This window comes from Zoogloea sp. JDB1 (genome assembly GCF_056724025.1).
Map to the genome: position 1 here is coordinate 3,174,060 of NZ_CM161496.1, position 57,671 is coordinate 3,231,730.

At 64.6% G+C, this 57,671-nt stretch carries 45 protein-coding genes (2 of these 45 cut by a window edge); 28 read left to right on the plus strand and 17 right to left on the minus strand.

Annotation, left to right across the window (positions count from 1 at the left end; genetic code table 11):
* The 10 genes from sdhA to yoaA all read left to right on the plus strand — a co-directional run.
* Positions 1-601 carry the 3' portion of a succinate dehydrogenase flavoprotein subunit gene (gene sdhA / locus AC1PPK_RS14345; protein WP_481113724.1) on the plus strand. 1,193 nt of this gene lie to the left of the window's left edge, so 601 of the gene's 1,794 nt are visible here — the last part of the coding sequence; its start codon lies beyond the left edge, outside the window; its stop codon occupies positions 599-601.
* 19 nt (positions 602-620) lie between these two features.
* Positions 621-1,334: a succinate dehydrogenase iron-sulfur subunit gene (locus tag AC1PPK_RS14350; protein ID WP_079436769.1), complete on the plus strand. Its 714-nt coding sequence runs from the start codon at positions 621-623 to the stop codon at positions 1,332-1,334.
* Positions 1,331-1,567, plus strand: coding sequence for a succinate dehydrogenase assembly factor 2 (locus AC1PPK_RS14355; RefSeq protein ID WP_079436768.1), 237 nt, complete (start codon positions 1,331-1,333; stop codon positions 1,565-1,567). Before AC1PPK_RS14350 ends, AC1PPK_RS14355 begins: the two co-directional genes overlap by 4 nt.
* Positions 1,568-1,624: 57 nt before the next feature.
* Positions 1,625-2,920, plus strand: coding sequence for a citrate synthase (gene gltA, locus AC1PPK_RS14360; RefSeq protein WP_481113725.1), 1,296 nt, complete (start codon positions 1,625-1,627; stop codon positions 2,918-2,920).
* A gap of 162 nt (positions 2,921-3,082) precedes the next feature.
* On the plus strand, positions 3,083-5,908 hold the full coding sequence (locus tag AC1PPK_RS14365) for a 2-oxoglutarate dehydrogenase E1 component (RefSeq protein WP_481113726.1): 2,826 nt from the start codon (positions 3,083-3,085) through the stop codon (positions 5,906-5,908).
* A gap of 39 nt (positions 5,909-5,947) precedes the next feature.
* The gene (odhB, locus tag AC1PPK_RS14370; protein ID WP_481113727.1) at positions 5,948-7,138 is read left to right on the plus strand and encodes a 2-oxoglutarate dehydrogenase complex dihydrolipoyllysine-residue succinyltransferase; all 1,191 of its coding nucleotides are present in this window, start codon (positions 5,948-5,950) and stop codon (positions 7,136-7,138) included.
* An 80-nt stretch (positions 7,139-7,218) separates the two neighbouring features.
* Positions 7,219-8,640 (plus strand): dihydrolipoyl dehydrogenase, encoded by a 1,422-nt coding sequence (gene lpdA, locus AC1PPK_RS14375; RefSeq protein ID WP_481113728.1) that lies wholly within the window; start codon positions 7,219-7,221, stop codon positions 8,638-8,640.
* A 140-nt stretch (positions 8,641-8,780) separates the two neighbouring features.
* A complete protein-coding gene (gene zapE, locus AC1PPK_RS14380) occupies positions 8,781-9,899 on the plus strand; it encodes a cell division protein ZapE (protein WP_481113729.1) in 1,119 nt (372 codons plus the stop codon).
* Between the two features lie 7 nt (positions 9,900-9,906).
* A complete protein-coding gene (locus AC1PPK_RS14385) occupies positions 9,907-10,695 on the plus strand; it encodes a hypothetical protein (protein WP_481113730.1) in 789 nt (262 codons plus the stop codon).
* Between the two features lie 26 nt (positions 10,696-10,721).
* Positions 10,722-12,677 (plus strand): DNA repair helicase YoaA, encoded by a 1,956-nt coding sequence (gene yoaA, locus AC1PPK_RS14390; protein WP_481113731.1) that lies wholly within the window; start codon positions 10,722-10,724, stop codon positions 12,675-12,677.
* 4 nt (positions 12,678-12,681) lie between these two features.
* Here the strand turns inward: yoaA and AC1PPK_RS14395 are convergent, their stop codons facing one another.
* Positions 12,682-13,221: a hypothetical protein gene (locus AC1PPK_RS14395; RefSeq protein WP_481113732.1), complete on the minus strand. Its 540-nt coding sequence runs from the start codon at positions 13,219-13,221 to the stop codon at positions 12,682-12,684.
* Between the two features lie 163 nt (positions 13,222-13,384).
* On the opposite strand from AC1PPK_RS14395, the gene AC1PPK_RS14400 reads away from it, so the two are divergent.
* The 8 genes from AC1PPK_RS14400 to AC1PPK_RS14435 all read left to right on the plus strand — a co-directional run bounded on the left by AC1PPK_RS14400 (position 13,385) and on the right by AC1PPK_RS14435 (position 22,086).
* Complete coding sequence (locus AC1PPK_RS14400; RefSeq protein ID WP_481113733.1) at positions 13,385-13,801, plus strand: hypothetical protein; 417 nt, start codon at positions 13,385-13,387, stop codon at positions 13,799-13,801.
* A 47-nt stretch (positions 13,802-13,848) separates the two neighbouring features.
* Complete coding sequence (locus AC1PPK_RS14405) at positions 13,849-14,664, plus strand: hypothetical protein (protein WP_481113734.1); 816 nt, start codon at positions 13,849-13,851, stop codon at positions 14,662-14,664.
* Positions 14,665-14,928: 264 nt separating this feature from the next.
* Positions 14,929-15,423 carry a molybdopterin-guanine dinucleotide biosynthesis protein B gene (gene mobB / locus AC1PPK_RS14410; RefSeq protein ID WP_481113735.1) on the plus strand — a complete coding sequence of 165 codons (495 nt, stop codon included), beginning with the start codon at positions 14,929-14,931 and terminating at the stop codon, positions 15,421-15,423.
* Positions 15,420-16,643 carry a molybdopterin molybdotransferase MoeA gene (locus AC1PPK_RS14415; protein ID WP_481113736.1) on the plus strand — a complete coding sequence of 408 codons (1,224 nt, stop codon included), beginning with the start codon at positions 15,420-15,422 and terminating at the stop codon, positions 16,641-16,643. Before mobB ends, AC1PPK_RS14415 begins: the two co-directional genes overlap by 4 nt.
* Positions 16,640-16,894: a molybdopterin converting factor subunit 1 gene (gene moaD / locus AC1PPK_RS14420; RefSeq protein ID WP_481113737.1), complete on the plus strand. Its 255-nt coding sequence runs from the start codon at positions 16,640-16,642 to the stop codon at positions 16,892-16,894. The genes AC1PPK_RS14415 and moaD overlap by 4 nt, the downstream gene beginning before the upstream one ends.
* A 1-nt stretch (position 16,895) precedes the next feature.
* A complete protein-coding gene (gene moaE / locus AC1PPK_RS14425) occupies positions 16,896-17,387 on the plus strand; it encodes a molybdopterin synthase catalytic subunit MoaE (RefSeq protein ID WP_481113738.1) in 492 nt (163 codons plus the stop codon).
* Between the two features lie 273 nt (positions 17,388-17,660).
* Positions 17,661-20,846 carry an efflux RND transporter permease subunit gene (locus AC1PPK_RS14430; protein ID WP_481113739.1) on the plus strand — a complete coding sequence of 1,062 codons (3,186 nt, stop codon included), beginning with the start codon at positions 17,661-17,663 and terminating at the stop codon, positions 20,844-20,846.
* Between the two features lies 1 nt (position 20,847).
* Complete coding sequence (locus AC1PPK_RS14435; RefSeq protein WP_481113740.1) at positions 20,848-22,086, plus strand: efflux RND transporter periplasmic adaptor subunit; 1,239 nt, start codon at positions 20,848-20,850, stop codon at positions 22,084-22,086.
* Between the two features lie 57 nt (positions 22,087-22,143).
* Here the strand turns inward: AC1PPK_RS14435 and AC1PPK_RS14440 are convergent, their stop codons facing one another.
* The 8 genes from AC1PPK_RS14440 to AC1PPK_RS14475 form a co-directional block, all read right to left on the minus strand.
* On the minus strand, positions 22,144-23,961 hold the full coding sequence (locus tag AC1PPK_RS14440) for a TRAP transporter large permease subunit (RefSeq protein WP_481113741.1): 1,818 nt from the start codon (positions 23,959-23,961) through the stop codon (positions 22,144-22,146).
* 16 nt (positions 23,962-23,977) lie between these two features.
* A complete protein-coding gene (locus AC1PPK_RS14445; RefSeq protein ID WP_481113742.1) occupies positions 23,978-24,982 on the minus strand; it encodes a TRAP transporter substrate-binding protein in 1,005 nt (334 codons plus the stop codon).
* 75 nt (positions 24,983-25,057) lie between these two features.
* Positions 25,058-25,966 carry a TRAP transporter TatT component family protein gene (locus AC1PPK_RS14450; protein ID WP_481113743.1) on the minus strand — a complete coding sequence of 303 codons (909 nt, stop codon included), beginning with the start codon at positions 25,964-25,966 and terminating at the stop codon, positions 25,058-25,060.
* Positions 25,967-26,086: 120 nt separating this feature from the next.
* Positions 26,087-26,758, minus strand: a complete 672-nt coding sequence (locus tag AC1PPK_RS14455) for a hypothetical protein (protein ID WP_481113744.1) — start codon at positions 26,756-26,758, stop codon at positions 26,087-26,089.
* Between the two features lie 131 nt (positions 26,759-26,889).
* Positions 26,890-27,555 (minus strand): hypothetical protein, encoded by a 666-nt coding sequence (locus AC1PPK_RS14460; protein ID WP_481113745.1) that lies wholly within the window; start codon positions 27,553-27,555, stop codon positions 26,890-26,892.
* A 100-nt stretch (positions 27,556-27,655) separates the two neighbouring features.
* Positions 27,656-29,068: an alkaline phosphatase gene (locus AC1PPK_RS14465; RefSeq protein ID WP_481113746.1), complete on the minus strand. Its 1,413-nt coding sequence runs from the start codon at positions 29,066-29,068 to the stop codon at positions 27,656-27,658.
* Positions 29,069-29,084: 16 nt separating this feature from the next.
* Positions 29,085-30,500, minus strand: a complete 1,416-nt coding sequence (locus tag AC1PPK_RS14470) for an alkaline phosphatase (protein ID WP_481113747.1) — start codon at positions 30,498-30,500, stop codon at positions 29,085-29,087.
* Between the two features lie 213 nt (positions 30,501-30,713).
* Entirely contained in the window at positions 30,714-31,934 is a 1,221-nt protein-coding gene (locus tag AC1PPK_RS14475) for a glycerophosphodiester phosphodiesterase (RefSeq protein ID WP_481113748.1), read from the minus strand.
* 162 nt (positions 31,935-32,096) lie between these two features.
* On the opposite strand from AC1PPK_RS14475, the gene AC1PPK_RS14480 reads away from it, so the two are divergent.
* The gene (locus AC1PPK_RS14480) at positions 32,097-34,592 is read left to right on the plus strand and encodes an alkaline phosphatase D family protein (RefSeq protein WP_481113749.1); all 2,496 of its coding nucleotides are present in this window, start codon (positions 32,097-32,099) and stop codon (positions 34,590-34,592) included.
* 1 nt (position 34,593) lies between these two features.
* On the opposite strand, the gene AC1PPK_RS14485 is transcribed toward AC1PPK_RS14480, so the two are convergent.
* The 5 genes from AC1PPK_RS14485 to AC1PPK_RS14505 form a co-directional block, all read right to left on the minus strand.
* On the minus strand, positions 34,594-36,207 hold the full coding sequence (locus tag AC1PPK_RS14485) for a PEP/pyruvate-binding domain-containing protein (protein WP_481113750.1): 1,614 nt from the start codon (positions 36,205-36,207) through the stop codon (positions 34,594-34,596).
* A 3-nt stretch (positions 36,208-36,210) separates the two neighbouring features.
* Positions 36,211-38,157 (minus strand): phosphate transport regulator, encoded by a 1,947-nt coding sequence (locus AC1PPK_RS14490; protein WP_481113751.1) that lies wholly within the window; start codon positions 38,155-38,157, stop codon positions 36,211-36,213.
* 127 nt (positions 38,158-38,284) lie between these two features.
* Complete coding sequence (locus tag AC1PPK_RS14495; protein ID WP_481113752.1) at positions 38,285-38,788, minus strand: phasin family protein; 504 nt, start codon at positions 38,786-38,788, stop codon at positions 38,285-38,287.
* A 173-nt stretch (positions 38,789-38,961) separates the two neighbouring features.
* Positions 38,962-40,965: an acyl CoA:acetate/3-ketoacid CoA transferase gene (locus AC1PPK_RS14500; protein ID WP_481113753.1), complete on the minus strand. Its 2,004-nt coding sequence runs from the start codon at positions 40,963-40,965 to the stop codon at positions 38,962-38,964.
* A gap of 30 nt (positions 40,966-40,995) precedes the next feature.
* Positions 40,996-42,387 (minus strand): GntP family permease, encoded by a 1,392-nt coding sequence (locus AC1PPK_RS14505; protein WP_481113754.1) that lies wholly within the window; start codon positions 42,385-42,387, stop codon positions 40,996-40,998.
* 1,111 nt (positions 42,388-43,498) lie between these two features.
* Between AC1PPK_RS14505 and AC1PPK_RS14510 the strand changes: the two genes are divergently transcribed.
* On the plus strand, positions 43,499-45,907 hold the full coding sequence (locus AC1PPK_RS14510; protein ID WP_481113755.1) for a putative bifunctional diguanylate cyclase/phosphodiesterase: 2,409 nt from the start codon (positions 43,499-43,501) through the stop codon (positions 45,905-45,907).
* Positions 45,908-45,953: 46 nt separating this feature from the next.
* Here the strand turns inward: AC1PPK_RS14510 and AC1PPK_RS14515 are convergent, their stop codons facing one another.
* On the minus strand, positions 45,954-47,633 hold the full coding sequence (locus tag AC1PPK_RS14515) for a sigma 54-interacting transcriptional regulator (protein WP_481113756.1): 1,680 nt from the start codon (positions 47,631-47,633) through the stop codon (positions 45,954-45,956).
* A 192-nt stretch (positions 47,634-47,825) separates the two neighbouring features.
* Between AC1PPK_RS14515 and AC1PPK_RS14520 the strand changes: the two genes are divergently transcribed.
* Positions 47,826-48,266, plus strand: coding sequence for a 2Fe-2S iron-sulfur cluster-binding protein (locus AC1PPK_RS14520; RefSeq protein WP_481113757.1), 441 nt, complete (start codon positions 47,826-47,828; stop codon positions 48,264-48,266).
* Between the two features lie 10 nt (positions 48,267-48,276).
* Here the strand turns inward: AC1PPK_RS14520 and AC1PPK_RS14525 are convergent, their stop codons facing one another.
* Positions 48,277-49,272, minus strand: a complete 996-nt coding sequence (locus AC1PPK_RS14525) for a cytochrome-c peroxidase (protein ID WP_481113758.1) — start codon at positions 49,270-49,272, stop codon at positions 48,277-48,279.
* A 367-nt stretch (positions 49,273-49,639) separates the two neighbouring features.
* Between AC1PPK_RS14525 and AC1PPK_RS14530 the strand changes: the two genes are divergently transcribed.
* The 7 genes from AC1PPK_RS14530 (at position 49,640) to AC1PPK_RS14560 (ending at position 55,391) form a co-directional block, all read left to right on the plus strand.
* The gene (locus tag AC1PPK_RS14530; RefSeq protein WP_481113759.1) at positions 49,640-49,906 is read left to right on the plus strand and encodes a phenol hydroxylase subunit; all 267 of its coding nucleotides are present in this window, start codon (positions 49,640-49,642) and stop codon (positions 49,904-49,906) included.
* Positions 49,907-49,958: 52 nt separating this feature from the next.
* Complete coding sequence (locus AC1PPK_RS14535) at positions 49,959-50,957, plus strand: aromatic/alkene monooxygenase hydroxylase subunit beta (RefSeq protein WP_481113760.1); 999 nt, start codon at positions 49,959-49,961, stop codon at positions 50,955-50,957.
* 11 nt (positions 50,958-50,968) lie between these two features.
* Positions 50,969-51,238, plus strand: coding sequence for an MmoB/DmpM family protein (locus AC1PPK_RS14540; protein ID WP_481113761.1), 270 nt, complete (start codon positions 50,969-50,971; stop codon positions 51,236-51,238).
* A gap of 22 nt (positions 51,239-51,260) precedes the next feature.
* Positions 51,261-52,814 carry an aromatic/alkene/methane monooxygenase hydroxylase/oxygenase subunit alpha gene (locus AC1PPK_RS14545; RefSeq protein ID WP_481113762.1) on the plus strand — a complete coding sequence of 518 codons (1,554 nt, stop codon included), beginning with the start codon at positions 51,261-51,263 and terminating at the stop codon, positions 52,812-52,814.
* A 74-nt stretch (positions 52,815-52,888) separates the two neighbouring features.
* Positions 52,889-53,248 (plus strand): phenol hydroxylase subunit P4, encoded by a 360-nt coding sequence (locus AC1PPK_RS14550; RefSeq protein WP_481113763.1) that lies wholly within the window; start codon positions 52,889-52,891, stop codon positions 53,246-53,248.
* A gap of 3 nt (positions 53,249-53,251) precedes the next feature.
* On the plus strand, positions 53,252-54,307 hold the full coding sequence (locus tag AC1PPK_RS14555) for a 2Fe-2S iron-sulfur cluster-binding protein (RefSeq protein ID WP_481113764.1): 1,056 nt from the start codon (positions 53,252-53,254) through the stop codon (positions 54,305-54,307).
* A gap of 154 nt (positions 54,308-54,461) precedes the next feature.
* Positions 54,462-55,391: a catechol 2,3-dioxygenase gene (locus AC1PPK_RS14560; RefSeq protein ID WP_481113765.1), complete on the plus strand. Its 930-nt coding sequence runs from the start codon at positions 54,462-54,464 to the stop codon at positions 55,389-55,391.
* Between the two features lie 75 nt (positions 55,392-55,466).
* On the opposite strand, the gene AC1PPK_RS14565 is transcribed toward AC1PPK_RS14560, so the two are convergent.
* Positions 55,467-57,671, minus strand: the 3' portion of a protein-coding gene (locus tag AC1PPK_RS14565; protein WP_481113766.1) for an EAL domain-containing protein. Its footprint extends 798 nt past the window's final position; the window shows 2,205 of its 3,003 coding nt (coding positions 799-3,003); the start codon falls outside the window, past its right edge; it ends in the stop codon at positions 55,467-55,469.

The window sequence follows — 57,671 nt, forward strand, 5'->3', positions numbered from 1 at the left end:
CCTGGGCACCAACTCGCTGCTCGACCTGCTGGTCTTCGGCAAGGCGGCCGGTGAAACCGTAGTGTCCGACTTCCAGTCCGGTCAGCTGACCCTCAAGCCGCTGCCCGAGAATGCAGCTGACGTGTCGCTGGCGCGTATCGCCCGTCTTGAGTCCCAGACCAATGGCGAAGAGGTCCACGAAGTTCGCCTCGCCATGCAGCGCACCATGCAGAAGCACGCCGGCGTGTTCCGTTTCGCCGACATGCTGAAGGAAGGCGTCACCAAGATTCTCGAGGTCGCCGAGCGTGCCAAGCACACCCAGATCAAGGACAAATCCAAGGTCTGGAACACCGCCCGTACCGAAGCCCTGGAACTCGACAACCTCATCGAAGTCGCCAAGGCCACGATGGTTTCCGCCGAAGCCCGCAAGGAATCCCGCGGTGCCCACGTGCGTGATGACGCGATCGATTGCGCCGAAACCCCGAATGGCCGCGACGACAAGAACTGGCTCAAGCACACGCTGTGGTACAGCGAAGGCAACCGTCTTGATTACAAGCCGGTCACCCTTCAGCCGATGTCGGCCGACGTCGAGCCGATCGCCCTTGCCAAGCGTACCTACTGAGCGTTCCGGAGAATAGAACATGAGCAGCAAGCGAACCGTACAGTTCAAGATTTACCGCTACGATCCGGACAAGGACGCCGCGCCGTACATGCAGGACATTTCCGTCGAGCTTGAAGAGTCCGACAAGAAGCTGCTGGACGCTCTGGTCCGCCTGAAGGCCAAGGACGACTCCCTGTCCTTCCGTCGTTCCTGCCGCGAAGGTGTGTGTGGCTCCGACGCCATGAACATCAATGGCAAGAACGGCCTGGCCTGCCTGACCAGCATGGACGACATCGCCCAGCCGATCACGCTGCGCCCGCTGCCCGGCCTGCCGGTCATTCGCGACGTGATCGTCGACATGACCCAGTTCTTCAAGCAATACCACTCGATCAAGCCGTACCTGATCAACAACGAGCCCGCTCCCGAGCGCGAGCGCCTGCAGTCGCCGGAAGACCGCGATGAACTCAACGGTCTGTACGAGTGCATCCTTTGCGCCTGCTGCTCCACGAGCTGCCCGTCGTTCTGGTGGAATCCGGACAAGTTCGTCGGTCCCGCCGGTCTGCTCGCGGCCTACCGCTTCCTGGCGGATACCCGTGACCAGGCAACCAGCGAGCGTCTGGACAACCTGGAAGACCCGTACCGTCTGTTCCGTTGCCATTCCATCATGAACTGCGTCGATGTCTGCCCGAAGCATCTGAACCCGACGAAGGCGATCGGGAAGATCAAAGACATGATGGTGCGTCGCGCGGTATGACGCTCAACCGGGGGCGTGTGCGCTGGCAGTGCCGTCGGGCTCTCCTTGAGCTCGATCTGGTGTTCACGCGCTTCCTTGAAAGGCACTTCGATCGTCTTACCGACGATCAGCTGGCCGATCTGGATGACCTCTTGCTCGTCGAAGACCATGACCTGTGGGCCATGGTCAACGGCAGCAAGCCGGTCACCAAGGAGCGCTGGCAGGAAATGGTGGACCTGCTCCGGGCCCGGTAGCCCGGTGGGTCTAGTCAATAGGGAGCTGGAGTTTCAACAGGGAAAAGGGATCAAAATATGACCACGCAACGTACTGCTACTCTGACCGTAGGTGAAAAGGCCGTAGATTTTCCGATCATGTCGGGAACCCATGGCAATGATGTGATCGACATTCGTACCCTGGGTGGTAAGACTGGGTATTTCACGTATGACTCCGGCTTCCTGTCCACGGCCAGCTGCCAGTCCAAGGTCACCTATATCGACGGTGACAAGGGCGAGCTGCTGTATCGCGGCTACCCGATCGAGCAACTGGCCGAGAACTGCAACTTCCTGGAAGTCACCTACCTGCTGAAGAACGGCGAGCTGCCGAACGCTACGCAAAAGGATGATTTCGAAAAGACCATCAAGGGCCACACGATGGTCCATGAGCAGCTGACCAAGTTCTATTCCGGCTTCCGCCGTGATGCTCACCCGATGGCCGTCATGACCGGTGTGGTCGGTGCCCTGTCCGCGTTCTACCACGACGCAATGGACTTTTCCGATTCCGAGCATCGCAACATCAGCTTCAACCGCCTGGTTGCCAAGATGCCGACCATCGTCGCGATGGCCTACAAGTACAGCACCGGCATGCCGTTCATGTATCCGGACAATGAGCTGGACTACACCGCCAACTTCATGCGCATGATGTTCGGCAACCCGTGCGAGAAGTACCAGCCGAACCCGGTTCTGGTCCGCGCGCTGGACATCATCTTCACGCTGCACGCCGACCACGAGCAGAACGCGTCCACCTCCACCGTCCGCCTGGCCGGCTCCTCCGGTGCCAACCCGTTCGCCTGTATCGCCGCCGGTATCGCCTGCCTGTGGGGCCCGGCGCACGGTGGCGCGAACGAAGCCTGCCTGCAGATGCTGGAAGAGATCGGCGACGTGTCCCGCGTTGGCGAGTACATCAAGCGCGCCAAGGACAAGAACGACTCCTTCAAGCTGATGGGCTTCGGTCACCGCGTCTACAAGAACTTCGACCCGCGCGCCAAGCTGATGGGCAAGGTCTGCGCCGACGTGCTCGGCGAACTGGGCCTCGAAAACGATCGCCTGTTCAAGCTGGCCAAGGAACTCGAAAAGATCGCCCTCGAAGACGAGTACTTCGTCGAGAAGAAGCTTTACCCGAACGTGGACTTCTACTCCGGCATCGTCCAGAAGGCGCTCGGCATTCCCACTGAAATGTTCACCTGCATCTTCGCGCTGGCCCGTACGGTCGGCTGGATGACCCAGTGGGAAGAAATGATTACCGATCCCGAGTACAAGATCGGTCGCCCGCGTCAGCTGTACATCGGCGCCGCTCGCCGCGACGTCGTCCCGCTGGCCCAGCGCGGCTAAGTTTGCCCGGAAGGGGAGGGGGAAACAGGGGAGCGAATGCGGGATGGTCGAAGCATCAGGCCATCCCGCTTCGTTTTTCTGAAGAAGTTAATCAAACAGGGATTTCTCCCCACCGAAAGCAAGTACCTTCAAAAAGACAAGATATAAGCCAGGTGGTCGCCCATGATGAAACAGCTTTTTGAGAGCTCCCAACTGTTCGGCAGCAATGCGCCGTTCGTTGAAGAGCTTTACGAGAACTATCTCGACAATCCGGATTCCGTCTCCGAGGAATGGCGGACGTATTTCGACTCGCTGCAGAATGTGCCCGGCAAGGGCCGCGACGTCGCCCACTACCCGATCATCAACGCCTTCGCTGACATGGCGAAGCGCGGTCCGGTCCGCACCGTCGTCGCGTCCGGCGTCGATCAGAAGCAGGTCAGTGTCCTGCAACTCATCAACGCCCATCGCTTCCTCGGCACCCGCTGGGCCCAGCTCGATCCGCTTAAGCGCACCGAGCGTCCCGAGATCCATGAACTCGAGCTGTCCCACTACGGCTTCACCGAGGCGGATCTCAACCAGACCTTCAACACTGGCTCCTTCCACGGCCTGCCTGGCGACCACGCCACCCTGCGCGAGATTCTCGACGCGGTGCGCCAGACCTACTGCGGAGCCATCGGCGCCGAGTACATGTACATCACCGACATCGGTGAGAAGCGCTGGATCCAGGCGCGCCTTGAGCCCACCAAGGGCCGTCCCGGTTACCAGGCCGAGCAGCAGCGCCGTATCCTTGAGCGCCTGACCGCCGCCGAGACCCTCGAACGCTACCTGCATACCAAGTACGTTGGTCAGAAGCGCTTCTCCCTCGAAGGCGGTGAGAGCACCATCGTCGCGATGGATGAGCTGATCCGCGTCGCCGGCGGCAAGGGCGTGCAGGAAATCGTCATTGGCATGGCCCACCGCGGCCGTCTGAACGTGCTGGTGAACACCCTCGGCAAGTCTCCGAGCATGCTGTTCTCCGAATTCGAAGGCAAGGCTGCGTCCGACCTGTCGGCCGGCGACGTGAAGTACCACATGGGCTTCTCCAGCGACGTCATGACCGCCGGCGGTCCGGTGCACCTGACCCTGGCCTTCAACCCGTCCCATCTGGAAATCGTCAATCCGGTGGTCGAGGGCTCCGTGTATGCCCGTCAGACCCGTCGTGGCGCCAAGGGCAAGGCCGAGGTCATCCCTGTCCTGATCCACGGTGACGCGGCCGTTGCCGGCCAGGGCGTCAACCAGGAAATGCTGAACTTCGCGCAGACCCGCGGCTACGGCACGGGCGGCACGATCCACATCGTGGTGAACAACCAGATCGGCTTCACCACCTCCGATCCGCGCGACTACCGTTCTTCGCTGTACTGCACCGACATCTTCAAGATGGGCGAGGCGCCGATCTTCCACGTCAATGGCGACGATCCGGAAGCCGTGGCCTTCGTGATGGGCCTGGCCGTCGAATACCGCCAGGAGTTCAAGAAGGACGTCGTCGTCGACATCGTGTGCTACCGGAAGCTGGGCCACAACGAGGCCGACGAGCCGATGGTTACCCAGCCGCTGATGTACAAGAAGATCGCCAAGCACCCCGGCACCCGCAAGCTCTACGCGGACAAGCTGGCCCAGCTGGGTATCGTCAAGGCCGACGAGCCGGAACAGTTCATCAAGGACTACCGCGCCGCCCTCGACAAGGGCGAGCTGCTGTCCAACCCCGTGCTGTCCGACTTCAAGCGTCAGTTCGCGCAGGACTGGGCGCCGTACGCCGGCAAGGCCTACACCGACCAGTGCGACACCACCGTGCCGACCGCCGAGCTCGAGCGTCTGGCTACCGCACTGACCACCACGCCGGAAGGCTTCGTGCTGCACCCTCGCGTGCAGAAGATCATCGACGACCGCAAGGCGATGGGCGCCGGCAAGCTGCCCTTCGACTGGGGCATGGCCGAGAACCTGGCCTACGCCAGCCTGGTAGTACAGGGCTTCGGCATCCGCCTGTCCGGTGAAGACGTCGGCCGCGGCACCTTCTTCCACCGCCACGCCGCGCTGCACGACCAGAATCGCGACCAGTGGCACGACGGCACCTTCTACCCGCTGCAGAACATCCGTGAAGGCCAGGGCCCGTTCTACTGCTACGACTCCGTGCTGTCCGAAGAAGCCGTGCTGGCCTTCGAATACGGTTACGCCTCGGCCGAGCCGAACCAGCTCGTGATCTGGGAAGCCCAGTTCGGCGACTTCGCCAACGGCGCCCAGGTGGTGATGGACCAGTTCATCAGCTCCGGCGAAGCCAAGTGGGGCCGTCAGTGCGGCCTCGTCATGATGCTGCCGCACGGCTATGAAGGCCAGGGCCCCGAGCACTCTTCCGCCCGTATCGAGCGCTACATGCAGCTGTGCGCCGAGATGAACATGGAAGTGTGCATCCCGTCCGGCCCGTCGCAGATCTTCCACCTGCTGCGCCGCCAGGCCCTGCGCAAGCTGCGCAAGCCGCTGGTGATCATCACGCCGAAGTCCCTGCTGCGCCACAAGGATGCGATCTCCTCCCTGGACGATCTGTCCAAGGGCACCTTCCAGACCGTCATCGGTGAAGTGGACGAGCTCGACGTCAATAAGGTCAAGCGTGTGGTGATCTGCTCCGGCAAGATCTACTACGAACTGCTGGCCCACCGTCGTGCCAACAACATCGACGACATCGCCCTGGTTCGCCTGGAACAGTTGTACCCGTTCCCGCGCGAAGCCTTCGCGGCCGAAGTGAACAAGTACCCCAACGCCAAGGAAGTCGTGTGGTGCCAGGAAGAGCCGCGCAACCAGGGCGTGTGGTACTGGCTGGCGTCCCGTCACCATCTGGACAGCGCCCTCGGCGACGAGCGCAAGTTCCTGCTGGTGGCCCGTCCGGCTGCCGCCTCGCCGGCCGTCGGTTATTACGCCAAGCACAACGCGCAACAAAAGGCAGTCATCGAAAATGCGTTTGGCGAAATCAACGCCTGATGCAAACGTCCACGCCGAACTGAAAACAAGGGAGAAGATATGCTGATCGAAGTCAAAGTGCCCCAACTGTCCGAGTCCGTTTCCGAAGCCACGCTGGTCAGCTGGCACAAGAAGGAAGGCGACGCCGTTTCCCGTGACGAGAACCTGATCGACATCGAGACCGACAAGGTCGTGCTCGAAACCCCGGCTCCGGCCGACGGCGTGCTGGTCAAGATCGTCAAGAACGGTGGCGACTCGGTGACTTCCGGCGAAGTGATCGCCACCATCGACACCGAAGCCAAGGCTGCCGCTGGTGCTCCGGCCGCTGCTGCCGCTCCGGCTGCCGCTGCCCCCGCCGCCGCTCCGGCTGGCGCCGCTGGTGCTGCGAGCCCGTCCGCCCGCAAGATCCTCGATGAGAAGGGCATCGCTGCCGCTGACGTCGCTGGCTCCGGCCGTGGTGGCCGCGTGATCAAGGAAGACGCCGTCGCTGCCCAGCCGAAGGCTGCCGCTCCGGCTGCTGCGGCTCCGGCCGTGGCCGTTCCGACCGGTGACCGTATCGAACAGCGCGTTCCGATGACCCGTCTGCGTGCCCGCATCGCCGAGCGCCTGATCCAGTCCAAGAACGAAAACGCCATCCTGACCACGTTCAACGAAGTGAACATGGCTCCGATCATGGCGCTGCGCAAGCAGTACGGCGACAAGTTCGAGAAGGCTCACGGCGTGCGTCTGGGCTTCATGGGCTTCTTCGTGAAGGCTGCCGTTGCCGCCCTCAAGAAGTTCCCGATCCTGAACGCCTCCGTCGATGGCAACGACATCGTCTACCACGGCTACATCGACATCGGTATCGCTGTCGGTTCGCCCCGTGGCCTGGTGGTGCCCATCCTGCGTGATGTGGACAACATGTCCATCGCCGACATCGAGAAGAAGATCGCCGAATTCGGCCAGAAGGCCAAGGACGGCAAGATCTCCCTCGAAGAGCTCACCGGCGGCACGTTCTCCATCTCCAACGGTGGCGTGTTCGGTTCCATGATGTCCACCCCGATCATCAACCCGCCCCAGTCCGCGATCCTCGGCATCCACGCCACCAAGGACCGCGCCGTGGTGGAAAATGGTCAGGTCGTCGTGCGTCCGATCAACTACCTCGCCATGTCCTACGACCACCGCATCATCGACGGCCGCGAAGCCGTCCTGGGCCTGGTCACCATGAAGGAAGCCCTGGAAGATCCGGCCCGTCTGATCCTGGACGTCTGATCCATCCAACCGTCGGCACGGTCGCGGCCCGCAAGGGCTGCAGCCGTGCCGCGTTTTTGTCTGCACAAGGAAGAGACTAAATGGCGAAGCAATTTGACGTGCTGGTCATCGGCGGTGGTCCCGGTGGCTACGTGGCAGCGATCCGCGCCGCACAACTCGGTTTCAACACGGCCTGCGCCGAATCCAATCCCTACGCCGACCCGAAGGGCGAGCCCCGCCTCGGCGGCACCTGCCTGAACGTCGGCTGCATCCCGTCCAAGGCGCTGCTGCACACTTCCCACCTGTTCGAGGAAGCCGGCCACGCCTTTGAAGAGCAGGGCATCTCCGTCGGCACGCCGAAGATCGACGTGGCCAAGATGATCGGCCGCAAGTCCAAGATCGTCGAGCAGCTCACCGCCGGCATCAAGGGCCTGTTCAAGAAGAACAAGGTCACCTTCCTGGCCGGCCACGGCGCCTTCGTCGGCAAGACCGACGCCGGTTGGCAGGTCAAGGTCGGCGAGGAAGTCGTCGAAGCCAAGCAGGTCATCGTGGCGACCGGCTCCACCGCCCGTCACCTGCCCGGCATCCCGGTCGACAACAAGCTGGTCTGTGACAACATCGGCGCCCTCGATATCGACGCCGTGCCCAAGCGCCTCGGCCTCATCGGCTCCGGCGTGATCGGCCTGGAAATGGGCTCCGTGTGGAAGCGCCTCGGCGCCGAAGTCACCATCCTCGAAGCGATGGACAGCTTCCTCGGCGCTGCCGATCAGGACGTGGCCAAGGAAGCCCTCAAGCTGTTCACCAAGCAAGGCCTCGACATCAAGCTGTCGGTCAAGGTCGGCGCAGTCACCGTCGGCAAGAAGTCTGTCACCGTCGAGTACGAAACCAAGGACGGCGCCCAGACGGCTGAATTCGACCGCCTGATCGTCTCCGTCGGTCGCGTGCCGAACACCGCCGGCCTCAACGCCGAAGCGGTCGGCCTCAAGATCGACGAGCGCGGTTTCGTCGAAGTCGATGGCCACAACCGTACCAACCTGGACGGCGTGTGGGCAGTGGGCGACGTGGTGCGTGGCCCGATGCTGGCCCACAAGGCCATGGAAGAAGGCGTCGCGGTGGCCGAAACCATCGCCGGCCAGAAGGGCCACACCAACTTCGACACCATCCCGTGGGTCATCTACACCTCGCCCGAGATCGCCTGGGTCGGCAAGACCGAGCAGCAGCTCAAGGCCGAAGGCGCCGCCTACAAGGTCGGCAAGATCCCGTTCATGGCCAATGGCCGTGCGCTGGGTGCCGGCACCCCGGCCGGTTTCGTGAAGATGATCGCCGATGCCAACACCGACCGCATCCTCGGTGTGCATATCATCGGCGCCAACGCTTCCGAACTGATCGGCGAGGCCGTGGTGACCATGGAGTTCGCCGGTGCGTCCGAAGATCTGGCGCGCATCTGCCACGCTCACCCGACCCTGTCGGAAGTGGTGCACGAAGCCGCCCTGGCGGTGGACAAGCGTCCGCTGCACTTCTGATGACGACGGCCGGCGCTGTGTAGTCCTTTGTAGCCGGCTCCGCGCATCACCCGGGGGTGGTCAGGCAGTAAAATGCCTGACCACCCCCGTTTCCATAAGTAGCGCGCCCAGAACGCGCCCAGACAACACCTGCCACGACGATGCCCCATCGAATCCTCAAGGTTGCCGAGCACGGCATGCTCGAAGCCTACGACGCCACCCTCAAGGCCCGCGGCTTCAAGTCCGACCCCGCCCAGCGCGCCGCCGCCCAGCGCCTGCAAGGCCTGTACACCGAACTCGTCGCCTTCAAGGCGGCCCGCAAGGGCACCCTCCGCAAGCTGCTGTCACGGCCCAAGCAGCCGCGCAGCGTGTACTTCTGGGGCGGGGTGGGGCGCGGCAAGAGCTTCCTGATGGACTGCTTCTATGATTCGGTCCCGTACCAACGCAAGCGCCGCGTGCACTTCCACGCCTTCATGCAGGAAGTGCAGAACGACCTGAAGAACCTCAACAACGAAGCCGATCCGCTGCAGAAGGTCGCCGACCGCATCGCGCGCCAGACCCGCCTGCTGTGCTTCGACGAGTTCCACGTGTCGGACATCGCCGACGCGATGATCCTCGGCCGGCTGCTCGACGCGCTGTTCGCCCGCGGCACCATCTTCGTGATGACCTCCAACTACCCGCCGGACGGCCTGTATCCCAACGGCCTGCAGCGCATCAACTTCCTGCCCACCATCGACATGATCAAGCGCCGCTTCGACGTGGTCGAGGTGGATCACGGCACCGACTACCGGCTGCGCACGCTGGAGCAGATGGACGCCTTCCTGGTGCCCGCCGACGAGGCCGCCGACAAGCACCTTGCGAGTGACTTCGAGAAGATTGCACATACCAAGGGCAAGCCCGGCGAGATCGAGGTGCTGGAGCGCAAGCTGAAGGTCCAGCGCATGGCGCCCGGCGTGATCTGGTTCGATTTCGACACCCTGTGCGGCGGTGCGCGCTCCCAGAACGACTACCTGGAGATCGCCCGCGAGTACCACACGCTGATCCTCTCCCGCGTGCCGAAGATGAGTGCCGCGATGGCCTCCGAGGCGCGCCGCTTCACGTGGCTGATCGACGTGCTCTACGACCACCGGGTCAAGCTGCTGGTCAGCGCCGAGTGCCAGGCCTACGACCTCTACGTGGAAGGTCGCCAGGCCAACGAGTTCCACCGCACGGTCAGCCGCCTGATCGAGATGCGCTCCCGCGACTACCTCGCCGAAGCCCACCGGACCTCCTCGGTCTGAGCGCGGCATGAAGCGCCGCCAGGCCTGCCTCGCCCTTGCCATGCTGGCCGTGTTCGCCACGGCCCGGGCGGAGCCGCGCCTGGAGATCATCACGCTGCGCCACCGGCCCGCCGAGCAGATCCTGCCTGCCTTGCGGCCGCTGGTGGAGCCCGGCGGGGCCTTGTCCAATATGGGCGACAAGCTGCTGCTGCGTGTGTCGCCGGCCAACCTGGCCGAACTGCGCGTCGCCATCGACGCGCTGGATACGCCGCTGCGCCGCCTCGTGGTGTCCGTGCGCCAGGATCAGGATGTGGCAGGGCAGGGCGGGGGAGCCGGCGTCAACGCCCGCCTGTCGCCCGGCAACAGCCGCGTGATCGTCGAGGCCGGCGCCGGCAGCGCCAGCCGCAGCGGGCAGCTCAGCCAGCAGGTCCAGGTGATGGAAGGCGGACGTGCGCTGATCCGCGTCGGCCAGTCCCTGCCCATCGCCATGCGCGAGTGGCGCGCTGGCCCAGCCGGCTGGCAGGCCGTGGACAGCGTGCGCTTCCTGGACGTGGGGAGCGGCTTCATGGCCGCGCCGCAGCTGATCGGCGAGCAGGTCAGCATCGACATCACACCGGCCGTCGAACAGCTCCGCCCCGACGGCAGCATCGAATCCTTCCGCCTGTCCACCCAGGTCCGCGGCCGCCTCGGAGAGTGGATCCCCCTCGGCGGCAGTCAGATCGACAGCCGCCGCTCCGACTACGGCACCGGCGGCGTCCGCCAGGGCGACAGCCAGAGCCGCGGCCAGGTCTGGCTGCGGATCGACGCCCTCGACTGAGCCGCCCCTTGCTTTTCAGTACCAGCATGAACGTAGAACAAGCCTTCGCGCCCGATGGCCCCCTGGCCAAGGCCATTCCCGGTTTCGCGCCGCGCCGCCAGCAGGTGGAGATGGCCGAGCACATCGCCTTCACGCTGAAGGAGAACCGGGTGCTCGTCGCCGAGGCCGGCACCGGCACCGGCAAGACCTACGCCTACCTGGTGCCGGCGCTGCTCAATGGCGGCAAGGTGATCATCTCCACCGGCACCAAGACGCTGCAGGACCAGCTCTTCAACCGGGATCTGCCGACCATCCGTGCCGCCCTCAAGGTGCCGGTCGCGGTGGCGCTGCTGAAGGGCCGCGCCAACTACGTGTGCCATTACCACCTGGCCCGCAACCTCGCCGACGCACGCCTGCAGACCCCCGAGGACGCCGTCCACCTACGCGCCATCGGGCGCTTCATGGAGATCAGCCAGACCGGCGACAAGGCCGAGTGCCCCGAGGTGCCGGAAGACGCCGCCGCCTGGATGTTCGCCACCTCGTCGCGGGACAACTGCCTCGGCCAGGAATGCCCCAACATCAAGGAATGCTTCGTCGCCGCGGCGCGCCGCAACGCGATGGACGCCGACGTGGTGGTGGTCAACCACCACCTGTTCTTTGCCGACGTGAGCCTGCGCGACGCAAGCATGGGCGAGCTGCTGCCGTCCTGCAACGCGGTGATCTTCGATGAAGCCCACCAGCTGCCGGAAACCGCCAGCCTGTTCTTCGGCGAGAGCGTGTCCACCTCCCAGCTGCTCGAACTGGCCCGCGACACCCGATCCGAAACGGTGGCCGCTGCCCGCGACTGCCTGGATCTCATCGAGGCCACCCGCAAGCTCGAAAAGGCCACCCGCGACCTGCGCCTGTCGGTGCAGGCCGAGAACGCCCGCTTCGGCTTCGCCCAGATGGAAGACAACAAGCCCTTCCATGAGGCGCTGGACGTCCTCGGCGACGAGCTGGCCCTCTTCGGCGCCATCGTCGAGACCCAGGCCGAGCGCTCCGAAGGGCTGGCCAATTGCCTGCGCCGCACGCAGGAACTGCAGGAGATCCTGGCCCGCTGGATCAAGCCCGAGAACACCGACTGGGTGCGCTGGGTGGAGGTCTTCAGCCAGGCCCTGTCCCTCAACGCCACGCCGCTGTCCATCGCCACCATCTTCAAGCGCCAGATGGACGGCCACCCGCGGGCCTGGGTGTTCACCTCGGCCACCCTGGCGGTCGGCAAGGACTTCGGCCACTACTGCCGCGAGCTGGGCCTGCACTGGGTCGAGCCGCCGATCGAGACCGCAGTGTGGGGCAGCCCCTTCGACTATCCCGCCCAGGCCGTCCTCTACGCGCCGCAGGGCATGCCGGAGCCCAACAGCCCGGACTACCCGGACGCCGTCGCCAAGGTCGCCTTCCCGCTGATCCGCGCCGCCCAGGGGCGCACCTTCGTGCTGTGCACCTCGCTGAAGGCCATGCGGCGCATTCACGAACTGATCGGCGACTACCTGGAGCGGGAAAAACTCGATCTGCCGCTGCTGATCCAGGGCGAAGGCTCGCGCACCGAACTCCTCGACCGCTTCCGCCGCCTCGGCAACGCCATCCTGGTGGCCAGCCAGAGCTTCTGGGAAGGCGTGGACGTGCCCGGCGACGCGCTGTCGGTGGTCGTCATCGACAAACTGCCCTTCGCCCCGCCCGATGACCCGGTGCTCGCCGCGCGCATCGAGCACATGCAGAAATCCGGCCGCAGCCCCTTCATGGAATACCAGCTGCCGCGCGCCGTCATCAACGTCAAGCAAGGCGCCGGCCGCCTGATCCGCACCGAGCGGGACAAGGGCGTCCTCGCCATCTGCGACCCCCGCATGCTCACCAAGCCCTACGGCAAGCGCGTTTGGCAAAGCCTGCCGCCGATGACCCGCTCGAAGGTCGAGGCGGAAGTCGTCGCCTTCCTCGAAGACCTGCCACCGCCCGCCAGCGGGCGCTGAAGTTTCACCAGGGCGTCCGCTGCAATGGCGGACGCCGAACGGTCCCGGTGCTGCGCCCACGCGGCACCACCGCCTGCCATCGGGCAGCTGCCCTCCGGTTTTCTCCCCACTCTCCTTCCACCCGGCGCGCACCCTTGCCGTGCCGTTCGCGGCCGGAGCGTTTTTCGATGAAATTTGCCGAAAAACGGAATTCAATCATCCGTTGATGGATGGAATCCTTCCAGTCTCGCAACCGGAAAACTGAAATCTCCATTATTTTCATCGAATCTTCGGTCGAATTCATCGAATCGCGGATGGGTGGGCTCGAAGTTTCGGTGATAGAGCTCGAACTTTCGGTGTTTGAGTCCGAATGTTCGAGCTCCGAGTCCGAAGTTTCGGACTCAATCACCGAAACTTCGGACTCGGAGCTCGAAAAGTGGAAGGTAACTGTCCGCTCTTGCATGGCGCGACGGCGAGCACGCTTCGCTGCCGCCAAGGCATCCCCCGCGACACGCACCTCGCCGGCGGCATTTTCGCGTCCCCGGTAGCTGTCCGGGTGATTCATTTGGCATTATGATTCGAACGAATGCCATTGTTCTTCTACGGCCGGACGAGTTCAAGAGTGCGCTGGTGTCGCAACGGTTGCCTCAGGAGGCCGCGCTGCGCTTTGGTCCAGTCGAAGAGTGGTGCCAAGAGGGGGAGTCCTTATTCTTGCAAGGAGACAGGCTATGGCTTTTGTGAATGAGTATCTAAGTGAAGATGACTGCAAGAAATACGAAATTCATCTCATCGACGAGAGGTTTGTTGTTGGTGGTACCTCGTCAAATAGTTGGACGATCGATCGAGATCGAAATGTCTATTTGAGGACTGTTGCGAGGGGACGTGAAGGATTTTCTCATCTGTCTACCTGGACTTTATATTGGCACGGAGATTTGATCGTTCTGGAGTTGGAAAATCTGAGCACAAGTGGGCCTACGGGAGGGGTGTGTCACGGCCACAAGAGAGTTCGCAGTATCGAAATTCCTCCACACCTTGAGGACAAGCGAGCCGATATTCTTTCGGACTTGAAGGATGCGCTTACGGCCTATAAGGATGGAGGAGTCTATGCGAGGGCAACGGAGTACACGTTGACCCTGGATGTATAGACAAGGCGTGTTCTGCAGTTTCTTCTCTCTCTTGAGGTTGCCGAGTGATGCTTGATCCGATTGGTTTCGATGCTATGAAAGCGAGAACTGCGCGGGCTTTGCTGGCTTGCTGCAAGGTGCTGATGGCGGTCGGTCTTCTTGCCGGCTGCAAGGGGGCCGATAATCCCAGCCCGGTGGAAAGTAAGAACGGATACTCATATATCCCGATCGACGGCACGGCCTTCCTGATTCCGGAGAAGAGCTGGCTGAAGGGATATGCGAACAATGCAACGGATGGCTCCATCTGCTGCATCATGCTCCATGCGACGATTCCCGATGTGCAGCCCTGGAGTCCGGAAAGAAATGAGGAAATGTACCCAAAGGAAGGTATTCAGAGAAATTTGAGTATAACGATATGGGGAAATAGAAAATCGTGGCAGGCCTATTATAAAAAGTCGCATGAAGAGAGGTGGAAGGATTATGTCGAGGAGCCGTCTGATCAGGCCATGATTGGATTGAGGAAGTATCGTGAGTTGTGGTCTGTGTACAATGAAAAAAATGCGGAAAAGGATACTGGAAAGTATGGGGCGGATTTTGTGAAAAGTATGAGGGAGGACAATGGAAAGCCTCATATGGATACGGTTTACTATGAATATGTGAAAGATAGTCGTATGATTTTCTTGATTCGTTGCAGTGATCAACGTGGTGGTTTGTATGATGATTGCTATCTCACACTCCCCTTTTCAGAAAGCCTTGAAGTAGAGGTGTATTTCATTCGGGACTACCTGAAAGACGCTGTTCAAATGGTGGAGAAGCTCACCGTGAAACTGGAGGAGTTTGAGGCTGCCGGCCGCGCGCATGGGCATGGCGTTAAGGGGCACTGATTTACCCCTTTGGTCTTCACGTCTGGCTGCCGGCGCATTCACCTATCGGAAATATCCTCGGCGACCCTGACCCAGACAACCTTGGTTCCCGCGATGAGGTCGTGCAAGCATTCCTGGCCTGTGAGAACGGCAAGTCGTCCGTACAAGGGTCGTTGTGGAAGTTCTTGCGGCGAATGAACCGGCCCCAACAGGAACTCTCATGGGTCGTCTCCGCCGCCCCCTTGCTACAATCCCGCGCCTGTCAATCCGTTGGTGGCGCGGGTCATGAAGGTATTCGGTTTCGCCGGCTGGTCCGGTTCGGGCAAGACCACGCTGATCGAGAAGATCATTCCGGAGATCACCGCCCGGGGTTTCCGGGTGTCGGTGATCAAGCATGCGCACCACGGTTTCGACATCGACAAGCCGGGCAAGGATTCCTGGCGCCACCGGGAGGCGGGGGCCAGCGAGATCCTGCTGGTGTCCGACGAGCGCTGGGTGCTGATGCACGAATTGCGCGGCGAGACGGAACCCGATCTGAGCGCCCAACTCCAACGCCTGTCGCCCTGCGACATCGTGTTGGTGGAAGGCTTCAAGGCGGTGCCGATACCCAAGATCGAGGTCTATCGCCCGGCCCATGGCCGTCCGCTGCAGTATCCCGACAATCCGTCCGTCGTCGCGATCGCCAGCGACGTGGCACTCGATGCCCCCATGACCTGTCTGAATCTCAACGATGCGGCCGCCGTGGCCGATTTCATCCTCCACCATCAGGGGCTCCTATGAATACTTCCCTGCGTCCTTTCGAAGAGGTGCGCGACGCGCTCTTGGCCGCCGCCGAGCCGGTGACGGCCGTCGACACGGTGCCTACGTCGGCGGCCCTCGGCCGCGTGCTGGCCGCCGACCAGGTATCCGGCCTCAACGTGCCGCCCCTCGACAATTCCCATATGGATGGCTACGCGGTGAGCACGGCCGATCTACCGGCCGCCGGCACGCGCCTCGTCATCGGCCAGCGCATCCCGGCCGGCAGCGTCGGCCACACGCAGGCCCGCGGCACCGCGGCGCGCATCTTCACCGGTGCGCCGATCCCGGCCGGCGCCGATGCGGTGGTGATGCAGGAGCTGTGCGAAGCGGACGGCGACGGGGTGGTGATCAACCATCTGCCCAAGCCCGGCGAGTGGGTGCGCCGCGCCGGTGAGGACATCGCCCAGGGCAGCACCGTGCTGTCCGCCGGCGTGCGCCTCAATCCGCAGATGCTGGGCCTTGCCGCGTCGGTGGGCTGCGCGACGCTGCCGGTGCTGCGGCGCCTGCGGGTGGCGCTGTTCTCCACCGGCGACGAGCTGGTGATGCCCGGCGAGCCGCTGCCGCCCGGCGCCATCTACAACTCCAACCGCTACGTGCTGCGCGGTCTGCTGGAGGCCCTCGGCTGCGAGGTCAGCGACCTGGGCATCGTGCCCGACAAACTCGACGCGACCCGTGCCGCGCTGCGCGATGCAGCCAGTCGCCACGACCTGATCGTCACCAGCGGCGGCGTGTCGATGGGCGAGGAGGACCACATCAAGCCGGCGGTGACGGCCGAAGGGCGGCTGGATTCCTGGCTGATCGCCATGAAACCAGGCAAGCCGGTGGCCTACGGCCATGTGAACGATCCGGCCGGCGGCGCCGGCGCGGCCTTCATCGGCCTGCCTGGCAACCCGGTGTCGAGCTTCGTCACCTTTATCCTGCTGGTGCGGCCCTTCGTGCTGCGTGCCCAGGGCGTCAAGGACTGCCTGCCCAAGGCCATTCCGCTGGAGGCCGCCTTCGACTGGCCCAAGCCCGACCGCCGCCGGGAGTTCCTGCGCGCGCGCCTGGGGGCCGATGGCCGTGTCGAGCTGTATCGCAACCAGGGGCCCGGCGTGCTCACCTCCACCGTGTGGGCCGACGGCCTCGTGGACAATCCCTCCGGACAGGTCGTCAAGGCCGGCGACCGGGTGCGTTTCATTCCTTATTCCGAACTACTGTCATGAGCGTCAAGGTCCTGTATTTCGCCAGCCTGCGGGAAACCCTGGGGTATTCCCACGAAACCCTCACGCTGTCTGCCGACATCGCCACGCTGGGCGACCTGCGTGCCCACCTGGCCCACCGCGGCGGGGTGTGGGAAGCCCTCGGCGAAGGCCGCAATGTGCGCGCGGCGATCAACCAGGAAATGGTTGGCGCCGACGTGGCGGTGACGGACCGGGACGAGATCGCCTTTTTCCCGCCGGTCACCGGAGGCTGACATGAGTGATACCCAGCGGCAATCCGACTCGGTGTCGGTCCAGGAGGCCGACTTCGACGTCGGCGCGGAGATCGCGGCGCTGTCCGCCGGCCGTGCCGGGGTGGGCGCGGTGGCCAGCTTCGTCGGCCTGGTGCGCGCCGACAAGCTGAGCGGGGAGGGGAGCGAGGTATCGGCGATGACTCTCGAACACTATCCCGGCATGACCGAGAAGTCCCTCGATGCCATCATCGCAGATGCCAACGGCCGCTGGAGCCTGCTCGGCACGCGGGTGATCCACCGCTTCGGGCGGCTCGTGCCCGGCGAGCGCATCGTCTTCGTCGGTGTGGCCTCGTCCCACCGGGGCGACGCCTTCGCCGCCTGCGAGTTCATCATGGACTACCTGAAGACCCGCGCGCCGTTCTGGAAGAAGGAAGACACGCCGGAGGGCGGGCGCTGGGTGGATGCCCGCGAGGCGGATGACGATGCGGCGGCCCGCTGGGGCGCCTGGGACTGAGCCATCTGTGCGCCGATCAACAGCGGACTGTTGGCGGAATGTTGATTTCCCCGCAGTCCGTCGTCGTTTCTGCCCCGGGTTCCGCGTCTGGGGCGGGTCTGCGAAGGTGGCGCAATTGCTGCTATCGAATGGTCTCCGTCCGACGTTTGTAAATCCGCTCCTGACCATTTCTCCAGACTCCGATACTGTTGTTGTGTCGGTGCGCCGTTCGTCGTCAATCTCCTCCCAACCGTCCCTGCCGCTTATCGGGCGCTGACCCAACCAGCCTAGATCATGTGGATCGTCAATATCGCCCTGCGGCGCCCCTACACCTTCATCGTGATGGCGCTGCTCATCTTCCTGGCCACGCCGCTGGTGCTGCTGCGCATTGCCACCGACGTGCTGCCGGAGATCAACATCCCGGTGATCAGCATCATCTGGAGCTACAACGGCCTGTCACCGCAGGAGATGGCCCAGCGCATCACGACGCCCAATGAGCGCCTGCTGGCCACCACGGTCAGTGACATCGAGCATTTCGAGTCCCAGTCCTACAACGGAATCGCGATCATCAAGGTGTTCCTGCAGCCCAACGCGAGTGTCGATACCGCGATGGCGCAGATCGCCTCGACGGAGGGCGGGGCGCTGCGCCAGCTTCCACCGGGGATCAGTCCGCCGCTGGTGATCAAGTATTCCGCGTCGGCAATCCCGGTGATCCAGCTCGGCGTGTCGAGCAAATCGCTGCCCGAACAGTCGCTGTTCGACACCATGCTCAACACGTTGCGGCCCAAGCTGGTGTCCATCCCGGGCATCGCCATGCCTTACCCCTACGGCGGCAAGAGCCGGGTGGTGTCGGTGGACATCGACAGCAGCGCGCTGCAGGCCAAGGGCCTGGTGCCCCTCGACGTGGTCAATGCGATCAGCGCGCAGAACCTGATCCTGCCCGGCGGTACCGCCAAGCTCGGCGAGACCGAGTTCAACGTCAAGATGAACGGCTCGACGCGCACGGTGGAGGAGCTTAACGATCTGCCGGTGCGTGTCGGCAACGGCCAAGCCATCTATCTCCGCGATGTGGCGGCGGTGCGCGACGGCTTCTCGCCGCAGACCAACATCGTCCGCATGGACGGCAACCGGGGCGTCGTGCAGTCGGTGCTGAAGAGCGGCGGGGCGTCCACGCTGCAGGTCATCGACGCGCTGCGTGTGGCCCTGGCGGATGCGCTGCCGAGCCTGCCCGACGACATCCAGGTCACGCCGCTGTTCGATCAGTCGGTGTTCGTCAAGGCGGCGATCTCCGGTGTGGTGCATGAAGGCCTGATCGCCGCCTGCCTCACCGCGGCGATGATCCTGCTGTTCCTCGGTAACTGGCGCACCACCTGCATCATCGCGATCTCGATTCCGCTGTCGGTGCTGTCGTCGATCATCGTGCTCTACGCGCTGGGTCAGACCATCAACATCATGACCCTCGGCGGCCTGGCGCTGGCGGTGGGTATCCTGGTGGACGATGCGACGGTGACCATCGAGAACATCGAGCGCTACCTGCACCTGGGACACGACCTGGAAACCGCGATCCGCGAAGGCGCAGGAGAAATCGCGGTGCCGGCTCTGGTGTCTACGCTGTGCATCTGCATCGTCTTCGTGCCGATGTTCTTCCTCACCGGCGTGGCACGCTTCCTGTTCGTGCCGCTCGCCGAGGCGGTGATCTTCGCGATGATCGCCTCCTACATCCTGTCGCGCACGCTGGTGCCGACGCTGGCCCTGCTGTTCATGAAGAACATGCAGCATGGCGCAGCAGCGCCGGACAACCTACTGCAGCGGGTGTACCGGCGCTTCGATGCCGGCTTCGAGCGCATGCGCGGCGGCTATATCGTGCTGCTGAGCGCACTGCTGCCGCGCCGCCGCAGCTTCATCGCGATCTTCCTGGGGGGCTGTGTGCTGTCGTCGGGGCTGTATTTCTTCCTCGGGCGCGACTTCTTTCCGGCGGCCGACGCCGGCATCATCCGCCTGCATTTCCGCGCTCCGACCGGCACCCGCATCGAGGAGACGGCGCGCCTGGCCGACCGCATCGACGCGGTGATCCGCGAGCAGATCCCGGCGGAGGAACTCGAAACCATCTTCGACAACCTGGGCCTGCCCTACAGCGGCATCAACCTGTCTTACAGCAATGCCGGCACCATCGGCACGCTGGATGGGGAGATCCAGATCGCGTTGAAGGAGAATCACGGCTCTTCGGCCCATTACATCGACCGCCTGCGGGAGGAACTGCCGCGCCGCTTCCCCGGTGTGGAGTTCTTCTTCCAGCCCGCCGACGTGGTGACCCAGATCCTCAACTTCGGCCTGCCGGCGGCCATCGACGTACAGGTAGCCGGCAACAAGCTGCAGGACAACTACCGTTTTGCCGCCATGGTCGAGAAGGCGGTGCGCCAGGTGCCGGGGGCGGTGGACGTGCATATCCACCAGCGCCTCGACCAGCCGTCCCTGCGCCTCGACATGGACCGTAGCCGCCTGCAGCAGATGGGCCTGAGCGCCGCCAACGTGGCGCAGAACGTGCTGATCCCGCTGTCCGGCAGCTTCCAGACGGCGCCCAGCTTCTGGCTCAATCCGAAGAACGGGGTGTCCTACAGTATCTCCGTGCAGGCGCCCCAGTACCGGGTGGACTCGGTCGATTCACTGCTGCAGATCCCGGTGGCCGGGGCCAACGGCGTGCCCAACCAGCTGCTCAGCAACCTGGTCCAGGTGTCGTCGGCACGGGAGCCGGCCATCGTATCGAGCTACAACATCGAGCCGGTGATCGACCTCTACGTGAGCGTGCGCGGGCGCGACCTGGGCTCGGTGGTGGCCGACGTGGAACGCATCGTCGAGGAGCTCAAGCCGCAGCTGGCGAAGGGCAGCAAGGTCACGTTGCGCGGCCAGGCCCGCACGATGAACTCGTCCTTCATCGGCCTCGGCATCGGTGTGGTGATGGCCATCGTGCTGGTCTATCTGCTGATCGTGGTTAACTTCCAGTCGTGGGTGGACGCCTTCATCATCATCACGGCGCTGCCGGCGGCCCTGGCTGGTATCGCCTGGATGCTGATGCTGACCGGCACCACGCTCAGCGTGCCGGCATTGACCGGGGCGATCATGACCATCGGCGTGGCCACCGCCAACAGCATCCTGATGGTGTCCTTCGCGCGCCAGCGCCTGCTGGCCGGCGAGCCACCGCTGTCGGCGGCGCTGGAGGCCGGTGCGACCCGCCTGCGCCCGGTGCTGATGACCGCGCTGGCGATGATCATGGGCATGCTGCCGATGGCCATCGGCCTCGGCGAGGGCGGCGAGCAAAACGCGCCCCTCGGCCGTGCGGCGATCGGCGGCCTGCTGTTCGCCACGCTGTCCACACTGGTTTTCGTGCCGCTGGTGTTTGCCTCGGTGCATCAATATCTCGCCCGCCGGGCCGCCGCCCGGCCGCAGCTGCCCCAGGGCGGCCTTGCCGAAGGACATTCCTGACATGACTGACAACCGCCATTCCAGTATCGGCATCCATGGCCTGCACGCGCATGAGGGTGCCCAGGGCATTCACCGTCTGCGCCTGCTCAAGCGCACCCGCAACGTGGCCCTGGTGGGGCTTGCGGTGCTGGGGGCTGGCCTCGCCGGTGTCGTCGTCCATCGCTCGGCCACCGCCCGCGATCTGGCCACGGCGGCGGACATCCATGCTGCCCGCCATGTGAGCGTGGTCTCGCCGAAGGACAGCAGCAGCGAGAACGTACTGAGCCTGCCCGGCACGCTGCAGGGGTATACGGAGGCGCCGATCTACGCGCGGACCAGCGGCTACCTGGCCGCCTGGTACAAGGACATCGGCGACGGCGTGAAGCAGGGCGAACTGCTGGCCCGCATCGACACGCCGGAAGTGGCCCAGCAACTGGTCGAGGCCAAGCAGGCGCACGCCCAGGCCGTAGCCGCACTAGCGCTGGCCAAGAGTTCGGTCGAGCGCTGGGAAGGCCTGCGCAAGCTCGACTCCGTCTCTCAACAGGAGGTGGAAGAACGCCGCAATGCCTATGCCCAGGCGAATGCGGCCAATGCCTTGACCGCGGCGACGGTCCAGCGCCTGCAGAAGCAACTGGATTACAACCAGGTGGTAGCGCCGTTCGCCGGCGTGATCACCAAGCGCACGGTGGATGTGGGCAACCTCATCGACGCGGGCGGCAGCAGCAAGCAGCTCTTCGTGCTGACCCGCAGCGACCCGCTGCGCATCTACGTGCAGGTGCCCCAGGGTTTTACCCGCCGCGTGCAGCCCGGCGACAAGGCCAGCGTGAGTCTTGCCGAGTGGCCGGGCCGGGTGTTCTCCGGCAGCATCGTGCGTACCGCCAAGGCCATCGACACCGCCAGCCGTACGCTGCAGGTGGAGATCAACCTGCCCAACCCAAAGGGTGAGCTGCTGCCCGGCGCCTATGCACGGGTGGACATCAAGGCCCCGGCAACGGCCGGTGAGCCGAGTTTCCGGATACCCAGCAACACCTTGCTGTTCCGCCCGGAAGGGCCGCGGGTGGCGGTGGTCGGCAGCGACGGCAAGGTGCATCTGCAGGCTGTCACCATCAAGCGCGAGCTGGGGGTGGAAGTGGAACTGGGCAGCGGCGTGAAGGCCGACGACCGGATCGTGCTGAATCCGGCCGACTCCCTGGTCGACGGGGACGCGGTGGTCGTCGCGTCGGTGGCCGAGAAGAAGCCCGAGGCGAAGAAGGCGGGCTGAGAGGTGGGCGCACAGCGCCTGGTTGATTGCGGGGCGCCCAGGCGCCCCGCGTCGCGTTCAGTTGCCGGCGTGGCTGAGCAGCGTCGGCAGCCCGGTGGCCAGCCACGGCTGCCAGGAGATTGCCAGCGCGCCGAGGAAGATCGCCAGCAGGGCCGGCAGCACCGACACCGCCACCTCGCGGATCGGTTTGGCGAACATCGCCGACGCGAAGAAGATGTTCATGCCGGCCGGCGGGCACAGGAAGCCCATTTCCATTACTGCCAGGAAGATCACCCCGAAGTGCACCGGATCGATGCCATAGCTGGTGGCTACCGGCAGCAGCAGCGGCACCAGTACGACGATGGCGGCGTAGATCTCCATCAGCGCGCCGGCGAGGAACAGGAACACGTTGAGCGCCACCAGGAAGGCGAACTTGTTGGGCAGCGCCTGTTGCACCCATTCCACGGCGGCATCCGGAATGCCGGCGTCCACCAGGTAGTTGGTGAGGCCCAGCGCCATGCCGAGGATCAGCATCACGCCGCCGATGACCTGGGCGCAGTCGGCCAGGCAGCGGCGCAGCAGCGCCCAGTCCAGCTCCCGGTGGGCAATGGCCTGGGTGAGGATCGCGTAGGCGGCGGTGAGGGCTGCGCTCTCGGTGGGCGTCGCCACGCCGCTGACCAGGGAGCCGATGGCCACCAGCGGGGCGAGGATCTCCCAGCGGGCCGCCCAGGCGGCGGACAGCGCCGCGCGGGCGTCGGGCCGGGGGCGTTCCGCACTCATCATGGCGACGCCGCCGCGGCGCAGGTAGCCGCCGATGATCAGCAGGAAGACCACCATCACCAGCGCCGGGACGATACCGGCCAGGAACATGCTGTTGATCGGCACGCGGGCGATGATCGCGTACATGATCAGCGGCACCGATGGCGCCAGCAACACACCCAGCGCGCTGGCGCTGGTTACCAGGCTGATGCCCTTGCGTTCCGGAAAACCGGCGTCCCGCAAGAGCGGCAGCAGCAGCCCGCCGAGGGCCAGGATGGTGACGCCGCTGCCGCCGGTGAAGGCAGTGAAGAAGGAGCATAGCAGCGCCGCGGCGATGGCGGTGCCGGTGACGCTGCCGCCGAAGCTGGCGGTGAACAGCGCGCCGAGGCGGCCGGCCGCACCGCTGCGGGCGAAGACCAGGCCGGCCAGCGTGAACAGCGGCAGGGCCGGCAGGGACGGATTGACGGTGATCTGGTAATGGCTGAGGGGCACGGAAGCCAGTGGCTGCCCCTCCGACCAGAACAGGGCCAGCGCCAGACCGCCGAGGACGGTGAAGATCGGCGCGCCGGCCAGCAGCGCCAGCACCAGCCACAGGGCCAGCGGTGCCAGTGGCAGCGTGGCGTCGTCAAAATGGCGGGCGAAGGCGAAGCCGCCGGCGGTCAGCGCAAGACCGAGCAGCAGGCCGGCGATCCGGCTACGGGAGCAGCGGCTGCCCAGTTTGAGGCCCAGCAGCAGAAAGCCAGCCGGCATCAGGGCCTGCACGCCCCACACCGGTATGCCGTAGGCCAGCTCACGGCCGGCTTCCAGTTCGCTGGCGACGAAGTTCCAGCTGGCGCTGCCGAGCATGCCGCACAGCACCGCGGCGCTGCCCTTGGCGAACACCGTCGACGCCGCACGGACAACCGGATTGCGCGAGGTGGCGAAGCCGTTGCCGAGGCTGGTCAGGTGTCCGCCCCGTTCGGCGAGGAGGGCGCCGAACATGGCCAGCGCGAAGCCCAGGTGCTGGACCAGCAGCGGTGCGTTGTCGATGCCCTTGCCGTGCAGCGGGCGCAGGGCGATCTCGATCAGCGGGATCAGGGTCATCAGCGCCAGCGCGGTGGAGGCGATGGCTTCGTCGAAGGAGAGCAGGCGGCGCATGGGAGGTGATCAGGGGTCAGCGCTTGCCGGTGCGGTAGGCTTTCAGCAGCGCGAAGACTTCGTCGAAGGTGTCGGCCGGCACCATCTTGCCGCGGATGCGCGGGTAGAGCTTGTCGGCCAGGTCGTTCCATTCCTTCATCTGCTCGGCGTTGGGCTTGTGCACCTGCAGGCCGCGCTTCTTCATGGCTTCGACGGCTTCGTCCACTTCCTGGCGGGCCTTGGTACGCATCTGCAGGCCGGCCTTGGCCCCGGCGCTGCGCAGGGCTTCCTGGGCCGCGGGGCTCATCTCGTCCCAGCTCTTCTTGGTGACCACCAGCGCGCCGACGATGGGCGCCCAGTTGATGTCGAGCATGTGCGGGGCGGTGTTGTAGACCTGGCTGGCCAGCGCGAAATAGGGTGTGGCGGGCACCGCGTTGATCATGCCGGTCTGGATCGACGGCAGGATGTCGGAGGTTTCCAGCGGCACCGGCGTGTAGCCGAGGCTCTTCATGATCTCTTGCTGCTCCGACTCACCCGCCCAGGCGAAGAACTTCATCTTCTTGTAGTCGTCGGGGCGCAGGGCCGGCTCCTTGGAGAAGAAGCGCACCCAGCCGGCATCGCCCCAGGCCAGCACGACGAAGCCCTTGTCGAGGAACTTCTTTTCCATACCGGCGCGCATCTTCTCGCGCACGTAGTCCACCTCCTCCCAGCTGCGGAACAGCAGCGGCATGTTCTGCAGCGCGGCGATGGACGGCTCGATCTCGCGCAGGCCGACCACCGACAGGAGGGCGCCCTGCAGCTGGCCGATGCGCATGCGGCGGGCCATGTCGGTCTCGCCGCCCTGGCTGCCGTCCGGGTAGATCACGTACTTGGCGCCGTCGCCCTGGGCGGTGCGCCAGGCTTCGCCGACCTCCATCAGCTGGCGGTGGTAAAGGGAGTTCTTCGGGGCCAGGGTGCCGATGCGCAGCTGGCCGGCGGCAAGGACGTTGACGCTGACGAACAGGCCGAGGGCAAGAGCGGCGAGACGGCGGAGCTTGAACATGGGAAGTCTTTCAGTGCGTTGAGGGCGGCCCGGAGGGGGCAGCGTGAACTGGGCAGTGTTGGGTCTGGGCTGGCGTCAGAACAGGTCGTCGGCGGATTCGATCAGCCAGCGCGCGCGGCGGCGCATGACTTCGTTCGACAGGGCCAGCGGGCTGCCCGGCGGATCCTGGATGGCGACGGCCTGCTGGAGCAGGTCGAGGAAGGCGGCCTTGTCGCCGGCCGGCTGGGCGATGCCCTCGGCCTTGCCGACGAAGGCACCGGCATTGCGCCCGTTGCCGAGGCGCAGGGCCTCGTCGAAATAGGCCAGGGCTTGCTGGCGGCTGCCGCCGGGGCGGGCGACTTCGAAGGTTCCCATCAGGCCGGCCAGGCTGCCGCCACCAAAAGTCGGGTCGGCACGCCACGCAAGCTGCGCCAGCGCGATGGCCAGCGGCAGGTCGGCGACGATGTCGGGATCGTCCTTGGACAGGGAGATCAGGCCGCCCCAGGAGGCGGCGCCCCAGTAGGCGAGGGCGACCTGTTCGGGGGCGAGGCGCAGAGCCGCGAGTTGGGCCGGGTCGGCCAGGCGCTGGCGGAAGCCGGGCTGGGCCGTTTCGAGGGCGGCGAGAGCGTGGTCCCGGCCGCGCCGGTACAGGTGGGCGGCCCGCTCGCGCAGGCGCTGGGCGGCCTTGGCGTCGGTGGCGTCCAGGCGGTCGGCCTCGAAGGCGACGAAGGCGTAGGCGTACTGGGTGAAGCCGCCGGCGACGGCGGCGGCCAGCGGGGCGTGTCCGGGCTGCTGGCGCAGCACCGATTCGGACAGCTTGAGGTAGAAGGCGCTGGCTTCGTGGGCCAGCTCCAGGTCATCCTCGCTGGACTGGCCCTGGGCGGCCAGCTGGTCGGCGACGCCGCGCATGACCAGTTGGGTCGGGGAGCAGGCGCTCAGGCCGGCAGCAAGCAGGATGGGGGCAGCGAAGCGCGCCAGACGGGCTGGCGTGGCGGTGATCGGCATGGGAGGGCGTGGGTCTGGTGGGCCGGCGTTTCGAGCCACATGCTTGAAACGCCGAGAAGATAGCCCGCCAATGTTGCGCGGGCGTGACCACCGGCCGCGCGCCGTCCCATGCCGACGGGATCAGCGGATCAGCTCGGCGAGCTTGCCCTTGGGAACGTTGAGGAAGCTGCTGATGGCAGCGAGATGCTCGTTGTGCTCCGTAAGCTGGATGGGGCGCGGTTCGAGCACGTGCAGGTCGAAGTTCCCAGGGCGGTTGCCGTCCTGCTGCACGGAGTAGCCCCAGGTTATGCCGGTGTTGAAGAGGCGGCCGATGGGGCCGTCGAGTTCGACCACGTAGTTGGCGAACTTGGTGTTGGTGAGGCCGGTGAATACGCCCCGTTCGAAGTTGCCGTTGATTTCCCGCGGGGTGTCGATCAGCCAGCATTCGCTCTCGCCGAACCGGCGCATCTCGTGCCCGGCGTAGGTGGCCGAGTGGGTGCCGATCTTCACGCCGTCGCTGCCGTAAAGACATTGCTCGAGGACGATGGCGGTGTCGTCGTCGGGGTATTGCTTGTCCACGTTCCAGTCGCCGACGACCGTGTGGGCGAACAGTTGGGTCTGCGGCCGGATGAGCTGGAGCAGCCCGAGCTTGTGCTCGTGGCTGCCCTGGCGGGTGAAGCGGACCTTGAAGTCGGCGCCGTACTGGACGGCCGTGCCGGCTTCATGGGGATTGAGTTCCCGGGTGACGTAAGGCGTGATGTCGAGTGCGAAGTGATCGAGCTGGTAGCTTTCGTGGTTTCCGTAATTGCTCATGGCCGTACCTTTCATGCTTGGGTAGAGGCAGGAATGCCCTGCGCGGCACCCGGGTCTTCATGCGAATGTTCTCCCTCCGCGGCCCGGGTGTCTGTTTATATAAATAGCATTTTTCGGTGCGGCCGGGGGACTCAGTCGAGCAGATCGGAATATTCCTTTTGAACATAACCGTCGAGACGCGTCCATGGCAGCTTGGTGGGCATCGCCTCACGGGTGGCGATCATCGTGCTGCGGTTGGTGCCGGCCTGGTTGGTCGATTCGATGCGGCGCGGGTATTGCTCCTTCTCGTCCCACAGTACCTGCACGCGGGTCTGGGCGGTGCCGCCTTCGTACCAGCGGGTGCCGGCCGGTGCGCTGCGGCTGCTGGCCTTCATGCGTTTGATCTGCTCCGGGTCGAGCAACTGGTTGGCGGTGCTCCATTTGCCGTCGAAGCCGATGTTGGTGTAATCCACCGGGGCGATGTCCACGACCATCTTTTCGTGTTCATTGACGATGCGCACGCGCAGCTTGCCGTCATTGCCGCGCTGAACCCAGCGGGCAGCGGCGGAGGTGTCCATGTGCTTGTGGTTCTTGTCGCCGGCCTTGTGGTCCTCGGCTTCGTGGGCGTGGGCCGGCAGGATGCGCTCCACCCAGCTCTGGTTGTCGCGGCGGACCAGGCGTTCACCGAAGCGCACGATGTGGGTCACGCCGTCGGCGCCAAGGGTGGTGATGTCGTGTTCGACCTTGAGGGCCAGATCGTCGGCGAGGGCCGGGGCGGCGAGGAGGGCGCCCAGTAGGGCGGGAAGCAATCGTTTCATGATGTCGGGGGAAAAGAAAAAAGCCCGACCTGGGAAGGTCGGGCGAAAAAGGGGCCAGTTTTTCAAGCTAGGGCAGCCCCCCTGGATGGCTCGGTAGGGATCAGAGGCCGAGGGCGGACTTCACCAGGCCGAAGACCTTGGTGTTGACCATGGTGCCCTTGAAGCCGGCATTGCCGGCGCCGGTGGAGAACAGCATCACGTCGCCGCCGCCGTGGGTTTCGTTGCCGACGGCGCCGAGGTTCACACCGACTTCCTGGATGTAGTCGTCAGCGGTGGTGTCCACGCTGGTCAGGTCGTCGCGGACGGCCTTGCGCGGGCCGCCACCGTTGCCGAAGACCAGGGTGCCGTAGGGCTTGCCGTCGGCCGCGTTGGCCAGCACGGGCTTGCCCTGGACGGTGGTCTGGGTGATGTCGGTGACCTTGCCGAGGATCGGGTTGCCCTTGTGGGAGTAACCGTTGATGGTCATCGTGTGGTCGTGGTCGGCGGTGACGACGATCAGCGTGTTCTTGAGATCCACCAGGCTCAGGGCGCGCTTGATGGCGTCGTCGAAGGCGATGGTGTCTTCCAGCGCGCGCTTGGCGTTGGTGCCGTGCAGGGCGTGGTCGATACGGCCGCCTTCGACCATCAGGAAATAACCCTTGCTGTTCTTCTGCAGGATCTTGATGGCTTTCTCGGTCATGTCGGCGAGGCTGGGCTCGTCGATGTTGTTGGCCGCCTTGGCACGATCCAGCTCGTAGTTGAGGTGGTCCTTGTTGAAAAGGCCGACCAGCTTGCCGGTGGATGCCGGGTCGATGGCCTTGAAGGCGGTGCCCGTATTCACATAGGTGTAGCCGGCGGTCTTCAGCAGGGCGGTCAGGTCCTGGCCGTCGGTGCGCTTGCCACCGGCGGCAGTGGGCAGGAAGAACCTGGAGCCGCCGCCGAGCAGTACATCCACGCCACTGCCGAGGGCCGCGTTGAACTTGCCGGAGCCCGGCACGAACTGGGCGGCGATGTCGTTCTCGCCGTCGCGGTGGCAGATGTGGGAGTAGGTGACGGCCGGCGTGGCGTGGGTCACGCGGGTTGTCGTTACCGCGCCGACGGATTTGCCGGCGGCCTTGGACAGTTCCAGCAGGGTCGGCACTGCGGTGCCGTTACCGGTGGCCGGGCAGGTGCTGTCGCCGGTGGCACTGTTCACGTACGGGGTGGCGCCGTTGTAGGCCTTGGTGTCGGCGCTCATGGACACCACCTCGTTGTTCATCTTCACGCCGGTCATGTAGGCGGCCATCGACGGGGCGGAGTCGGTGGTCTGGGCGTCGTTGGAGTAGGTCTTGATGCGCGCGGTGCGCTTCAGGCTCTCCATCGTCAGCTGGCCGGCCTCGCCGTACTTGTAGATGCGGCTGGCGGTGACGGTGGTGGGGCCCATGCCGTCGCCGAGGAAGAAGATGACGTTGGTGGCTTCGCCGGCGGCGAAGGCGGAGGAGGTGGCGCCGATCAGGGCGATGGCGGCCGCGCAGGTCTTGAAGTGGGTTTTCATCGTGGGTGAGCTCCGCTTACAGGCCGACCGACTGGCGGATCAGGTTGAAGACTTCGGTGTTGGTGATGACGCCGGTGAACTTGTCCGCACCGCGGCCGATGGCGCCGAGGAACACGTCGGTACCGCCGTGGGTTTCGCTGCCGGCGGCCATCGGGATGGCGGCTTCCTGGTGGTAGTTCTTGTCGGCGACCTGGGCATCGGTGAGGGCGGTGCGGGTGGCCGGGCGGTTTTCGCCGTTGCCGAAGCCGATGATGGTGAAGGGGTTGCCGGAGCTGTCCAGATTCAGCGCGCCGGTGACGAAGTTCTTCAGCAGGCCGAGCACGCCGGGGTTGCTGGCGGTGGTGGCGCCGGTGCGGGCGGCGTAGCCGTTGAGGACGATGGTGTGGTCGTGGTCGGCGGTGACGACGATCAGGGTGTTGGACAGGTCCGCGTCGATGGTCTTCATCTTGGCGATGGCGGTCTTGATCGCGTCATCGAAGGCCACGGTGTCCTGCAGTGCCTTCCTGGCGGTGGTTTCGTGCAGCGCGTGGTCGATGCGGCCGCCTTCCACCATCAGGAAGAAGCCCTTGTTGTTTTTCGACAGGATGTCGATGGCCTTGGTGGTCATCTCGGCCAGGCTGGGCTCGACGGCCGGGTCGCGGTCGATGTCGTAGCTCATGTGGCTGCTGGTGAACAGGCCGACGAGCTTCTTGGTGGAGCTGGCCGCGGCCGCGTCGAACTCGGTCTTGTTCTTGACGTAGGTGTAGCCCTTGTTCATGAACTCGGCGGTCAGGTCGCGACCGTCGGTGCGCTTGCCGCCGGCGGCGGTGGGCAGGAAGAACTGGCGGCCGCCGCCGAGGAGGACGTCCACGCCGTCGCCGAGGGCACTGTTGTAGCCGGTGCCGCCGGGCACAGCCTGGGCGGCGATGTTGTTTTCGGCGTCGCGGTGGCAGATGTGGGAATAGGTGACGGCCGGGGTGGCGTGGGTGATGCGGGTGGTGGTCACCGCGCCGGTGCCCCAGCCGGCGGCCTTGGCCAGTTCGAGCAGGGTGGTGACGGCCTTGCCGTTGCCGGTGGCGGGACAGGTGCTGTCGGTACCGTTGAGGTAGTTCTTGCCGGTGGCGTCGAAGGCGGAGGTCTCCGGGGTCATGGAGATGACTTCGTTATTCATCTTCACGCCGGTCATGTAGGCCGCCATCGACGGGGCCGAGTCGGTGACCTGGGCGTTGTTGGAATACGTACGGACGAAGGCGGTTTCCGGCAGGGTATCGATGGTCAGGTCGCCGTCTTCGCCCACCTTGTAGATGCGTGCCGCGGTCAGGGTGTTGATGCCCATGCCGTCGCCGAGGAAGAAGATGACGTTCTTGGGCGCGTCATGGCTGCTGCTGTTGCCGCCACAGCCGGCGAGGAGTGCCGTTGCTGCAGCGACGGCGAGGAAGACGGGTTTCAACATGCTTCGGAAGCCTCCGGGGGAAAGGGGATTTTCAAAGGGGATTCATCAAAGACGGCAAATATGGCAGTGATGTATTGCGATTACATGAAAGGCCGGTGAAAGCTCTGGGAGGTGCCACTGCCGAGGTCCCGCTCCGTGGGGGCGAATTCACTCGCCTCCACGGAGAAATTGGGGAAAGTCTCCAGGTCGAGTCCGTCAGCCGGGCTCAAGGCATCAGCGGCCCATTTCCTTCAAGTAGGCCTTGCGGGCGGCCAGTGCGGTGTCGGCGAAGTCGGAGAACACGCCGTCCACGCCGAGGCGGTAGTAGGCGAGGTATTCATTCTGCGGATCGCCCTTGTAGTCGCTGGCGAGGCGGCGCTGTTCGTTGCGGAAGGTGTAGGGATGGACGAATAGACCGGCCTTGTGGGCGTCGGCGATCAGCGTGGTGGCGGGCTGGCTGACCGTGTCGGCCTCGTTGATCTTGCCGTCGCCGTTGATGTCCGTCAGGTTGCCGCTGGCGTCCAGCGTGCCCTTGACGGCGATGATGTAGCGCTTCCACGGGCCGATGCCGTCGGCGTAGGTCTTGATCTCGGCGAGGCCGGCCGGGGTGACCATGGCGCTGAACAGGCGGCTGTCGCCAGCCTTGGCCCAGTCGTAGGGCTTGTCGTAGGGCATGGCGTAGGTGAGGGCACCGGTCTTGAGGTTCACATCGTCGGCGTCGATGAGTTGCACCATCTTCGTGTTCAGGCCCTTGCTGCGCATGTACTTGAGGCTGCTCGGCTCGAAGGACTGCACAAAGATCGGGGCGGTCTTGCTGTTCCAGCCGGCCTTGTTGATCAGGTCGATGAGCTTGTCCTCCAGCGGCAGGCCGAGATCCCGGTGGTAGGTGGGGTTCTTGGTTTCCGGGTAGACGGCGATCGTGCGGCCGGTAGCGGCGCTCCTGGCCTTCACCAGGTCGATGAGTTCCTGGAAGGTGATGACCTTGTAGAGGCCGTTGTACTGCTGCGGGCGCTCGGCGTCGGTGGAGATGCCGCCGAGGGTCTTGATCTCGGCCAGGGTGAAGTCGCTGGCGAACCAGCCGGTCTGGGTTTCGCCGTCCACCTGGGTGGTCTTCTTGCGGGCCGCAAATTCGGGGTGGTTGGCCACGTCGGTGTTGTAGGCCAGGTTGGGGTCATGGCGGGCGATCAGCACACCGTCCTTGGTGGAGATGAGATCCGGCTCGACCACGTCGGCACCCATGTCGATGGCCATGCTGTATGCCTCAAGGGTTTCTTCCGGCAGGTAGCCCGAGGCGCCGCGGTGGGCGACGACGAGGGGAGCGTCTCCGTTCAGCGTCGGCAGGCCGTTGTCGTCGTTGGAGCCACCGCAGGCGGACAGCAGCAGGACGCTGCAACAGGCCAGCGCAACGGGCGTGAGGCTGAAGGAGGTGGACGGGGTGCGGGCGGATTTGTACATGGGAATCTCCTGGTAAAAGCCAGAAAAGATGTCATCTTCTTATGACGTATTCGTTATCTGTCGGTGATTTCGAAGGTTTTTCTGTTCGCTTGTTGCCGTGCAACAAGCGTGTAACTGCCACCCTCTAGGCTCGCGGGTTTTCCCCTTCCCCGGAGCATCTCCATGGATCGCCGCAGCTTTCTCCGCAACAGTGGTTTTCTGACCATCTCGATGGCCGTTGGCGGGTTGGCCGGCTGTGGAAGCAGCGGCTCGGGCCTGCCGCCGCGTGCACTCGGCAACGACTGGAAGTTCCCGCAGAGTGTCGGTTCGGGGGATCCGTCGCCGGAAGGGGTGGTGCTGTGGACCCGTGTCGTGCCCATCGGTCTCGACGATGTGGCCAGTGCAACGGGGGCCGCCGATGTGACGATCCGCCTGATCGTCACAGACGCCGACAATGACGCGGCGCTCGGCAGCACTGCGGCACTGGCCGGCCGCCTGCTGGTGGACAGCCAGGTGCCGGTGTATGCGAGCTACGACGCCACGGTGCGCAACAAGGTCACTGGCCTGGCGTCGGGCGGCCTCTACTACTACCAGTTCATCGCCGGCGAGGTCCGCTCCCGCGTCGGCCGTTTCCGCACGGCGCCGGCCCGCGGCACCAGCGTGGACCAGCTGCGCCTGGCCTTCATGACCTGCCAGGACTGGAGCGTGAATCACTGGGCGGCCTTCGACTACATCGCGCGCAACGAGGACGTGGACCTGATCGTCCATCTCGGCGACTACATCTACGAGACCGTCGGGGAAGCTTTCCAGAGCGGCGCAGTGGAGAGCCGCCACGACCGCCTGGTGCTGCCCGATGGCATCTCCACCAGCAGCGGTGGTGGCGCGAAGTACGCCAATACGCTGGCCGACTACCGCTACCTGTACAAGAAATACCGCACCGATCTGCGCCTGCAGGCGGTGCATGAGCGCTTCGCCTTCGTCGCCACCTGGGACGACCACGAGTTCTCAGACGACTGCTGGGGGGATGCCGAAACCTACGACAACGGTACCTACGACGCGGCCACGCGACGCGGCGACAACACCCATCAGAGCGCCCGCCGCCGCGCGGCCAACCGGGCCTGGTTCGAGTTCATGCCTGCCGATGTGAAGCTGGACGAGAGCATCGCCAGCTTCGATACGGTGCACCTGTACAGAGACATTCAGTGGGGCAATCTGGCCCACCTGGTGGTAACGGACGAGCGCATGTTCCGCTCCGACCACATCATTCCCGAAGCGCTGCCGAACCCGGCCACGGGAGCCCAGCTTGGCCAGATCGGCGCCCGCTACGTGGTGTCGCAAACGACACGGGACAGCTTCGAGACGCTCAAGATGGCGGCCGCGCCGGCGGACGATCCGCTCGCCAACGTGTCCATCCTCGGCCGCACCCAGCGCGAGTGGTGGAAGAGCACGATGAGCAACTCGACGGCCACCTGGAAGCTGTGGTGCAACGAGGTGTCCCTGCTGCGCATGCAGCTTGACGGCACCGACGCGATCGCCACGCTGTTCGCGCTGCAGGCGGTGAGCACGCTGGCGACCAGCATCCAGGGTGCGCTGTCGGCCACCGGCGGCAATGTGCCGGTGGCGTCGGCCCTGGTGGCGGCGATGACCGCCGGGGCCAGCCAGGCCGTTGCGGTTGCTGCGGCTACGGCCATTGCGACCGCGGCGGCCGGCGGCGGCGACACCGGCACGGCGGCGACTGGCGCCGGGCTGACGGCTGCGCAGGCGGCCATCGCAGTCGCCGCCTTCGGTGCCGCCAGTGCGGCCAGCGGTACGGCGCCCCAGGTGTCGGCGGCGGCGCAGGCTATCGCCTTCGGCTACATCAAACCCGACATCCAGGCCAAGGGTGTCGCCTCGTCCTTCATCCAGTCGTCCGGCAAGGCCGCGGCGCTGGGTAGTTACTTCACCCGCTTCCTGTTCAACTGCGACCAGTGGGACGGCTACAACGCCGAGCGCAAGGCGCTGATGGCGCACCTGAAGGCCGGCGGCATCCGCAATGTGGTGGCGCTGACCGGTGACCTGCACTGCTTTGACGCCGGCGTGGTGATGGACGATTTCGACGCGGCCAGCCCGCAGCCGGTGATGGTGGATTTCGTCACCGCCGGCATCAGCTCCGAGTCTCTGTTCACTTTCTACGCCGATGCGGTCGGGTCGGTCAGCCCCGATCTGGCGACGCTGATCTACTACCCCCTGTCGGTGCCGGTCAGCGGCGTGGGGACGCTGGAGCTGCGCTTCAACCTGTTCGACTTCACGATGGCCGCTGCGGCGCCGAGCCTTGACCAGCTCGCCGAACAGGCACGCGTGCGGGTGCGTTCGGCGCTGGCGGCGCAGGGCGTGCCGGAGGTGTCCCTCGATGCGACAACGACTGCGGTTCTGAATGGTCTGAAGGCCGACCCGACGTTCTCGACCCAGTTGCTTGGCCTTGCGCAGCAACTGGCCGGGATTTCGAGGAACCCCTGGATCAAGTGGGTCAGCACCGATGCCCAGGGCTACGGTGTGGTGACGGTGACGCCGGGCGGTCTCACCTGTGTCTTCAAGCAGGTCAATCGCTTGGTGGGGGCTGCTGCCCCCAGCGCGAATCCGATCGCCCGCACGGTCACTGCCCGCGTGGCGGCGGGCAGCGCGGCGCTGAGCGTGGTCTGATTCAGTGGGCTTGGCCGGCCACGCAGGCCCAGGTGGCCAGCGTGTCCAGCCAGGCGTCCGGGCGCTCGCGTTCGATGCGCCCGGTACCGGCGAAAACCAGCCCGTTCTCGCTGTCCACGGTCAGGGCGTCGCCTTCCTGCAGGCGGCGTTCGCCGAAGCTGACGGTGCGTTGCTGCAGGTCGATGGCCAGTTCGTTGCAGCCCACGAGACAGGGCTTGCCGAGTTGCCGGGCGATCACCGCCGCGTGGGCGGTGCGGCTACCGCGGGCCGTCAGGATGCTGGCGGCGGCCTTGATGCCGGGCAGATCGGCAGTACTGAAGTCATTGCGCACGAGGATGCAGGCCTGGCCGGCGGCGGCATACTGGACGGCGCGGGTCGCGTCGAGGGCAATCGCGCCCGCGGCGACGCCGACGCTGGTCGGGATGGCCGCGGCCAGGCGTTCGAGGGGCGGATCGGCGACGAGGCGGGTGCGTGCGATCTGGTCAATGTCTACGCCGGCCAGCCGTTCCAGGGCAGTGGCCGGCGACCAGGCGCCGCTGTTCACCTGATCGACCGCGATGCGTAGCGCCGCCCACGGCGTGCGCTTGGCGTCGCGGGTCTGCAGGAGGTAGAGCACACCGTCCTGAACCGTGAATTCGAATTCCTGCACGTCGCCGAACTGCCGCTCGAGCAGTGTGCCGAGGGCCTGCAGGTGGGCATGTACGTGGGGCAGCACGATGGCCAGGCGGGTGGCGTCGGAGGCCGAGTGCTGGCCCGACACCACGTCTTCGCCCTGGCTGTTGAAGCGGAAGTCCAGGTAGGGCGCGGGATCGCCGTTGGCAGGATTGCGAGTGAAGCCGACGCCGCTGCCGGACGTACCGCCGGCGTTGCCGAACACCATCCGTTGCACGGTGACGGCCGTTCCCAAGCTGTCATCGATGCCGTGCAGCTGGCGGTAGGCGACGGCGCGGGGTGACTGCCAGGAGTCGAACACCGCTTCGCTGGCGGCGAGCAGCTGCTCCAGCGGATCTTGGGGAAAGGGCCGGCCGACGATGCCTTCATAGACGTCTAGGTAGCTGCGGGCCACGCTGGCCAGAGCACGGAAGTCCAGCCCGGTGGGGCGGCTGACGCGGGCGTGTTCGAGGGCCAGCCGCAGGGCCGCGTTGAAGGGTTCCGGCGGGGCGTGGTGCACCACCTCGGCAAACTGGTGGATCAGGCGCCGGTAGGAGTCCCAGGCCAGGCGCGGGTTGCCGGTAAGGCGCAGGAGGCCGCGCAGCGTGGCATCGGTTAGGCCGACGTTGAGCACGGTGTCCATCATGCCGGGCATCGAGACCGGGGCGCCGGAACGGACCGAGACCAGCAGCGGCTTGCGGCCGGAGCCGAGCTCCAGCCCGCAGGCCGCCTCCAGGCGCTCGATCTGGCTTTCGAGCAGGGTGCGGAGTGGGGCACGGAAGCCGGCTGGGTCGGCGCGCCGTGCCTGCTGCACTGCGGTTCCGAGGATGAAGGCCTGCGGCACCGGCAGGCCGATGGAGGCCATGCGGGCCAGATTGAAGGCTTTGAAGCCCATCCCGTCGACCGCGCCGTCGATGCGCGTACCGGGCAGGCCGATGGCGTAGATGTGTGCCTGGAGATCCATGGTCTACTCGCTCAGCATGGCGGCCAGCACGTGGTCGCGGAGTTTGAGGGCGGTATGCAGGAGGGCGTCTGCCGCGGCTTCGAGGTTGCGCGCGCATTCGGTGCTGGCGAAGCGCTGGGGAAAGGCGTCGCCGGCGACGATCAGGGCGCGCTTGAAGCTGCGATGGGCGTCGTCGCTCCGCCGCTCGGCAGCCATGATCTGGTGCACCGCTTCGAGGAAGTCCTGCAGCTCTTCCCGCGGGCAACCGCGGCGCACGTTGCGGGCGCACTCCAGGGCCTTGAGGAATTCCTGCGTGCTGCCGACCACCATGCCGGCCAGGCCTTCCAGCGCGTCGAGCAGCGCGGTGCAGGGCGGGGTGCCGGGGATCAGGCTGAGGTGGAAGGCCGCTTCTTCCAGTTCGTCAGTGATGTCGTCCGCGCTTTCGAGCAGCGTGCAGTAGAAGTCGTTCTGGCCACCGCCGCTGTGCCGCAACTCGCGGGCGAGGTTGACCAGCTCGTCGGCCCGGTGTTCCCACGCCTTGGCGCGTTCGGCGTTGAAGGCGATGCGCGAGCTGCCGTCAGCCGTGCGCAGGTCGAGGAGACTGTCGCGCACGCTGCTGGCGAGCTCGACGGCCAGTGCGGCATGTTCGGCGGCGATGTCGATGAGCTGGTGGCGGGTGCTGCGGAAGCAGCTCACCAGCTCGGCATGGATGCGGTCGCGCAGCATGTCCTCCGGCTCGCCCTGCTGCTGGCTCTCCGAACACACGCGCAGCACGAACTGCATGAAGGCAGTGGCGCGGCTGCGTTCCAGCATGTCGTCGAGGCGCGAGCCGAAGGCAGGCGGTGTCTGTGCTGCGAAGGCGAGGGCGTCGAAGACGAGTTGTTCGCCGCCGGCCCGCAGCCAGCCCATGTGGCCGAGGTTCTCGTCGGCGGCCCACTTGAGCAGGCCCAGGCTTTCCTTCTTCGGCAGCAGCAGGCGCAGCCGTTTGCGGGCGCGGTTCCAGTCGATCAGGAAGACCAGCCGGGAGCCGAGGAACTGCAGGTAGTCGCACAGCCCGGCTTCATTGTTGGCGGTGAAGCGGCCGGTGCCCATGTGGTAGACGCCGTCCTCCAGGTCCCGGTCGGTGCGGGAGCGGGTATCGTCCCAGCTCACTGCCCAGTGCTCGAAGAGGCTCTGGAAGAACACCAGGCGCTGCATGTGGACGTCGGTGTAGGTCAGCGTCACACAGCGCTTTTCCACGTGCACCACGAGGACGTGGGCGTCCGTCGTGCCGATGTCGTTCTGCAGGATCAGCCGGCCGCCGTTGCGGGTGGCGGTGGTGCCGAGGCCGGGGTGATCGAACTTGAGGGGGCGGGTGGCGTTGACGCCACGCATGAAGGCGGCGATCAGCGGGCGGTCGCCTGGCGCGGTGTCGTAGGTGGCCGCGCCGTCGATGTCCTCGCTGGCGATGCGGGCCTGCAGCCGGTTGAGGACCTTGTGCATGTCCATCACCAGCAGGTGGGCGCTGTCGCCGCGTTCCCGGTCGCCGGAGGTCAGGCGGTGAATCTGGGTCGCGCTGAGGGTGTCGGCGCTGTCGCACCAGGCCTGGGCATGGAGGGCGGCCAGGCGGGCCGCCAGGGGTACCGAGACGTCCTCGCCGCTGTTGCGGATGGGCTCGAACATGCTCTCCAGCTCGGCGGAAATACGTCCGCATAGTGCGTCGGCGGATGGAATGTGGAACAGGTCGGTATCGATCTGCCGGCTGTTGTCGGGAATGTTGTCCAGGTTCTCGTCGCCGATGCCGGCGGCGACGCGCTCCAGGCCGAGGGAGGCGGGAGGCCGTTCCGGATTGCAGGCGTGGGCCCGCGCGGTCTGGATCAGGCTGAGGTAGTACTTGGCGCGGTCGTTGGCGCCCAGCGCCTCGGCCAGTAGCGCAGGCAGGAGCAGGCTGGGCTCCCCTAGCGCGTCGATGATGCGGGTCTTTTCCGTCATGATCCTCTTCCGCTGGGGATGGAAGGGAAAGACTGCGCTGCTAGGGTGACAGGCGTATTGCTGCGTGGAGCTGTCCAAAAGAAAACGGCGCCAGGAGGCGCCGTTCGGCATGCTTGCAGCGGACCGTTTACTTCTTTGGGGTCAGCTTGGTGAAGGCCTGGAAAGCTTCGGTGGAGGCTTTGGTCATCTGCTCGTAGGCGGCACGGGCAGTGTCCATGGCGCTCTGGATGGAGCCCAGAGCGTTGTGGTCGCCAATGGGCAGGCCCTTGAAGAGCTTCTGGAAGGAGTTGACGACGTCCTGGCCGCCGCCGGTCAGCTGCTCGGTGACCATTTTGCCGACTTCGGCCTGGGTCTTGGCAGTGATCTCGGCGATCTCGCGCGCGCAGGTCAGCATCTTTTCGGTGGTGCTCTGGGCGTAGGCGGTACGCAGGTTCAGGGCTTCGGCCGGATCCTTGACGCTGGACAGGGCCTTGGCGTTGGCGACGCCTTCTTCGAACAGGGACTTGGCGGTGCCGACCTGCAGCTCCATGATGCGCTGGGAGTTTTCGATGGAGAGCTGGGCCAGGCGCATGGCGGCTTCCAGGTTCTTCTTCTGAATCTCGTTGAATTGCTGTTCTTGCTTTGTAGCCATAGTTTTCTCCACGCGTTGTTATGAACAGTAAAAGCCCCAGATTGAATCCCTCCCGTGGCCTCCTATGAAAAACGATAGCACAGGCTCTTATATGGACGACGGAAGGGGCGCAAAAATTCAGTGCGCTGCCGCACATTATGTTGCACTGCAGCGACAGCTGTGGTGAGGAGTCCTCACTGGCCGTCCGTCAGCCCCGCACGCGCCTCCTCGGCAGAGTCGAAGATCTTCGGCGGAACGTGCCGTGCATTCAGGGCTTCTCCGAGCTTGGCCCTCAGGAACGGGTTGGTGGCATAGCGGGTGACGCGGGTGTAATGGGTCTCCATCAAGCCCTTGATCATGTTTGCGTAAGGCTCGATGAGCTCGTCGAGGATGTCGAAGCCGTGGTAGTTCACCACCACCGGCACCTTGTGCCCGACCGGGTCGAGGATGCTGGCCACGAGGTCGTGGATCTTCTCGATGTCGCCCGGATGGCGCAGGCGGAGATTGTCGAAGTCGATGAAGAACAGGTTCTGCTCTGCGTCGTAATGGAAGCGCGACTCCAGCGGTGTGGCCAGGACGGTCTGGCGCAGGGCCATCGGCACGTCGCGGAAGATGCGCTCATCCATCAGGCAGGGCGTGCCGCGGATGATCGGCTTGAAAGCCATGTGGGCGAGGATGTCCCGCTCCACGTCGATGCCCGGCGCGATCTCGATCAGCTCGACGCCGTCCGGTGTCAGTTCGAACACGCAGCGCTCGGTGATGTATAGCACCGGCTGCTTGCGCCGTACGGCCTCGGCGCCGCTGAAGGTGCGGTGCTCCACTTCCTTGACGAACTTGACCGCCTTGCCTTCGACGAGGATCTTCAGCTGACCATCCTGCAGCGTCACTTCGAGGCCGCCTGCAGTGAAAGTGCCGACGAAGACCACCTTCTTGGCGTTCTGGCTGATGTTGATGAAGCCGCCGGCGCCGGTCAGCTTGGGGCCGAACTTGGAGACGTTGAGGTTGCCCTGCTCGTCGGCCTGGGCGAGGCCCAGGAAGGCGATGTCGAGGCCGCCGCCGTCGTAGAAGTCGAACTGACTCGGCTGGTCCACGATGGCCGCGGTGTTGACCGCCGCGCCGAAGTTGAGCCCGCCCTGGGGAATGCCGCCGATCACGCCGGGCTCTGCGGTGAGGGTCAGCAGGTCGATGACCCGTTCTTCCGCTGCCACTGCGGCCACGCCTTCGGGCATGCCGATGCCGAGATTTACCACCGCGTTGGGGATCAGCTCCATGGCCGCACGGCGGGCGATGATCTTGCGCTCGCTCATCTCCATCGGCTCGAGGGACGTGACCGGGATGCGGATCTCGCCGGAGAAGGCCGGGCTGTACTGCTCCATGAAGGTCTGCATGTGCCACTCGGGGCGCTCGGCCACTACCACGCAGTCCACGAGTATGCCGGGGATCTTCACCTGCCGCGGGTTGAGGGAGCCGGATTCGGCGATGCGTTCCACCTGGGCGATGACGATGCCGCCGCTGTTGCGCACCGCCATCGCGATGGCCTGGCCTTCCAGCGTCAGGGCTTCCTTCTCCATCGTGATGTTGCCGTCCTGGTCGGCGGTGGTACCGCGCACGATGCCGACGCTGATCGGGAAGGCCTTGTAGAACAGGTATTCCTCGCCGTCGATCTCCATGATGCGAACCAGATCCTCGGTGGTGCAGCTGTTCACCTTGCCGCCGCCGAAGCGTGGGTCGACGAAGGTGCCGAGGCCGACGCGGGTCAGCGTGCCGGGTTTGCCGGCAGCGATGTCCCGGTACAGGTGGGTGATGACGCCCTGAGGCAGGTTGTAGCCCTCGATGCGGTTGGCGACGGCCAGCTCTTGCAGGCGTGGCACCAGGCCCCAGTGGCCGCCGACGACGCGCTTGACCAGGCCTTCGTGGCCCAGGTGGTTGAGGCCGCGGTCCTTGCCGTCGCCCTGGCCGGCGCCGTAGACGAGGGTCAGCCCCTCCGGCTTGCCGCGGCCGTCGCTGCTCTGGTCGCGGGTTTCCAGGAAGCGCTGCTCAAGGGCGATGGCGATGTTCTCGGGAAAGCCGATGCCGACGAAGCCGGTGGTGGCGAGGGTGTCGCCCGAGCGGATCAGCTTGACCGCGTCGGCTGCGCTGACCACTTTGCCGGTGTTGCGGCCTTGCGGTGGTGAGAATTTCTGCTTGGTTTGGCTCATTTCGGGTCTCCTTTGGCTATCGGGCGCGGCTCAAACGATACCGAAAAGATAGTAGGCAGTGATAACCACGAAAACCGCGGAGGTCTTGATGACGGTGATCGCGAAGATGTCGCCGTAGGACTGCCGATGGGTCAGGCCAGTGACGGCCAGCAGCGTGATCACGGCGCCGTTGTGAGGCAGGGTGTCCATGCCGCCGGAAGCCATCGAGGCGACCCTGTGGAAGACTTCCAGCGGGATGCCGGCCGCCTGGGCGTTGGCGATGAAGGTCTCCGCCATCGCCGCCAGTGCGATGCTCATGCCGCCCGAGGCCGAGCCGGTGATGCCGGCCAGCGTGGTGATGCTGATGGCTTCGTTGATCAGCGGGTTGGGGATCGCCTTGAGGGCGTCGGCGATGTAGATGAAGCCCGGCAGCGCGGCGATGATCGCGCCGAAGCCGTATTCGGAGGCGGTATTCATCGAGGCCAGCAGCGCGCCGCCGACGGCGGCCTTTGAGCCTTCGGCGAATTTCTCCATCACCGGCTTGAAGGCGAACGCCAGTACGCAGAGGATGCCCAGCAGCAGCGCCGCCTCCACGGCCCAGATGGCTGCGATCTTGGACACGTCGGTGGAGATTGGCTTGGCCAGGCCGGGCAGAACGAGGTCATGCATCTTGCCGTAGATGTCGGGGATCACATTGGTGAACACCTTGTTGAAGATGCCGACGACAAACAGCGGCAGGATTGCGATGACCGGGTTGGCGAGCTTCTCGTGGGTGAAGGGTTCCGGTTCGTTGAGCAACTTGTCGCCGTAGCCCTCGCCAGCGTTCTGGGCGGTGCGGCGGCGCCAGTTGAGGAAGGTCAGGCCGACGATCAGGATGAACACAGCGCCGATCACGCCCAGTGACGGAGCGGCCCAGGTGTTGGTCTTGAAGAAGGTGGTCGGGATGATGTTCTGGATCTGCGGTGTGCCGGGCAGGGAGTCCATCGTGAAGGTGAAGGCGCCCAGCGCGATGGTGCCGGGGATCAGGCGTTTCGGAATATTGCCCTGGCGGAACATCTCGGCAGCGAAGGGATAGACCGCGAAGACCACCACGAACAGGGATACGCCGCCGTAGGTGAGCAGCGCGCAGACCAGCACGATGGACAGCATGGCCCGCTCGCGGCCGACCATGTTGATCACCGACGAGACGATGGCCTTCGAGAAGCCCGATAGCTCGATGACCTTGCCGAATACGGCGCCGAGCATGAAGACCGGGAAATACAGTTTCACGAAGCCGACCATCTTGTCCATGAAGAGACCGGTGAAGGCGGGGGCCACCAGGCCGGGGTCGGTGAACAGCACGGCCCCGAGAGCGGCTACCGGAGCAAACAGAATCACGCTGTAGCCCCGGTAGGCGATGAACATCAGAAATACCAGGGCTGCGATGACTATCAGGAAATCCATGGTCCTTACCTTTCTGTAACAGCTATGAGACGGAATGGAAACGGGAACGGGAACGGAAATGCTGATGTTGCGGTACTGCGTGGCGACGGAATAAATGAAAAAAATGGTCGGCAAAGATTACGCCATATGGGTGATGCGTATGGCGTTGTTTTGTTAGGGGTATTCCCCTAGGCATAAGGACCTAAGGGAATACCCGGAAGGTTCTGCGGCGGGAGGCGAAAGGGAAATGGGGCCGGAGCGGGGGAATACACTGTCGATTAGAAAGACTGATTCTCCCAGGCTGAATGGCGGAGGTCGGGCCGATGGCGGGCAGTCGCTGTCAGCCATGATTGGAGGCACAGATAAGCTCGCGGTGTCGGGAAACTTTACGGGCGTCGGCCAGGCCGGACTCGGAGAGCAGGTAAGCGATTGAATCGACTTTTATTCTTTTGCTTGGCGTATAAATTGCTGGTTCCAGGCTCCGGGGAAGGTTTGCATTACCCATGCAAATAGGATGGGTAATGCAAACAATAAAGAAATATTGTTGGTTCTCCGTGAAGTAGTTCGGGCACACGCAGGGCAGGCAGGCGCGGGTCAGTTCTGCGGTATCGTATGTCGCATTTTTTGGCTTTGGGCATGTTCCGCATGCGGAGCCAGCGTGAGCTTCTAGGCATTGCACTGGTCTATTCCGGGTTCTCTTGCGGTATCAGGCACAAGCCGGGGAGGAGCAGAATCATGAGCCCGCTGAGTTGGTGGTTCGATTACTGGGCCGGCGCTTTCGATGCGTACCTGTCGTACGTGGGCGGGGGGCGGTACTTGCGGTCGTCGGAGGAACGTCTTCCGGACTGCGGCTGGAGGTGATCCGTGAGCCTGCCGCCCAACGGCATTGCCGGGCAGGCGGTGGAATGGTGCTCATATAAGAAATGCCTTTCGTCGGCGGACGAGGGGCATTTCTTTTTTTCAGTTCGGTAGGACTGTGTGTGGAATACGGCACGCTGGTCCTTCTGCCGTGTTCAAGTCGGCGGGGTCTGGGTCGTTAAGGGCAAGTTTGTCCGGCCTGGGAAGGGCGGGGCAAGGTCGGGACGCACATTGGCCTGCGTGCCGGCTGTGGTCTTGTCCGAGATGCATCCGAATGGAAAACGAAAACCGCCACGATAAGTTGCTACGCTGGTCCCTGATCGAAAACGCCTTCGCTCAGGGGCAAGGGGGGGCCTTGCTCAATGGCCTCGCGGTGCTCTGCGTTGCCTGGCTGCACAAGTCCATGACGGGGGATTGGCTGGCAATCCCGTGGCTGCTGTCGATGTTGGCCGCGGTCGCCATCCGGGTTGCCACGTTGCGGTTGGGGGAGCGGACGTTCGCCGCACGGTCGCTGCATTTCATGGAGCGCCTGTTCTGGATGCCGCTGGCGGCGGTGTCTGTCCTGTGGGCGCTGTTGCCGTTCCAGCTGCGGCCGGATATCAGTACCGGGGAAGTGCTGGTGTTGGCGCTCATCCATTTTGGTCTGGCCGGTCGGGCGGCATCGGTGCTCGCACCGGTGCTGTGGTCTGCCCGCTTCTACATCGCCTGCCTGCTGTTGCCGGGCGCCTTGCTGTTTGTTGCGCTGCCATTGCCCGGCTCCACCGTGCTCGGCGGGCTGACGATGTGCTATCTGGCGACCATGCTGTCGGCCCACTACTGGGCGCGAAAAACCTTGCTGGCGGCCCGGCGCAGCCTGATCGAGAACCAGGGGCTGTTGGGCGAGGCGCGTCGGCAGCACGAGATCGTCGAGGCGCTGAACCGGGAGTTGGTGGCAGCGCGCGATGCGCTGACCTCGCAGAACGCCGGGCTGGAGCGCATGGTGGCGGAGCGTACCGCCAAGGTCCGGTTGGCATCGGCGGCCATCGAGAACATCGCGGCGGGTGTCATCATCACGGACGCCGAAGGCCTGATCGTCGAGGCCAATCCGGCTTTTTGCGCGATGACCGGAATGTCGCCGGTGTCCATTGTGGGGCACCCCATCGGAGCCTTGAATCCTGCTGACCACGATCCGATGGCGGTCGAGGCCATGTGGGGCGAACTGCGCCGCCTCGGCCATTGGTCCGGCGAAGTATGGAGCCGCAAGGCGGATGGCGGCCTGTTCCTCGAGCGCCGTTCCATCGACGCAGTGCGCGATGCGGGCGGGAAGGTCACGCACTACGTGTTTGCAGTCACCGACATCACGGAGTCCCAGGAAAAGGACGAGCGCATCCGCTTTCTGGCCTTCCACGATGCGCTGACCGGCTTGCCCAATCGCTTCCTGCTGGAGGATCGCCTGCGCCATGGCATCGAGATGGCGCGCCGGGATCGGGAGCAGCTGGGTTTGATGTTCCTCGATCTGGACCAGTTCAAGAGCGTCAATGACAGCCTCGGCCATCAGGTCGGCGACATGCTGCTGGTGGAGGTTGCCCAGCGGGTGAAGGGCCTGGTCCGCCAGTCGGACACCGTGGCGCGGCTGGGCGGCGACGAGTTCGTAGTGCTGGTGCGCGGCATGCAGAACGGCCGGGTCTGCGCCACGCTGGCCCGCAAGATCATCGAGGCGATCAGCGAGCCCATCCAGGTCCTGTCCCACCGCATCAACATCGGCACATCGGTCGGCGTGGCGGTGTTTCCGGACGATGGCAGCGATGGCACCACCTTGATGAAAAACGCCGACGTGGCGATGTATGCGGCGAAGGCCGCAGGGCGGGGCGTCTATCGCTTCTTCGAGCCTGCCATGTCGGAGGCCGCACGCTTGCGGCTGGAACTGGAAACAGCCTTGCGCCACGCATTGGCTCATGGGGAGCTGAGTCTGCACTACCAGCCCAAGGTGGGGGCCGCCAGTGGCGAGATCGTCGGCTACGAGGCGCTGCTGCGCTGGCACAACGCCGAGCGGGGCGCCATCCAACCATCCCAGTTCATTCCGGTGGCGGAGGATTGCGGCCTGATCGGCGAGTTGGGGCGGTGGACCCTGCGTGAAGCCTGCCGGCAGATCGCCGCCTGGCACCGGGCCGGTTACGGGTGGCAACGGGTGGCGGTGAATATCTCGGCGCGCCAGTTCGTCGAGGGCGATCTGGTCGGCGAGATCCTGTGCCAGGCCGAGGCCGCAGAGATCCCGCCGACCTTGCTGGAGATCGAGCTGACGGAGAGCATGGTGATGAACCGTCCCGCAGAGGCGGCTCAAACGCTGCAGGCACTCAAGGAGTTGGGCGTGACGGTGGCCATCGACGACTTCGGCACGGGCTATTCGAGCCTGGCCTACCTGCGCCGTCTGCCCATCGACGTGCTGAAGATCGACCGCTCCTTCGTCGGTGAGGCCGATCTGGACGAACACGGTGTTGCGATCATCCATACCATCCTGGCGCTGGCGCGTACCCTTGGATTGGCGGTGGTTGCCGAAGGGGTCGAGACAGAAAGCCAAGCAGACCTGTTGCGGCGTGGCGGTTGCGATTTTCTGCAGGGTTACCTGTTCAGCCGGCCTGTGCCGGCGGAGGTCATCGAAGAGCGCTGGCAGGCTGCTTCCAATTGCGTACCTGTAGTGCTCTGAGTCCTACGTCGGCAGTTCTTGCCGAGGCCTGTCCGCAACCCCTCTTTTACGCCGGGCTTTCTTTCTTCTTCAGGCGATAGTTGAGCTGCGGGCGGGTGATGCCGAGCAGGCGCGCCGCGCCTGACAGATTGCCCTTTGCCTCCTTGACTGCGTGCTGGATCAACGCCTGCTCGAGGCTGTCCAGCCCGATGCCGGCGGCGATGACCTGGCTGCACAGGGTATTCGTGGCGTCGTCGGCGGTCGCTGAGCTGAGGCTGCCGGCGTCATCGATGCCTTCCTGACGGGCCTCGAAGTCCTGCGGGCCGGCGAACAGGTGTTCGACCTCGATCCATTCGTCCTGCGGGGCGAGAATCACGCCGCGCTCAATGGTGTTCTCAAGCTCGCGGATATTGCCGGGCCAGGCGTGTCCTTTCAACGCGCGTAGCGCCTTGTCGGTGACGCCGGCGATGCGCTTGCCGTGCAGTGCGCCGAAACGCTTCAGCATGGCCTCCACCAGCAGCGGAATGTCGGCGACCCGCTCACGCAGTGGCGGGATAACGACCGGATAGACGTTGAGCCGGTAGAACAGGTCGCTGCGGAAGCGCCCGGCCTTGACCGCGGCATGCAGGTCCACGTTGGTGGCTGCCACCAGACGCACGTTGATCTTGCGCGTGCGGTCATCGCCGAGGCGCTCGATTTCGCCTTCCTGCAACACGCGCAGCAGCTTGGCCTGGGCGGCCAGTGGCAGTTCGCCGACCTCGTCGAGGAACAGGGTGCCGCCGTCGGCGCGCTCGAACTTGCCCATCCGCGACACCTGCGCGCCGGTGAAGGCGCCGCGCTCGACGCCGAAGAGTTCCGATTCGATGAGGTCGTGGGGCAGGGCCGCACAGTTGATCGCCACGAAGGGACCGGCGGTGCGGGGACTCATCTCGTGTAGGGCACGGGCGAAGCGCTCCTTGCCAACCCCGGTTTCGCCGAGCAGCAGCACCGTGACCTGGGTGGCGGCGGCCTTGTCGATCAGTGTGTAAGCGTGGCGGAAACCGGCCGACGAGCCGATCAGGCTGGGGGGTGGCAGGCGGCGTTCAAGGGTGGCGCGCAGCGCATCGACCTCGCTGCGCAATTCGAGCATGCGGCTGACGATGGAGTCGGCCTCATAGTAGGGCGTGTAGTCGGCGGCGTCAGGCCATTCCTCCACCGGTTTGCCTACGATGCGGCAGCGGTTGCGGCCGGTGGCGACGCACTCGGTCTCCTTGAACAGGATGAAGCGACCCATGAAGGCTGAGGTGTAGCCCGATGCGTAGCCGATCTGCATCCAGCACACCGGATGTTCCGAGTGGCCGAACTCACGCACGTGGACTTCCGCCTCGACGGAGTTCTCCCACAGAAAGTCGCCGTAGAAGTGACTGGCGTCCTTGTCGAAGTCGAGCTTGATTGGGGTGACGTGCACCATGCCTTCCAGCATGTGCAGCTGGGGGCCGACCACGAAGGCGTCCTGCAGGCTTTGGTCGCCGCGGATTTTTTTTGCCAGTTCGGCATCTCGGGCGCCGGCGGCGTAGCCCATGCGGGTCAGGATGCGGCGGGCCTGGTCGATGCCGACCGAGTTGATGAGTTCCTTGCGCAGTTCGGACAGGGCCGCCGCGTGCATCAGGATCATGCGGCTTTCGTGGAGCCAGATCAGGCCCTTCTCGGAACAGAAGCGCACGAGGCTGCGCAGATCGGCGTTCTGCGGGTAATGGATGTCGCTCACGATGTCTCCTCCAGCGTCTTCCGCCGCTTGATAGGAATAATGATGGCCGGCGCAATGCCGGGCGGCGGGAGACAGGGTCTTATACCACGTGGCCGATATGGGCCTGCGGACGCTCCGCACAGCGGAGTGCCGATTCCTCATCAGCTTGCGTTATAAGATTATTGGCGATAATAATACATAATCTCGAGAAAAATGAAACCGGACCGATTCGCCATCCAGAGCGAGCAATCCGGATCGATGATGTGCCAGGAGGAGACCATGGCCCAGAAGTACCTGATCCATATCGGAAACAGCGGTGAGGATTACACCTGCGATGCCGAGCTGAACCTGTTGCGCGGCATGGAAGTGCTGGGACGGCGGGGCATCCCGGTTGGCTGCCGAGGCGGCGGCTGCGGGATCTGCAAGGTGGCGATCCAGTCCGGCAGCTACGAGGCACGCAAGATGAGCCGCGACTGCGTGAGCGCCGAAGAGGAGGCCAGCGGCGTGGTGCTGGCTTGTCGTGTCTTTCCCCGCGGCGAGATGTCCCTGACAGTGGTCGGCAAGATGGTCAAGGCGCTGGAGCGGGGAATGGAAAAAAACACGGGGGCGCCCGTGGACGCCCCCGCTGCACCCCCGGCCAGGCCGGCAGGCTAGACCGTCGGACTCAGAATGGCTGCGGCCGTGGCGTCGTGTCGACGGACGGCGGCAGCAAGGGCAGCTTGAAGGACGGCTGCTGGCCGGTGAGGGCCTTCAGGAAGGCGACGATCTTCGCGTTTTCCTCGGCGCTGAACTTGCGGCCCAGCTGCAGGCGACCCATGGTATCCACCGCTTCGCCAAGGGTTGCCGCGCCGCCGTCGTGGAAGTACGGATAGGTGAGCTCCACGTTGCGCAGCGTGGGCACCTTGAACAGGAAGCGGTCAGCGTCTTTGCCGGTTACCGCGATGCGCCCTTCGGCCGGGCTGTTCGCCTTGTAGGCCTCTACCACTCCCATCTTCTGGAAGGAATTGCCACCGACGGCCGGGCCGTTGTGGCAGGCCACGCAGCCGCTGTCCTTGAACAGCTTGTAGCCGGCTAGCTCTTCCGTATTCAGCGCTTTCTTGTTGCCCTTCAACCACTGGTCGAAGCGCGAATTGGGCGTTACCAGAGTTTCTTCGAAGGCGGCAATCGCGCCGGTGATGCGGTCCACGTTGACCTCGTCCGAACCGAAGGCCTTGCGGAAGGCCGTCACGTAGCCGGGGATGGTCTTCAGCGTATCGACGGCGAGTTCGTGGCTGAAGGCCATCTCGCCGGGGTTGGCGATCGGCCCGCCGGCCTGCGCCTTGAGGTCGGCCGCGCGGCCATCCCAGAACTGGGCCAGGTTATAGCGAGCATTGAGCACCGTCGGTGAATTGATCGGCCCTTTCTGCCAGCCGTGACCGATGGAGCTCTTGAGGTTGTCGCTACCACCCATGGACAGGTTGTGGCAGGAGTTGCAGGAGATGAAGCCCGACTTGGACAGGCGCGGATCGAAGAACAAGGCCTTGCCCAGCTCGACGGCGGCAGGGTTGCCGATTTTGGGCGGCACGATGGGCTGGATCGGTTCGGTGGTCGGCGCCGCATGGGCGCTGCCGATGGCGCAAGCCGCGAGGCCGAGGATGGAAAGACTGTGGTTCAGGTTCACGAAGAACTCCTTGTGGATTTGAGGATGGCCGGTGCTGCCGCTTGGAAAGCCCGTACGGCGAGTCCCGGATATTCATCCCGGAGGTTTAAGGAATCCTTAAGGAATATGCAAATAGACATTTTGTATGTCAAATGCCTGTTTTGGGTTGTTTCCGTATCGATGCTCCCAGACGCGAGGGAAGCACCCGAGTGACTTAACCAGATCATCAAGCTGCGCTGCAGCATTTGATCAATTGATCAATCAATAAAATCTGCTTTTTCTAATAATCTCGAGAAAAAGCAGATTTTGTCTTTTCGGATCATGGGTTTGCTGGAACTGGTACGGGGCTTGATTAAGGAAGCCTGTCGCAGACCAGACCGAGAACACGATGACCGATCCGACCAGCCCTCCGCCCGTGGATGTGAACCGCAAGTACGTACGCCTGGTGGAGCGGCGCCCCGACGGCCTGGTGGAGTTCGAGTTCTCCATTTCCGACCCCGCGCTCTTCGTCGAGATGCTGTTGCCAGAGGCGGCCTACGAGGAGTTCTGCAAGACCAACCGGGTGATCCTCCTGGAGGGTTCCCGGCCGGAGGCGGAGGAGGACGGCGACTTCAACTGGAGCCTCCACGAGGCCACGCATCAACGCTTCAGATAAACCGGCCGGGCCGCATGCCCGGAATTTGAATAGAAGAAGGAGGAGAGACACCATGCAGATGGATCTGCGCACCGTCACCATCAAGCCGCAGCGGCAGACGTTCGACCACATCGCCCGCCGCATTGGCGCGGACAAGGCAGCGACCCGCTACCAGGAAGGTACGCTGGAAGTCCAGGCGACCCACAACTTCCACTACCGGCCGACCTGGGATCCGGACCACGAGATCTTCGACGCCTCCCGCAGCGCGATCAAGATGGCCGACTGGTACGCCTTCAAGGACCCGCGCCAGTTCTACTACGGTGCCTATACCCTGGCCCGCGCCAAGCAGCAGGAAACCGCCGAGTCCAACTTCGACTTCGTCGAAGGCCGTGGTCTGGCCGACACCCTGCCGGCCGAGCTGAAGGACACCGTGCTCAAGCTGCTGCTGCCGCTGCGCCACGCAGCTTGGGGCGGCAACATGAACGCTGCCTTCATCACTGCCTACGGTTACGGCACCGCGCTGACTCAGCCGTGCATCTACCACTCCATGGACATGCTGGGCATCGCCCAGTACATCACCCGCGTCGGCCTGCTGCTCGGCGACGACGTGGAGGTGCTCGACACCGCCAAGCAGAGCTGGATGGAAGACAGTGCCTGGCAGGGCCTGCGCCGCTACGTGGAAGACTGTTTCGTGCTGAAGGACCCGCTGGAGGTCTTCGTCGCCCAGATGGTGGCGCTGGACGGCCTGCTGTACCCGCTGGTGTACGAAACCATCATCGACAACGTGCTCTCGTCGAAGGGCGGCACGCCGATCGCGATGCTCACCCAGTTCATGACCGACTGGTTTGCTGAAACAAGGAAGTGGGTGGACGCCACGGTGAAGACCTCCGCCGCCGAATCTGCCGACAACAAGGCCCAGATGGAAACCTGGATCACCCACTGGCGCGACCGCGCCGCCGCAGCGCTGATGCCGATCGCCCAGATCGCCATCGGTAGCGAAGCAGACACCATCACCAGCGAGGTGGTGGACCAGTTCAACGCGCGCATGGCCAAGGCCGGCGTCAGCCTGTGAGAGGAAGCTCCATGTCCAAGGTATTCATCGCGCTGCAAACCAACGACGACACCCGTCAGATCATCCAGGCCATCCTCGCCGACAACCCCCATGCCGTCTGCAACGAGCAGCCGGCGATGGTGAAGATCGACGCCGAGGGTTCACTGGTCGTGCGCCGCTCGACCATCGAAGAGCTGATCGGCCGCGATTTCGACCTGCAGGAACTGCACATCAACCTGATTTCCCTCACGGGCAACGTCAACGAGACCGACGACGAGCTGACCCTGAGCTGGAACGCCTGAACCCTTCGAGGAGACACGCAAGATGGACATGAAAGTCGGCAAGAAGAAGCTGGGCCTCAAGGAGAAGTACCAGCACATGACCCGCGGCCTGGGCTGGGAAACCACCTACCAGTCGATGGACGACGTGTTCCCCTTCGTCAAGTACGAGGGCATCAAGATCCATGACTGGGACAAGTGGGAAGACCCGTTCCGCCTGACCATGGATGCCTACTGGAAGTACCAGGCCGAGAAAGAGCGCAAGCTGTACGCGATCATCGACGCCTACGCCCAGAACAACGGCCACCTCAACGTCACCGATGCGCGCTACATCAACGCAATCAAGCTGTTCCTGAACGGCATCAGCCCGCTGGAGTACATGGCCCATCGTGGCTTCGCGATGACCGGCCGCCAGTTCCCCGGCGTCGGCGCGCGGGTTGCGTGCCTGATGCAGTCTCTGGACGAGATCCGTCACGCCCAGACGCAGATCCATTCCCTCTCCAACTACAACAAGTACTACAACGGCTTCCACGAATACCGGCACATGCTGGAGCGCGTGTGGTACCTGTCGGTGCCGCGCTCCTTCTTCGACGACGCGGTGACCGCCGGCCCCTTCGAGTTCATGGTGGCGATCGGCTTCAGCTTCGAGTACGTGTTGACCAACCTGCTGTTCGTGCCCTTCGTGTCCGGTGCCGCCTACAACGGCGACATGGGCACCATGACCTTCGGCTTCTCCGCCCAGTCCGACGAAGCCCGCCACATGACGCTGGGCCTCGAAGTCATCAAGTTCGTGCTGGAGCAGGATCCGGACAATCTGCCCATCGTGCAGCAGTGGATCGACAAGTGGACCTGGCGCGGTTACCGCGTGCTGACTCTGGTCGGCATGATGATGGACTACATGCTGCCCAAGCGCATCATGAGCTGGAAGGAGGCTTGGGAGGTCTACTTCGAGGAGAACGGCGGTGCGCTGTTCAAGGACCTGGCCCGCTACGGTATCCGTCCGCCGAAGTGGCTGGACCAGATCGAGAAGGACAAGGACCACATCTCCCACCAGGCCTGGGCGACCTTCTACAACTACGCCGCGGCGTGCAACTTCCACACCTGGATTCCCACCGACGACGAACTGGACTGGCTGTCGCAGAAATACCCGAACAGCTTCGACAAGTACTACCGGCCGCGTCTGGAGCACTGGCGCGAGGAGGCCAAGAAGGGCAACCGCTTCTACAACAAGACGCTGCCGATGCTGTGCCAGACCTGCCAGATCCCGATGATCTTCACCGAGCCGGGCGACCCGACGCAGATCTGCTACCGGGAGGTGGACTACAAGGACAACAAGTACCACTTCTGTTCCGACGGCTGCAAAGAGATCTTTGAGCACGAGCCGGAGAAGTACATCCAGGCCTGGCTGCCGGTGCACCAGATCTACCAGGGCAACTGCTTTGAGGAAGGCGTCGATCCGACCGCCGAGGGTTTCGACCCGTTGTCTGCGGTGCTCGACTACTACCACTTGGCCCAGGGGCGCGACAACCTCGACTTCGAAGGTTCCGAGGACCAGAAGAATTTCGAGATGTGGCGCGGTATGGCGACCAAGAACGCCTGACAGACAGGGGGCACATCCGGCCGGCGCAGGTCGCCGGCTGGTCCCCAATATAGGAAAAATACAAGGAGACAACCATGGGCGTAGCCGCCATCAAGGAATATTCCTTCGAGTCCGCCGACCGGCTCGAGAACTTTCACGGCAACCAGCTGCTGTACATCGGCTGGGACCAGCACCTGCTGTTCTGTGCGCCGTTCTGCCTTCCGTTCCCGCCGAACATGCGCTTCGGCGACATCATCGACAAGGTGCTGCCGGGCGTCTTCGGCTATCACCCGGAGTTCGCGAAAGTCGACTGGAGCAAGGTCGAGTGGCTGAAGTCCAGCCAGCCCTGGCAGCCGGACTTCAACAAGACGCTGGCCGAACTGGGGCTCAAGCACAAGGACGTGCTGCGCTTCCGCACCCCCGGCCTTACCGGCATCAAGGGTTCTGCGAGCTGAATCATGTCCTACGAGCTGACCATCGAACCCCTCGGCCAGACCATCGAGGTCGAGGAGGGGCAGACCATTCTCGATGCCTCCCTGCGTGCCGGTATCTGGCTGCCCCACGCGTGCTGCCACGGTCTGTGTGCCACCTGCAAGGTGCAGGTGCTGGATGGGGAAGTGGACCACGGTGAAGCGTCGAGCTTCGCGTTGATGGATTTCGAGCGCACCGAGGGTAAGACGCTGGCCTGCTGCGCACGCCTCGAAAGCGACGTGACCATCGAAGCCGAGATCGAGGAAGAGCCGGACGCAGAATCCATCCCGGTGAAGGACTTCCCCGGCACCGTGAAGCGCATCGAGCAGCTCACGCCGACCATCAAGGGCATCTTCATCGAGCTCGACGAGGCCATTCATTTCCAGGCCGGCCAGTACATCAACCTGGACATTCCCGGCCTTGGTATCAGCCGCGCCTTCTCGCTGGCCAACGTGCCATCGACAGGGCGGGAGATCGAGCTCAACGTGCGCATCGTGCCCGGTGGCACAGGCACTGGCTACCTCCATGAGAAGCTGGCGGAAGGGGATCGGATGAAGCTGTCCGGCCCCTACGGCCGCTTCTTCGTGCGCAAGTCGGCCAATGTGCCGCTGCTCTTCATGGCTGGCGGCTCGGGGTTGTCCAGCCCGCGCAGCATGATCCTCGACCTGCTGGCCGAGGGCAGCACGCTGCCGATCACGCTGGTGTACGGTCAGCGCAGCCGCGCCGAGCTGTACTACCACGACGAGTTCCTGGCGCTGGCGGAGAAGCACCTCAACTTCACCTACGTGCCGGCCCTGTCGGACGAGCCGGCGGACTCCGCCTGGCAAGGCTTCCGGGGTTACGTGCACGAAGCGGCCAAGGCCCATTTCGACAACGACTTCCGCGGCCGCAAGGCCTACCTGTGCGGCCCGCCTATGATGATCGACGCTTGCATCTCGACTTTGATGCAGGGGCGCTTGTTCGAGAACGACATCTATACGGAGAAGTTCTTCTCGGCTGCGGATGCGCAGCAGGTGCGCAGCCCGTTGTTCAAGCGGGTTTGATCAATAAATCGATATAAAAATAAAATCTCGAGAATAAATTGACTTATCGAGATGAGAGTTTAAGATAAACACAGTGCTCGCCGGGTCGGGAAACCCGCCGTAAGGCGGCTTCCCGGGCGATGCCGGCATCCACAAGGACAAGAGGAGATTACGAATGGCAATGACCGGAGTTCTGCGTCCCGGCCACATGCAGCTGCGCGTGCTGGATCTGGAAGAGGGCGTCAATCACTACAAGAATGTGCTGGGCCTCATCGAAACTGGCCGCGACGCCCAAGGCCGCGTGTACTTCAAGGCCTGGGACGAGCGCGATCACAACAGCCTGATCCTGCGCGAGGCGGAGTCCGCTGGCATGGACTTCTTCGCCTTTAAGGTGGCGGACAAGGCCACGCTGGAAAGGCTCAATAGCGATCTTCGGGCCTACGGCGTCCAGACCGAGCGCATCCCCGCCGGCGAGCTGCTGGAAACCGGCGAGCGCGTGCGTTTCGAAATCCCGTCCGGTCACCAGATCGAGCTCTACGCCGAGAAGACCGACGTCGGCAACGGCATGACGTATGTCAATCCGGACCCGTGGACGCCCGATGCCGAGCGCGGCATCGCTCCGGTGCGCCTCGACCACTGTCTGCTCTACGGCCCGGACATCGAGAAGGTACAGAAGCTGTTCGAGGACGTGCTGGGCTTCTACCTCGTCGAGCGCGTGCTGATGGAAGATGGCGAGACCAATCTGGCGATCTGGCTGTCCTGCTCCCACAAGGCCCACGACATTGCCTTCGTGCGCCACCCGGAGCCGGGCAAGCTACACCACGTGTCCTTCCTGCTCGATACCTGGGAAAAGGTCCTGCGCGCCGCCGACATCATGTCCATGAACAAGGTGTCCATCGACATCGGCCCGACCCGACACGGCGTGACCCGCGGCACCACGATCTACGCCTTCGATCCATCCGGCAACCGCTTCGAAACCTTCTGTGGCGGCTACCAGCCTTACCCGGACTACGCGCCGATCACCTGGACTTGGGAAGAGGTCGGCACCGGCGTGTTCTACCACGACCGCAAGCTAAACGAGCGTTTCCTGACGGTCGTTTCCTGAACGCCTGAAGGCGGCCGGGCTGCACCCGGTCGCCCCCCGACGGGGCAAGGAAATCCGCAGTTTCCTGGGTGTCCTTCAATGACGCCGGCCGGCCGCGGTGCCCGCGGTCAGGCCAGCACCCAGCGCGGCCGCCTCGACAGGGCGGCCCAGCAGGTAGCCCTGCACCTCGTGGCAGCCGATGCCCGCCAGGAAATCCAGCTGTTCGCGGGTTTCCACCCCTTCGGCAATCACCCTCAGCTTCAGCGACTGGCCCATGCGCACGATGGCTTCGGCGATGGCCCGGTCTTCCTCGTCGTCGGGGATGTCCTTGACGAAGGAGCGGTCCACCTTCAGCTTGCTGACCTGGAAGCGTTTCAGGTAGGCCAGGCTCGAATAGCCGGTGCCAAAATCATCAATGGCCACCGACATGCCCAGATTGCGCACATAGGCGATCAGCTCGATGAAACGGGCGGCGTCGCTCATCAGCGCCGATTCGGTCAGCTCCAGCTCGATCAGCTGCGGCGCCACGCCGGTGTCCCGCAGCACGGCGGCCAGCGTGGCGGAGAAGTCGTCCCGGTGCAGTTGCACCGCCGACACATTGACGGCGATCTTGATGGGCTGGCCGCTGTCGGCCCATTCCCGGGCCTGTCGGCAGGATTCGTGCAGCGCCCATTCGCCGATCGGCAGGATCAGGCCGGTGTCCTCGGCCAGCGGGATGAAGCGTGCCGGGCTGATTTCACCGTATTGGGGTGAGCGCCAGCGCATCAGGGCTTCGGCGCCGATCATGTGGCTGTCGCCGATGGCGAACTGGGGCTGGTAGACCAGGCGCAGCTCGCCGGTCCCGAGGGCACGGCGCAGATGCGTGGTGAGGGACAGGCGCTCGGCCGAGTCCTGGTTCATGCGTTCGTCGAAGAAGCTGAAGGTGGCGCGGCCGCGGGCCTTGGCATGGTACATGGCCATGTCGGCCTTCTTCAGCAGGGTGTCGAAGTCCTGGCCATCGCCTGGCGCCACGGCGACGCCCAGTGTTCCGGTGGCGGTCAGCGCGTGGCCGCCGAGGTCGAAGGGCTTTTCCAGGGCACGGCAGATCTTCTCTGCTACAGCGGCGTAGAAGCGCGTCGACTCGTCCCCTTCGACGAGAATGATGAACTCATCGCCGCCGAGGCGGCTGATCGTATCGCTGTGCCGCAGGCAGCCGGCCAGGCGGTTGGTTACGGCCATCAGCAGGTCGTCGCCGATGGCATGGCCGAGGGTATCGTTGATGTGCTTGAACTGATCCAGGTCGAGGAAGAACATTCCCAGCGTGCCACTGTTGCGGACGCTGCGCTGGAAGGACTGTTCGAACCGGTCACGCAGCAGGATGCGGTTGGGGAGGCCGGTCAGCGCGTCATGGTGGGCCATGTACTGGATCTGCGCCTCGGCAGCCTTGCGGGCGCTGATGTCGCTGAAGGCCGCCACGTAATGGGCGACGCTGGCATCGGGGTTGCGCACGACGCGGATCGTCAGCCACTTGGGGTAGACGCGGCCGCTCTTGTGGCGGTCCATGATTTCGCCCTCCCAGCGGTCGTCCTGCTCCAGGGCGTCCCACAGGGCCTTGTAGAAGCCGGCGTCGTGCTGGCCCGACTTGAGCATGGACGGAGTCTTGCCCAGCACTTCGGCGGCGCCGTAGCCCGTGATGGTGGTGAAGGCCGAATTGACGCTTTCGATGCGGTTGTCCGCATCGGTGACCATCAGTGCCTCGTTGCTGTGGTTGAAGACCAGCTGCGCCAGTTCCAGCTGGGCATGCTGCTCGCGCTGGCGGGTGATGTCGCTGAAGACCCAGATCGAGCCTTCGCCGCCGCTGCGGGCATCCAGCGGGCGGCCGGACAGGCGGATCCACAAGGGGCTACCGTCCTTGCGAACCATGCGGATGTCGCCTTCACTGTAACCCCGGCTGGCCAGATCGCGGTAGATGCGTCCGCCCACCTCCAGATAGTCGGCGTGGCTCGGATAGAGGATCTCGGTACGCTGGCCGATCAGGTCGGACGGGGAATGGAAGCCGAAGATCGCCGCCATGTGCTGGTTGGCATCGAGGATCAGGCGGTCCCGGCAGAAGATGATGCCGACGTGGGCGTTGTCGAAGATCGCCCGTTGCTGGACCAGCAGCCGGCCGATGCGGGCTTCGCCTTCCTTCAGGGACGTGACGTCGCTGACGGTGAGCACGAAGCCTTCGTCGGGCATCGGGAAGCGCCCCAACTCCAGTTCCGCGCCGTCGTCGGCGTGCTGCTCAAAGCGTGTAGCGCGGGTCTGCGGGCTGAGGCCGGG

Coding starts and splice junctions, on each gene's coding strand:
- odhB (WP_481113727.1), top strand. CDS start 5,948: ATGCTGATCGAAGTCAAAGTGCCCCAACTGTCCGAGTCCGTTTCCGAA.
- AC1PPK_RS14495 (WP_481113752.1), bottom strand. CDS start 38,788: ATGGCTACAAAGCAAGAACAGCAATTCAACGAGATTCAGAAGAAGAAC.
- AC1PPK_RS14355 (WP_079436768.1), top strand. CDS start 1,331: ATGACGCTCAACCGGGGGCGTGTGCGCTGGCAGTGCCGTCGGGCTCTC.
- AC1PPK_RS14555 (WP_481113764.1), top strand. CDS start 53,252: ATGTCCTACGAGCTGACCATCGAACCCCTCGGCCAGACCATCGAGGTC.
- AC1PPK_RS14460 (WP_481113745.1), bottom strand. CDS start 27,555: ATGAAACGATTGCTTCCCGCCCTACTGGGCGCCCTCCTCGCCGCCCCG.
- AC1PPK_RS14440 (WP_481113741.1), bottom strand. CDS start 23,961: ATGCGCCGCCTGCTCTCCTTCGACGAAGCCATCGCCTCCACCGCGCTG.
- AC1PPK_RS14445 (WP_481113742.1), bottom strand. CDS start 24,982: ATGTTCAAGCTCCGCCGTCTCGCCGCTCTTGCCCTCGGCCTGTTCGTC.
- AC1PPK_RS14550 (WP_481113763.1), top strand. CDS start 52,889: ATGGGCGTAGCCGCCATCAAGGAATATTCCTTCGAGTCCGCCGACCGG.
- lpdA (WP_481113728.1), top strand. CDS start 7,219: ATGGCGAAGCAATTTGACGTGCTGGTCATCGGCGGTGGTCCCGGTGGC.
- AC1PPK_RS14465 (WP_481113746.1), bottom strand. CDS start 29,068: ATGAAAACCCACTTCAAGACCTGCGCGGCCGCCATCGCCCTGATCGGC.
- AC1PPK_RS14490 (WP_481113751.1), bottom strand. CDS start 38,157: ATGACGGAAAAGACCCGCATCATCGACGCGCTAGGGGAGCCCAGCCTG.
- AC1PPK_RS14510 (WP_481113755.1), top strand. CDS start 43,499: ATGGAAAACGAAAACCGCCACGATAAGTTGCTACGCTGGTCCCTGATC.
- AC1PPK_RS14385 (WP_481113730.1), top strand. CDS start 9,907: ATGAAGCGCCGCCAGGCCTGCCTCGCCCTTGCCATGCTGGCCGTGTTC.
- AC1PPK_RS14365 (WP_481113726.1), top strand. CDS start 3,083: ATGATGAAACAGCTTTTTGAGAGCTCCCAACTGTTCGGCAGCAATGCG.
- AC1PPK_RS14415 (WP_481113736.1), top strand. CDS start 15,420: ATGAATACTTCCCTGCGTCCTTTCGAAGAGGTGCGCGACGCGCTCTTG.
- AC1PPK_RS14400 (WP_481113733.1), top strand. CDS start 13,385: ATGGCTTTTGTGAATGAGTATCTAAGTGAAGATGACTGCAAGAAATAC.
- AC1PPK_RS14530 (WP_481113759.1), top strand. CDS start 49,640: ATGACCGATCCGACCAGCCCTCCGCCCGTGGATGTGAACCGCAAGTAC.
- AC1PPK_RS14350 (WP_079436769.1), top strand. CDS start 621: ATGAGCAGCAAGCGAACCGTACAGTTCAAGATTTACCGCTACGATCCG.
- AC1PPK_RS14535 (WP_481113760.1), top strand. CDS start 49,959: ATGCAGATGGATCTGCGCACCGTCACCATCAAGCCGCAGCGGCAGACG.
- AC1PPK_RS14480 (WP_481113749.1), top strand. CDS start 32,097: ATGGATCGCCGCAGCTTTCTCCGCAACAGTGGTTTTCTGACCATCTCG.
- AC1PPK_RS14435 (WP_481113740.1), top strand. CDS start 20,848: ATGACTGACAACCGCCATTCCAGTATCGGCATCCATGGCCTGCACGCG.
- AC1PPK_RS14470 (WP_481113747.1), bottom strand. CDS start 30,500: ATGTTGAAACCCGTCTTCCTCGCCGTCGCTGCAGCAACGGCACTCCTC.
- AC1PPK_RS14505 (WP_481113754.1), bottom strand. CDS start 42,387: ATGGATTTCCTGATAGTCATCGCAGCCCTGGTATTTCTGATGTTCATC.
- mobB (WP_481113735.1), top strand. CDS start 14,929: ATGAAGGTATTCGGTTTCGCCGGCTGGTCCGGTTCGGGCAAGACCACG.
- moaD (WP_481113737.1), top strand. CDS start 16,640: ATGAGCGTCAAGGTCCTGTATTTCGCCAGCCTGCGGGAAACCCTGGGG.
- zapE (WP_481113729.1), top strand. CDS start 8,781: ATGCCCCATCGAATCCTCAAGGTTGCCGAGCACGGCATGCTCGAAGCC.
- AC1PPK_RS14560 (WP_481113765.1), top strand. CDS start 54,462: ATGGCAATGACCGGAGTTCTGCGTCCCGGCCACATGCAGCTGCGCGTG.
- yoaA (WP_481113731.1), top strand. CDS start 10,722: ATGAACGTAGAACAAGCCTTCGCGCCCGATGGCCCCCTGGCCAAGGCC.
- AC1PPK_RS14405 (WP_481113734.1), top strand. CDS start 13,849: ATGCTTGATCCGATTGGTTTCGATGCTATGAAAGCGAGAACTGCGCGG.
- AC1PPK_RS14520 (WP_481113757.1), top strand. CDS start 47,826: ATGAAACCGGACCGATTCGCCATCCAGAGCGAGCAATCCGGATCGATG.
- AC1PPK_RS14450 (WP_481113743.1), bottom strand. CDS start 25,966: ATGCCGATCACCGCCACGCCAGCCCGTCTGGCGCGCTTCGCTGCCCCC.
- AC1PPK_RS14540 (WP_481113761.1), top strand. CDS start 50,969: ATGTCCAAGGTATTCATCGCGCTGCAAACCAACGACGACACCCGTCAG.
- AC1PPK_RS14545 (WP_481113762.1), top strand. CDS start 51,261: ATGGACATGAAAGTCGGCAAGAAGAAGCTGGGCCTCAAGGAGAAGTAC.
- moaE (WP_481113738.1), top strand. CDS start 16,896: ATGAGTGATACCCAGCGGCAATCCGACTCGGTGTCGGTCCAGGAGGCC.
- AC1PPK_RS14395 (WP_481113732.1), bottom strand. CDS start 13,221: ATGAATCACCCGGACAGCTACCGGGGACGCGAAAATGCCGCCGGCGAG.
- AC1PPK_RS14475 (WP_481113748.1), bottom strand. CDS start 31,934: ATGTACAAATCCGCCCGCACCCCGTCCACCTCCTTCAGCCTCACGCCC.
- AC1PPK_RS14485 (WP_481113750.1), bottom strand. CDS start 36,207: ATGGATCTCCAGGCACACATCTACGCCATCGGCCTGCCCGGTACGCGC.
- AC1PPK_RS14500 (WP_481113753.1), bottom strand. CDS start 40,965: ATGAGCCAAACCAAGCAGAAATTCTCACCACCGCAAGGCCGCAACACC.
- gltA (WP_481113725.1), top strand. CDS start 1,625: ATGACCACGCAACGTACTGCTACTCTGACCGTAGGTGAAAAGGCCGTA.
- AC1PPK_RS14455 (WP_481113744.1), bottom strand. CDS start 26,758: ATGAGCAATTACGGAAACCACGAAAGCTACCAGCTCGATCACTTCGCA.
- AC1PPK_RS14430 (WP_481113739.1), top strand. CDS start 17,661: ATGTGGATCGTCAATATCGCCCTGCGGCGCCCCTACACCTTCATCGTG.